Origin of the sequence: Paenibacillus germinis (assembly GCF_013141785.1) — a bacterium.
Classification (GTDB): domain Bacteria; phylum Bacillota; class Bacilli; order Paenibacillales; family NBRC-103111; genus Paenibacillus_E; species Paenibacillus_E phytorum.
On the sequence record NZ_WHOC01000161.1, the window covers coordinates 57672 to 115342 of the forward strand.

At 44.7% G+C, this 57671-nt stretch carries 40 protein-coding genes (2 of these 40 cut by a window edge); 21 read left to right on the forward strand and 19 right to left on the reverse strand.

Features of this window, described 5'->3' with window-relative positions; genetic code table 11:
* The 5 genes from GC102_RS31395 to levB form a co-directional block, all read left to right on the forward strand.
* Window positions 1-1014: the 3' portion of a sugar ABC transporter ATP-binding protein gene (locus GC102_RS31395; protein WP_171692992.1), read on the forward strand. It extends 543 nt beyond the left edge of the window; 1014 of the gene's 1557 nt are visible here — the last part of the coding sequence; its start codon lies off the left edge, out of view; the stop codon is at window positions 1012-1014.
* 50 nt (window positions 1015-1064) lie between these two features.
* A complete protein-coding gene (locus GC102_RS31400) occupies window positions 1065-1988 on the forward strand; it encodes an ABC transporter permease (protein WP_373462779.1) in 924 nt (307 codons plus the stop codon).
* Window positions 1989-2005: 17 nt separating this feature from the next.
* Entirely contained in the window at window positions 2006-4063 is a 2058-nt protein-coding gene (locus tag GC102_RS31405) for a methyl-accepting chemotaxis protein (protein ID WP_171692994.1), read from the forward strand.
* 294 nt (window positions 4064-4357) lie between these two features.
* Complete coding sequence (gene sacB / locus GC102_RS31410) at window positions 4358-5824, forward strand: levansucrase (protein ID WP_171692995.1); 1467 nt, start codon at window positions 4358-4360, stop codon at window positions 5822-5824.
* Window positions 5825-5997: 173 nt separating this feature from the next.
* Entirely contained in the window at window positions 5998-7497 is a 1500-nt protein-coding gene (levB, locus tag GC102_RS31415; RefSeq protein WP_216628231.1) for a 2,6-beta-fructan 6-levanbiohydrolase, read from the forward strand.
* Here the strand turns inward: levB and GC102_RS31420 are convergent.
* Window positions 7478-8020 carry a GbsR/MarR family transcriptional regulator gene (locus tag GC102_RS31420; protein ID WP_246321221.1) on the reverse strand — a complete coding sequence of 181 codons (543 nt, stop codon included), beginning with the start codon at window positions 8018-8020 and terminating at the stop codon, window positions 7478-7480. The genes levB and GC102_RS31420 overlap by 20 nt on opposite strands.
* A 314-nt stretch (window positions 8021-8334) precedes the next feature.
* Here GC102_RS31420 and GC102_RS31425 point away from each other — a divergent pair, with 314 nt between their 5' ends.
* From GC102_RS31425 to GC102_RS31460, 8 genes are all read left to right on the forward strand, one after another.
* Window positions 8335-9423 carry a putative 2-aminoethylphosphonate ABC transporter substrate-binding protein gene (locus GC102_RS31425; RefSeq protein WP_171692996.1) on the forward strand — a complete coding sequence of 363 codons (1089 nt, stop codon included), beginning with the start codon at window positions 8335-8337 and terminating at the stop codon, window positions 9421-9423.
* Window positions 9424-9522: 99 nt separating this feature from the next.
* Window positions 9523-10557, forward strand: a complete 1035-nt coding sequence (locus tag GC102_RS31430; protein ID WP_171692997.1) for an ABC transporter ATP-binding protein — start codon at window positions 9523-9525, stop codon at window positions 10555-10557.
* Between the two features lie 13 nt (window positions 10558-10570).
* A complete protein-coding gene (locus tag GC102_RS31435) occupies window positions 10571-12271 on the forward strand; it encodes a putative 2-aminoethylphosphonate ABC transporter permease subunit (protein WP_171692998.1) in 1701 nt (566 codons plus the stop codon).
* Window positions 12272-12278: 7 nt separating this feature from the next.
* Window positions 12279-13073 (forward strand): HAD family hydrolase, encoded by a 795-nt coding sequence (locus tag GC102_RS31440; RefSeq protein WP_171692999.1) that lies wholly within the window; start codon window positions 12279-12281, stop codon window positions 13071-13073.
* The gene (locus GC102_RS31445) at window positions 13063-13404 is read left to right on the forward strand and encodes a DMT family transporter (protein ID WP_171693000.1); all 342 of its coding nucleotides are present in this window, start codon (window positions 13063-13065) and stop codon (window positions 13402-13404) included. The genes GC102_RS31440 and GC102_RS31445 overlap by 11 nt, the downstream gene beginning before the upstream one ends.
* 180 nt (window positions 13405-13584) lie before the next feature.
* Window positions 13585-17352: an OmpL47-type beta-barrel domain-containing protein gene (locus GC102_RS31450; protein ID WP_171693001.1), complete on the forward strand. Its 3768-nt coding sequence runs from the start codon at window positions 13585-13587 to the stop codon at window positions 17350-17352.
* A 214-nt stretch (window positions 17353-17566) separates the two neighbouring features.
* Window positions 17567-18682, forward strand: coding sequence for a HupE/UreJ family protein (locus GC102_RS31455; protein WP_171693002.1), 1116 nt, complete (start codon window positions 17567-17569; stop codon window positions 18680-18682).
* A 297-nt stretch (window positions 18683-18979) separates the two neighbouring features.
* Window positions 18980-19153, forward strand: a complete 174-nt coding sequence (locus tag GC102_RS31460; protein ID WP_171693003.1) for a hypothetical protein — start codon at window positions 18980-18982, stop codon at window positions 19151-19153.
* 371 nt (window positions 19154-19524) lie between these two features.
* Here GC102_RS31460 and GC102_RS31465 read toward each other — a convergent pair whose 3' ends face one another.
* The 9 genes from GC102_RS31465 to GC102_RS31505 form a co-directional block, all read right to left on the reverse strand.
* On the reverse strand, window positions 19525-20652 hold the full coding sequence (locus tag GC102_RS31465; RefSeq protein WP_171646393.1) for a cytochrome P450: 1128 nt from the start codon (window positions 20650-20652) through the stop codon (window positions 19525-19527).
* Between the two features lie 73 nt (window positions 20653-20725).
* Complete coding sequence (locus GC102_RS31470) at window positions 20726-21304, reverse strand: TetR/AcrR family transcriptional regulator (protein WP_171646394.1); 579 nt, start codon at window positions 21302-21304, stop codon at window positions 20726-20728.
* Window positions 21305-21489: 185 nt separating this feature from the next.
* A complete protein-coding gene (locus GC102_RS31475) occupies window positions 21490-23451 on the reverse strand; it encodes a glycoside hydrolase family 15 protein (protein WP_171646395.1) in 1962 nt (653 codons plus the stop codon).
* A gap of 222 nt (window positions 23452-23673) precedes the next feature.
* Entirely contained in the window at window positions 23674-26703 is a 3030-nt protein-coding gene (locus GC102_RS31480; RefSeq protein ID WP_171693004.1) for a 1,4-alpha-glucan branching protein domain-containing protein, read from the reverse strand.
* Window positions 26700-27218: a DUF4912 domain-containing protein gene (locus GC102_RS31485; protein WP_281367730.1), complete on the reverse strand. Its 519-nt coding sequence runs from the start codon at window positions 27216-27218 to the stop codon at window positions 26700-26702. Before GC102_RS31485 ends, GC102_RS31480 begins: the two co-directional genes overlap by 4 nt.
* Before the next feature lie 160 nt (window positions 27219-27378).
* On the reverse strand, window positions 27379-27633 hold the full coding sequence (locus GC102_RS31490; RefSeq protein ID WP_216625446.1) for a hypothetical protein: 255 nt from the start codon (window positions 27631-27633) through the stop codon (window positions 27379-27381).
* A 30-nt stretch (window positions 27634-27663) separates the two neighbouring features.
* Complete coding sequence (locus GC102_RS31495) at window positions 27664-30072, reverse strand: sugar phosphate nucleotidyltransferase (RefSeq protein WP_171693006.1); 2409 nt, start codon at window positions 30070-30072, stop codon at window positions 27664-27666.
* Between the two features lie 76 nt (window positions 30073-30148).
* Window positions 30149-32983 carry a 1,4-alpha-glucan branching protein domain-containing protein gene (locus GC102_RS31500; RefSeq protein WP_171693007.1) on the reverse strand — a complete coding sequence of 945 codons (2835 nt, stop codon included), beginning with the start codon at window positions 32981-32983 and terminating at the stop codon, window positions 30149-30151.
* Window positions 32984-32992: 9 nt separating this feature from the next.
* Window positions 32993-33502, reverse strand: coding sequence for a DUF4912 domain-containing protein (locus GC102_RS31505; protein WP_171693008.1), 510 nt, complete (start codon window positions 33500-33502; stop codon window positions 32993-32995).
* A 215-nt stretch (window positions 33503-33717) separates the two neighbouring features.
* Between GC102_RS31505 and GC102_RS31510 the strand changes: the two genes are divergently transcribed.
* Window positions 33718-34140 (forward strand): hypothetical protein, encoded by a 423-nt coding sequence (locus GC102_RS31510; RefSeq protein WP_047680975.1) that lies wholly within the window; start codon window positions 33718-33720, stop codon window positions 34138-34140.
* Between the two features lie 620 nt (window positions 34141-34760).
* Here GC102_RS31510 and GC102_RS31515 read toward each other — a convergent pair.
* Window positions 34761-35561: a LytR/AlgR family response regulator transcription factor gene (locus GC102_RS31515; RefSeq protein WP_171693009.1), complete on the reverse strand. Its 801-nt coding sequence runs from the start codon at window positions 35559-35561 to the stop codon at window positions 34761-34763.
* A 152-nt stretch (window positions 35562-35713) separates the two neighbouring features.
* Here GC102_RS31515 and GC102_RS31520 point away from each other — a divergent pair, with 152 nt between their 5' ends.
* Window positions 35714-36343 carry a hypothetical protein gene (locus tag GC102_RS31520; protein WP_171693010.1) on the forward strand — a complete coding sequence of 210 codons (630 nt, stop codon included), beginning with the start codon at window positions 35714-35716 and terminating at the stop codon, window positions 36341-36343.
* Here GC102_RS31520 and GC102_RS31525 read toward each other — a convergent pair.
* Window positions 36314-36955: a helix-turn-helix domain-containing protein gene (locus GC102_RS31525; RefSeq protein WP_171693011.1), complete on the reverse strand. Its 642-nt coding sequence runs from the start codon at window positions 36953-36955 to the stop codon at window positions 36314-36316. The two genes, GC102_RS31520 and GC102_RS31525, sit on opposite strands and share 30 nt — an antisense overlap.
* Window positions 36956-37151: 196 nt before the next feature.
* Here GC102_RS31525 and sigI point away from each other — a divergent pair, with 196 nt between their 5' ends.
* Together sigI and GC102_RS31535 are read left to right on the forward strand one after the other, a co-directional pair.
* Entirely contained in the window at window positions 37152-37931 is a 780-nt protein-coding gene (gene sigI, locus GC102_RS31530; RefSeq protein WP_171693012.1) for an RNA polymerase sigma factor SigI, read from the forward strand.
* Window positions 37932-37960: 29 nt separating this feature from the next.
* The gene (locus GC102_RS31535; RefSeq protein WP_171693013.1) at window positions 37961-39301 is read left to right on the forward strand and encodes an anti-sigma factor domain-containing protein; all 1341 of its coding nucleotides are present in this window, start codon (window positions 37961-37963) and stop codon (window positions 39299-39301) included.
* Between the two features lie 102 nt (window positions 39302-39403).
* On the opposite strand, the gene GC102_RS31540 is transcribed toward GC102_RS31535, so the two are convergent.
* On the reverse strand, window positions 39404-40564 hold the full coding sequence (locus GC102_RS31540; RefSeq protein WP_171693014.1) for a PepSY-associated TM helix domain-containing protein: 1161 nt from the start codon (window positions 40562-40564) through the stop codon (window positions 39404-39406).
* Window positions 40565-40797: 233 nt separating this feature from the next.
* Between GC102_RS31540 and GC102_RS31545 the strand changes: the two genes are divergently transcribed.
* The gene (locus GC102_RS31545; protein WP_171693015.1) at window positions 40798-41811 is read left to right on the forward strand and encodes an aldo/keto reductase; all 1014 of its coding nucleotides are present in this window, start codon (window positions 40798-40800) and stop codon (window positions 41809-41811) included.
* Between the two features lie 116 nt (window positions 41812-41927).
* Window positions 41928-43436 (forward strand): leucyl aminopeptidase, encoded by a 1509-nt coding sequence (locus GC102_RS31550; RefSeq protein WP_171693016.1) that lies wholly within the window; start codon window positions 41928-41930, stop codon window positions 43434-43436.
* Window positions 43437-43798: 362 nt separating this feature from the next.
* On the opposite strand, the gene GC102_RS31555 is transcribed toward GC102_RS31550, so the two are convergent.
* A complete protein-coding gene (locus tag GC102_RS31555) occupies window positions 43799-44356 on the reverse strand; it encodes a hypothetical protein (RefSeq protein WP_171693017.1) in 558 nt (185 codons plus the stop codon).
* A 125-nt stretch (window positions 44357-44481) separates the two neighbouring features.
* Between GC102_RS31555 and GC102_RS31560 the strand changes: the two genes are divergently transcribed.
* Together GC102_RS31560 and GC102_RS31565 are read left to right on the forward strand one after the other, a co-directional pair.
* Window positions 44482-45762 (forward strand): MFS transporter, encoded by a 1281-nt coding sequence (locus GC102_RS31560; RefSeq protein WP_312883423.1) that lies wholly within the window; start codon window positions 44482-44484, stop codon window positions 45760-45762.
* A complete protein-coding gene (locus GC102_RS31565; RefSeq protein ID WP_171693018.1) occupies window positions 45762-46685 on the forward strand; it encodes a Gfo/Idh/MocA family protein in 924 nt (307 codons plus the stop codon). Before GC102_RS31560 ends, GC102_RS31565 begins: the two co-directional genes overlap by 1 nt.
* Window positions 46686-46756: 71 nt before the next feature.
* Here the strand turns inward: GC102_RS31565 and GC102_RS31570 are convergent, their stop codons facing one another.
* The 5 genes from GC102_RS31570 to GC102_RS31590 all read right to left on the reverse strand — a co-directional run.
* On the reverse strand, window positions 46757-51808 hold the full coding sequence (locus GC102_RS31570; RefSeq protein ID WP_171693019.1) for an OmpL47-type beta-barrel domain-containing protein: 5052 nt from the start codon (window positions 51806-51808) through the stop codon (window positions 46757-46759).
* A gap of 114 nt (window positions 51809-51922) precedes the next feature.
* On the reverse strand, window positions 51923-53596 hold the full coding sequence (locus GC102_RS31575) for an extracellular solute-binding protein (RefSeq protein ID WP_246321222.1): 1674 nt from the start codon (window positions 53594-53596) through the stop codon (window positions 51923-51925).
* 66 nt (window positions 53597-53662) lie between these two features.
* A complete protein-coding gene (locus tag GC102_RS31580; protein WP_171693020.1) occupies window positions 53663-54538 on the reverse strand; it encodes a carbohydrate ABC transporter permease in 876 nt (291 codons plus the stop codon).
* Window positions 54539-54556: 18 nt separating this feature from the next.
* Complete coding sequence (locus GC102_RS31585) at window positions 54557-55498, reverse strand: ABC transporter permease (protein WP_171693029.1); 942 nt, start codon at window positions 55496-55498, stop codon at window positions 54557-54559.
* A 253-nt stretch (window positions 55499-55751) separates the two neighbouring features.
* Window positions 55752-57671, reverse strand: partial view of a helix-turn-helix domain-containing protein gene (locus tag GC102_RS31590; RefSeq protein WP_171693021.1) — the 3' portion only. Its footprint extends 318 nt past the window's final position; only the last 1920 of its 2238 coding nucleotides appear in the window; its start codon lies beyond the right edge, outside the window; it ends in the stop codon at window positions 55752-55754.

The window sequence follows — 57671 nt, forward strand, 5'->3', positions numbered from 1 at the left end:
ATGGATGAACCAACAGCTTCATTAACCCACAAAGAAATAGATAAGCTGTTTATCATTGTTAATGAATTAAAGCAAAAAGGTGTTGCAATTGTTTACATTTCACATCGTATGGATGAAATTTTTAAAATTTCTGATCGTTGTACCATTTTGCGTGATGGAGAGTGGATTACATCGATTCCTATCGCCGAAACCAATCCTGAACATCTCGTTAAGACCATGGTTGGTCGTGAATTAAACGATTTATTTCAAAAACCGCCTTCACATACGAGCTGGATTAAAGATAAAACGCCGGTTTTAGAGGTTAAAGGTTTATCTGATAACAAAAATGTGAAGGATATATCACTAGAGGTGCATTCAGGAGAAATTGTTGGGATTTCAGGATTGGTAGGGGCAGGAAGAACAGAATTAGTCAGAGCGATCTTTGGTTTATCGGAAATAACATCAGGTGAAATTCTGATTAACGGTCAACCGGTGAAAATCTCTTCTCCTGAGGATGCCATCCGATATGGTATTGCTCATGTTCCGGAAAGTCGTAAGGAACAGGGATTATTCCTGAATATGTCTGTCAAAGAAAATATTATGATGGCTGAAATGTATAAATATCGAAAAGCAGCCCTCTTAGATTGGTCGCAAATAAGCAATGAAGCTGATATGTATATAAGAGAACTAGGCATTAAAACGGCAAACAAAGAACAAAAGGTGGTCAGCTTAAGCGGAGGAAATCAGCAAAAAGCGCTGCTTGCACGTTGGCTATCCATCCAGCCAAAAGTGCTTTTGTTAGATGAACCAACAAGAGGTGTCGACATTGGCGCCAAAACTGAAATTCATAAAGTTATTTGTAAATTAGCCAAAAACGGTCTTGCTGTGTTAGTCATTTCCTCTGAATTGCCAGAAATACTAGCGTTGAGTGATCGTATACTTGTTATGCATGAGGGTAAATTACGGGCAAACTTACAACGCGAAGACGCGACGCAAGAAAAGATCATGTATTATGCAACGGGGGAGATCAAATGAGCGCTGGAATAGAAGCAATCGTTAATAAAAAATATAATGTTGGATTATCCATGAGAAAAATTTGGAATCAACTAGGCATGTTAATTGTGTTAGTTGCTATTTGTATTATACTCGCCATTTTTGCACCTAATTTTACGGATACGGGGAATATTCTCAATATCTTAAAACAATCATCCGTTAACGGAATTCTTGCGGCGGGTATGACATTAGTAATTCTGACTGGCGGGATTGATTTATCTGTGGGATCTACGATCGCACTTTCGGGAGTTATTTCCGTATTGCTTTCAAAACAAGGAATTAACCCTTTTATTGCGATGTTTGCTGGGATTGCGGTGGGATATGCAGCAGGCTGGATCAATGGTTTTCTGACTGCAAGAACCAAACTTCCATCCTTTATTGTTACATTAGGCAGTATGACTTATATAAGAGGCGCTGCTTTTGTAATTAGCGGGGGATTACCTACCATATTGGCTTCGGAACCCTTTAAGTTTATTGGATCAGGGAAGATCCTATCGGTTCCAACCCCCATCTACATTATGCTCAGTGTATATATTGTTATGTTTATCGTACTTAAATACACGATGTTTGGCAGACATATTTATGCCATTGGGGGAAATGAAGAGGCAGCGAGATTAACAGGTATTAAGGTTGAAAAGACATTAATTAATGTGTATGCCATAAGTGGTTTATGTGCGGGATTAGCTGGCGTAGTTCTTGCAGGGCGATTAATTTCCGGTCAGCCGAATGCTGGAAGCATGGCCGAGCTAGATGCTATTGCTGCTGTTGTTCTCGGAGGCACGAGCCTAGCAGGGGGAATTGGCCGAATTCAGATGACTATTATTGGTGTGTTAATCTTAGGCGTAATTAGAAATGGATTGACACTTTTAAATGTTAGCTTCTTTTGGCAAACCGTTATTACAGGTGTTGTTATCGTGCTAGCGGTGCTATTGGATCGTTTGCGCAGCGATAAGTAAGAGGAGAGGCTGTTAATATGGTGAAATTTCGTTTCAAAAGCATACGTACCCGCACACTAGTCACGATTCTACCATGGTTAATTTTATCTATGTTTGTGTTGTCTGCGTTAAGTTACAACTATTCTAAACATATCATCAATGCAGAAATTCAGGATAAAATGGCATACCAATTAAACGCAACGATCAACAATATGCAAACCATATTAACAGCGCACAGTAAAATACCTGAAAGCTTAGCGCGCACGATTGAACCTGTAGGTGACAAGATTGATAAAGGCAAATATTTTCAAATTATTCAAGGTTTGTTGTCCACAAACCCGGATACCTTTGGAGTTGGGATTTGGTATGAGCCCTATCAATATAAAAACTATTTGCAATATTATAGTTCCTATGCCTATCGGGATAACGGTCGCATTTTATTTTCCAATGATTACGATACGAAAGAATATAATTATCCTGAAAAAGATTGGTATCTGCTGGGTAAAAATACAAAGGAAACCATGGTATGGACGGATCCATTTTTTGATAAAACCTCGGGCGCTATGATTTTAACAACGGCGGTTCCATTTTATAATAACAATAAATTTCAAGGTGTAGTTACAGCCAACATCAATTTGACCAGCTTACAGCAGAAGATTTCAGACATTCATGTTGGAAAAAATGGATGGGCATTTTTGTTGGATCGAAATGGGAACTTTATTGCTAATAAAGATAACCAGAACTCAACAAATCATCAAATCATGAATGACCCTAATGTCAGTTTGGCGCAAATTGGCCAAGAAATACTGTCGAATAACAATGGAAACGCAGTTTTTAGTGATGATAGAGGTTCCAATAAAGTTTATTATCAGACGGTCCCAGATACATCTTGGAAACTGGCCATCGTCATATCGCAGGAGGAGCTTTACCAAAAGGTGAATGATTATTTTATCATCTCACTTGTGATTATACTTGTGTTGATATGTTTTATTGTCATGGTAATTTATTTCTACAGTTTATACATTACCAATAACATTAAGAAAGTAAATATTCTTTCTCAATCGATGTCAAACGGGGATTTAACCCAAACTATACCTATAAAAACGATCGATGAATTTGGCCAAATGGGCGCAAATCTAAATACAATGGCAAGTAACTTAAAGTCCATTTTATTGCAAGTATCTGAAAGTGCGAAAAGCGTATCTGAAACTTCTGTTCTTTTGTCCGATAATGCGGAACAATCCGCGAAAGCAACAGAAGAAATTGCACGATCGATTCAAGAAGTAGCCAGTGGTACGCATTCACAACTTTCATTAACCGATGAAGCAGTTGAAGAAACAACAGATATGTTTGTGAACATCAAAAAAATTACGCAACGAATAGAACTGGCAAGCCATTCAGCAAAGGATGCGCTGCAAACGGCCATTGAAGGAAAAGCGGATATTGCGGAAGCCATAAATCAGATCAATTTGATTTCACGAAACTCACTCGATTCGGTTGGAATAGTCCGCCAGTTAGAAGAGAAGTCCAAAAAGATCAATCATATTATGACCTTACTATCCACAATTGCCAAGCAAACGAAAATGCTCGCTTTAAATACAGGTATTATTGCATCCCAAGCAGGAGCAAATGGAAAAACTTTTTCTGTGATCTCTCGTGAAATTTGTCTTCTTGCTGAAAATTCAACAAAATCGAATCAGGAGATCGATACACTAGTAACTGAAATCCAGGAGGATATCTCGAAAGCAGTAAAAGCCATGGAAGATGGAGATTCTAATGTTCAAGAAGGGAAGCTGCTTACGAAAAAGGCAGGGGATTCCTTCACGAATATCCTTCAATTAGTCGAAGGGGTTTCTGGGCAAGCGGGCGATATGACGAATGAAATAAAGATGATTCAAATGAATACACATAAAATGGTTGAAAACATGGAGATAGTCTCTAACCTGTATGGAAATTCAGCAAGTTCAACCAACCACATATCGGCCACAACAGAAGAACAGACAGCGGCAATCCAAGAAGTTGCTTCTTATTCCAATGAATTAGCCCATATGGCTAAGGTCTTACAACAATCTGTGGCTTCATTTAAACTCAAGTAATTATATGTAGGCAAACAGCTTAATCGCGATCAATTACTGCAGGAGCTCCAAAAGTCCTGGAAAAAAGCTGAGCAGAAATAATTGGCTTTTTAGATTCATAACCCTTTCGCCTCTGATGCTTAGTATCAAGGCGGTAAGGGTTATTTTGTATTTGGGATCAAAGTGTCCCGTCCGTCTGTATCAATATAAGCCTGTAAATCTATCAATGTACGACATGTTCTTAACTTTTCCTTTGCCTTAAACTATAAATTGTGGAGAGAAAAAAACATACAATAGAACAGGAGTTGTAAGGTTATGAACATCATAAAATTGGTTAAACGAGCAACAACAGTAAGCTTGACTACAGCAATGCTGGTTGGAGGTGGAGCTCAAGCATTTGCGAAAGAAAAAGACAATGTGGATTACAATGAAAATTATGGTTTTTCCCACATTACACGCTCTGACATGCTGAAAATTCCTGAACAACAAAAGAGTACACAATTTCAAGCGCCTAAATTCGATCCATCAACAATAAAAAATCTTCCTTCGGCAAAAGGTTATGATGAGCAGGGCAACTTGATCGATATCGATGTTTGGGATAGCTGGCCGCTGCAAAACGCTGATGGAACAGTAGCAAATTATAATGGCTACAATATCGTTTTTGCTTTAGCAGGAGACCCTAAAAGAGGATGGGACACATTTGTCTACATGTTCTATCAAAAAGTAGGCGATACTTCCATTGATAGCTGGAAAAATGCCGGTAGAGTTTTTAAAGATAGCGATAAATTCGTACCAAACGATCCATTCCTGAAATATCAAGCAGAAGAGTGGTCAGGATCTGCTACCCTAACATCTGACGGAAAAGTTCGCTTGTTTTATACAGATCGTCAGGGTTGGGACCCCAATCACGGGTTTTATGGTAAACAAACCTTAACAACAGCACAAATCAATGTATCTCAACCAGATAAAAGTACGCTTAAAATTGATGGCGTAGAGGATCTCAAATCGATCTTTGATGGCGATGGTAAAATCTATCAAACTGTTATGCAAGGTCAAACGGATGAAGGCGATAACCATACTTTAAGAGACCCTCACTATGTGGAAGACAATGGTCATAAATACCTTGTTTTCGAAGCCAACACAGGAACGGAAGTTGGTTATCAAGGAGAGGCATCGCTCTTCAACAAAGCTTTCTACGGCGGAAATACGCCATTCTTCCAGGATGAAAAAAATAAATTGCTGCAAGGTCCTAAAAAACGTGCTGCTGAGTTAGCGAATGGCGCATTGGGTATTATTGAATTGAACGACGATTATACGTTGAAAAAAGTCATGAAACCGTTAATTGCATCGAACACAGTAACAGATGAAATCGAACGTGCCAACGTATTTAAAATGAACGGCAAATGGTATTTGTTCACAGATTCCAGGGGTTCCAAAATGACGATTGATGGAATCGGCGGGAATGATGTCTACATGTTAGGTTATGTGTCCGATTCCTTAACAGGAACATACAAACCGTTAAATGACAGCGGACTTGTATTAAACATGAATCTTAATCCTAAGGATCTTACATGGACTTATTCTCACTTTGCAGTACCGCAAGCTGACGGTAAAAATGTGGTTATCACAAGTTACATGACAAACAGAGGTTTATATGCAGACCACAAATCTACCTTTGCGCCGAGTTTCTTGCTGAACATTAATGGTTCAAAAACTTCGGTTGTGGGTGATAGTATCCTTGCACAAGGGCAATTAACGATTGACACACAGAAGAAAAAATAATGAATGTTTCCTCAATAAAGCAAAGAAAATGCCGATGAAAATCGGTGTTTTCTTTTTTATAAAAAGGATTAAGCAGTAGCAAAGAGAGGAGGTGTGTCAGCTTGAACTATACAATAAATTATAAGAAAGCAGCAAAACGAATAGGTGTAGTAGTGATTTGTTTCATTATTTTGATGACGATAGGATTAGTGGTTCATTATTCAGATAGCAATAAAAAGAACGAAACCATCGATTCCGTTATGCCATCGTATCGAGCTAGCTATCATTTCACTACGCCCGACAAATGGAAAAACGACCCTCAGCGGCCGATTTATTTGGATGGAAAGTATCATTACTATTATCTCTATAATCATGATTATCCGAACGGAAATGGAACCGAATGGCGGCATGCGACATCAACGGATTTGGTGCATTGGACAGATGAAGGGGTGGCCATTCCTAAATATACAACCAGTAATGGCGATCCATGGAGCGGATCAGTCGTTGTAGACGAGAAAAATACGGCAGGCTTTGGAAAAGAAGCGCTTGTCGCGATCGTGACACAGCCGTCTGCAGAAGGCGGGAAGCAGGAACAATATCTGTGGTACAGCACGGACAAAGGAAAAACATTTACTTCTTATCGTGACGATCCCATTATTCCGAATCCGGGCACTAAAGATTTTAGAGACCCGAAAATCATCTGGGATCATCAGATTAATAAATGGGTGATGGCAATGGCGGAAGGGACGAAGATTGGTTTTTATGAGTCTTCGAATTTAAAAGATTGGCAATATATGAGTGGTTTTATGACAGATAATATCGGAATTGTGGAGTGTCCTGATCTTTATTTGATGCGTGCGAATGATGGGATCTATAAATGGATTCTTGGTGTCAGCGCAAATGGTAAGTCTGCAGGTCAACCAAACACGTACGCCTATTGGACTGGACACTTTAATGGAAAGGAATTTCTCCCTGATCATAGTGATCCTCAGTGGTTAGATTACGGCTTTGATTGGTATGGTGCTGTCACGTTTGAAGAAGGGAAAGACAGCGATAAATACAATCATCGGTATGCTTTAGCTTGGATGAATAATTGGGATTATCCTCATAATACGCCAACCCTTCAAGAAGGGTTTAACGGAACGGATTCGATTGTTCGTCAAATTAACTTAAAACATGATGGCGATACGTATCGTTTGGTTTCACAACCCATTGAAGCATTGAATCAATTGACACATACAACGGATTCGTTGAAACAAATAGAGGTTAATGGCTCTAAAACTCTTCATGTAACAGGCGATGCGTACCAGCTTGAGACAGATATATCGTGGTCAGAGATCAAAAATGTAGGATTAAGGCTTCGAGAATCAACAGACAAAAACCGCCATGTAGATGTAGGTGTTTTTGCAGAGGGAGGGTACTCCTATGTCAATAGAGCTTTTACAGGGCAGCCCGACAAGAGTGGTAAATATGTTGAAAGTAGGGCACCCTTTGATTTGAGTAAGAAGAACGTTCACTTAAAGATACTCGTTGATAAAACAAGCATTGAAGTCTTTATGGATGATGGAACCATCGTTTTTTCCAATGAAATTTTCCCGGAATTAAACGATCAAGGGATTACCCTTTTTTCGGAAGGCGGAACCGCGATCTTTAAAAATGTTGTAATCAAGCACTTCAACAAGACAAATCTTTGAAGTATTCCCCTCGTTTCAATGCGTCGACAAACTGCTGGAGCCATTCGTAATATTTTTGACCATGCCTGAGCTTATGCAGATCTTGAAGAGCAAGCTTCCTTTCCTCGTCAGATATATGCTCATCTAGTATTAATTCGGTTAATTCGGGAAGCGCGTTGTTAATGGCTTCTGTCATCACATCGATTTCACGTTGAAGCTTCAAAGTAAAAAAGTTTTGGAAGGCAAGAAAAAAGTCGACCTCCGCAACATATAACTCTTTGCGATCCTGCTTCTCCTCGAGTTTCTTGACCATTTGAGATTCTAAAAGCGATCTGACTGCGTAACTCATATTGCTTTTGCTCATATTCATTTCTATTTTCATCTCATCAAGCGTCATCGGACGATTTTCAAAGAACATAACGCCGTACAATTGGCCGGATGAATGGGTCGCACCGTATAAATCCATCGTTTGCGCCATAGCTTCAATCAAATTCTTCCTTATTTTTAACCTTTGTTCTGAATTTTGATCGTGGGACATTGCCATACTCACTTCCCTTTATTCGTTGTTGAGAATTTATGTTCAATTTTTTTTGTATTTTTCTTTCCCTATTATATCAAAAAGTTGGTTTAGTATGCGAGTAGGAAAATCAGGACATTTACAAAATATTTATTTAGATTTAACAGTCGTTTTACACAAGGATTTCGGAATGAGTGTACAATATTTTTTGTACAGAAGTAAAGAACAAGGTAATAAGGGGTTGGGAAATTATAGAATTAAGAAATAAATGAATCTTCTAACCGCTGATTTAAACTCACTTAAACGATATTTCGCCATAGGCGTAAAAAGGAGAACAAACAATGAAAATCAATTGGAAATCGATGGCAGCTATGTTAATGGTTACAGGTTTGTTAGCAGGATGCGGTACAGCGAAACCACAGGTAGCTGCCCCAGCGGGTAGCCCGAGCACAGCACCGACCGCTTCATCCAGTAAACCAGCAGAAATCAACGTATATTCAGCCATGGAAGAAGAACAAATAAAAACTTACCTAACGTCCTTCAAGTCGCAATATCCGAATATCAAAGTGAATGTTGTTCGTGATTCAACAGGAATTATGACAGCAAAGCTGATTGCAGAGAAAGAAAATCCTCAAGCGGATGTCATTTGGGGATTAGCGGCAACAAGTCTCCTCGTCATGGATGACCAAAAAATGCTGGAGGCTTACGCGCCAAAAGGTGTCGAACGGGTGCTTCCTGAATTCAAGGATAAAGCGAATACTCCGAAATGGGTAGGTATTGACATCTGGGAGACAGCAATCATTGTAAATAAGGTTGAGCTGGAAAAACGTAAAGTGGCTATCCCCCAATCCTACGAGGATTTAATTAAACCCGAATATAAAGGTTTGATCGCTATGCCGCATCCGGCATCATCCGGTACGGGCTACTTAACTGTCAATGCACTTAACCAACTATACAAAGATAAAGCATCGGCCTACATGGACAAGCTGCATGAAAACATGATGGTGTATACACACTCTGGTTCCAAACCAGCGAAAATGGCATCTTCAGGGGAGGCTCCAATCGGTATCTCTTACGGGTACAGCGGTATTTTGGAAAAGAAAAAAGGGGCTCCGGTTGAGGTTATTTTCCCTAAAGAAGGTTCCGGTTGGGATATGGAAGCCAATGCACTTGTGAAAAAGAAGGAAATAAAGCCGGAATCTAAATTATTTCTGGATTGGGCGATCAGTGATGAGCCTATGAAAGAATACAATAAGAACTATGCCATCTTGAGTATCAAGCAAGAAGGAAATAAAATTCCTGAAGGCTACACGAAAGATCCAGTGGCTCAGTTAGCTAAGCTGGACTTGTACCAAGCGGCTAGAGACCGTGAAGCTGTACTGAAGGATTGGGAGAAAAAATATGGTTCCAAAGCAGAGCCGAAAAAGTAATTTGTTCGAGTAATCTTTCATGAAAGGGATGCTGTTAAGTTAAGGCATCCTTTCTATGTCGGAATCGATATCGCATTTTAGTTCAAAGGGGCATTTGTAATGAAATCAGGTTATTTATCGCTGCGGAACCTTTCCAAGCAATTTGGGAAGCAAGTCGCGCTGCAGGACATTCAATTAGATATCAACAAACACGAGTTCATCTGCTTGCTAGGACCGAGCGGTTGTGGCAAAACGACGCTGCTTCGAGTCCTAGCTGGATTGGAAAAAGCGGACCGAGGTATTTTGACTCTTGCAGGCAAGGATATAACAGCAGTACCGGCAGGCAAACGGAATTTCGGTATGATGTTTCAATCCTATGCATTATTTCCTAATTTATCGGTTAGCGAGAATATTGCGTACGGTCTTCGGGATCGGTTATCCAAAGCTCAAATTGCCGATCGTGTGGATGAACTGCTTGGATTAGTGGAACTTGATGAGCAGCGCCATAAAGTTCCCGCTCAATTATCTGGAGGCCAGCAGCAGAGGGTTGCACTCGCACGAGCGCTTGCCTTTTCACCTGATTGTCTCCTCTTGGATGAGCCGTTATCTGCTTTAGATGCCAAGGTTCGCATCAAGCTGCGGCGTGAAATCTGCCGTCTCCACCAACAGTTCGGTATGACGACGGTTATGGTGACGCACGATCAGGAGGAAGCATTAACAATGGCTGACCGGATTGTTGTCATGAACAAGGCAAGAATTATCCAAGTCGGCACACCAAAAGAAGTGTATGAACAGCCCAACAGTCCGTTTGTCGCAGATTTTATCGGAGCCGTCAGTTTTATTGAAACGGTGAAGGATAGCCAAGACAATGGGGTGCTGGCTATTCGCCCGGAGCATGTCCACTTAGTTCGAGAAGGCCAAGAGAAAGGCAAACCAGCCATTGTCCGGGAACTTGAATACCGCGGAACTCATTATCGTTTGGTCGCAGAGCTATTGGATCATCAGGACACTTCGCTTCAGCAATTCATTACGATGGATGTGCCAGCGAAAGTGATGATGGGCTTAGATGTTAAGCTTAATCAGAAGATTATCTTTACCCTTCCTGCTGAGCATATCATCCGGTTTGACTCTATGGCGGAACTTTCAGTGGTATAAGGAGACTATGGTTATGGACATGTGGTTAAAAAGATTGCGACCGAATACGAACACATGGAGTCAAAATATAGTTATTTTGATGATGACACTCGCTTTACTGTTTGCGATCCTGCTCCCGCTTGCGGAGCTTGCAATCAAAGCCATCACCAATCAAGATGGAGATTTCATAGGTCTTTCTAATTTCACGAAATATTTCTCGACCCCGGCATTGGTTAATTCGTTATGGAATTCCATCCAGGTTTCATCCGTAGCGACTTTCATTGCAGTGACACTCGGATTCGGATTTGCATACGCGCTGGAGAGAAGCGGAATTCGCTTTAAATGGTTATTTCGCTCAATTGCTTTGCTGCCGTTATTTGCTCCCTCCATGCTTCACGGATTAGCGCTGATCTATTTGTTTGGCAATCAAGGGCTTATCTCCACCGGCTTCTTCGGGGTGCTGCCTGAATTCCGTATTGAGCTTTATGGACCGGTCGGCATCGTCTTATCCGAAGTTTTATATACGTTCCCTCAAGCATTTCTGATGCTGTCCGTAGCACTGGCAAGCTCCGATTATCGTTTATATGAAGCGGCGGAAACACTGGGGGCCTCCAAATGGCGTATGTTTTGGACGGTCACCGTACCAGGAGTCAAATTTGCTTTGATAAGCGCTATTTTCGTTTGTTTTGTTCTGACGTTTACAGATTTCGGGGCCCCCAAAGTCGTAGGTGGACAATATAATGTTCTTGCCACAGATTTGTACAAGCAAGTCATTGGTCAACAAAATATGCAAATGGGATCAGCTGTAGGTGTTTTACTTCTTATTCCTGCCATTATTTCGTTCGTCATCGATCGAATTTCTGTGCGAAAACAGAGCGGGTGGCTCAGTGCAAAATCAACCCCCTATAGGATTGGGAGAAATAAGCTGCGGGACGTCATGTACTACGTGTTTTGCTCCTTGATGTCAGCCGCCATACTCAGCATTATTCTCGTTGCTATCTATGGGTCTTTAGTCAGAGTTTGGCCTTATAATTTACAGTTTTCTTTCGCTCATTACGACGGTTTTTTGGAAGGAACAGGACCTTTCGTTAATAGCTTGGTCATATCCTTTGGTACCGCGTTGATCGGCACGATAGTTACATTTATGTTTGCTTATCTGATTGAAAAGTCAAAAGGCTTTCTGTTCTTGCGTAATACCGCATATTTCCTGTCGATGCTGCCGCTTGCGCTGCCTGGGTTAGTGCTGGGTTTGATCTATGTATTCTTCTTTAACAATCCGAACCAGCCAATGCATGGGTTATATGGAACCATATGGATTGTAATCCTATGCAACATTGTTCATTTTTACTCGGTTTCCTTTTTAACGATGACATCGTCTCTTAAAAAACTAGACAGCGAATTCGAGGCTGCTTCGGAATCGATGAACGTACCCTGGTATCGGACGCTGCTTCGGGTCACGTTACCGATGTCACTGCCGACGATTGTAGAGATTTTTGTTTACTTTTTCATCAACAGTATGGTTACGGTGTCGGCGATCATCTTTCTATATGCACCTGACTTAAAACCTGCTGCTGTAGCGATTGTTAATATGGAAGATTCCGGAGATATTGCCCCGGCCGCGGCCATGTCAACGTTAATCATACTGACCAATTTGATTGTTCGAACGCTCGTCATGTTAGTCTCAGGGAGATTGCGTCGGAAGACGGAAGCGCTCTTGGTCAGGAAAGAGGGGTAGATATGAAATGGCACAATTAATTATCAACAATAACCGCTATCCTGTAAAAGGAATTTTATTTGATAAGGACGGCACACTGCTGAATTTTATTCGTTTATGGGGAAGTTGGAGCGAATCGTTATACCGTCATTATTCAAATAAATGTGCGGCTACCGTAAACCATGGAACGATCGATCCCATCTCAGATTTATGGGGGACGGTTCATGACTCTACGGGGCAAATCATTGATTATAGCCGAAACGGTCCTTTGGCTATGGGGTCTATTGGAGATCTGTTGGCTATTGTAGCATGGCAAGGCTATCGCCAGGGGCTTCCTTGGAATGAATCTATGCGATTTGCAAGAGAAAGTAAGCGATTGGCAGACGAAGAAATGGAACATGTACGCCCTGCTCATCCTTTACCGGGAGCCATAGATTTTATTAAACAATGCTGCGAACAAGGATTGTCTCTCGGTATAGTTACGGCGGATGAGACGCTAGATGCCGTGAAACATTTAGAATGGATGGGAATCCGGCAGTTTTTTAAGGTGATTATCGGAAACGACCTGGTAGAGCAAGGGAAGCCATTTCCCGAAATGGTAGATAGAGCTTGCTTGGAACTTGGTTTATTACCATACCAAGTTGCGCTAATAGGAGATACCAACAGTGATATGCAAATGGGCAATTCAGCAGGAGTTGCCGTAACGATTGGACACATGAGTGAGGGAAATCCAGTTTTGAAAGAGCAACGGTTGAAAGATGCGAATGTAGTCATCTCTACCTATTCAGAGCTTCGCTTGGAGGCATCCATAGATGAAGGTTGAGAGTGGTTGGGGATGGGTATTTCTAGCACTCGCCATCCTGTTTGAATTATCGGGTACAACGTCGATGAAGCTATCCGAAGGATTTACAAAACTATTGCCTTCGGTACTCATGTTTATTTTATACGGCTGCAGCTTTACCTTGCTTAACTTTGCACTGACTTATATTGAAGTTGGTGTTGCTTACGCCATTTGGTCCGGCGTCGGTATTGTTCTCATTACCTTGGTAGGTTACTTGCTTTTCAAAGAATCATTCAATATGAATCAAGCGATCTGGATAACGCTAATTGTGATCGGTGTCATTGGGCTGAAAGTAAGCAGCAAAGCTCATTGAATAAATTAGAAATCATGCAGGATGAGACCATTTTTTTGGGGGGTGGTGCTTACGGATTGTCTCTGAGTAAAGGACGTTCATTGGGACACTAATGGCGATATGCAAAAAAGCGTATCCACAGGATTTTACGAGCTTTTTGAACAGACTCTTAAAAAACTTATTGTATGGAGGTTTTCTGTAGTGAAAAGAATTATATCCTTTACCCTCGCATCAATGATGTTAATCGGTACGTTATCGAACACCGCAGTAAATGCAGAGAATGAAGTATCAAATGCCAACCCCCTTATGGCATCGATTAAATTCGATAATAATTTAAAGGACGATGCAAATCAAGGGCAATCGTTGATAGCACATGGAAATTATAGTTATGTAGACGGTGTATTACCCGGGACCAAAGCTCTGCACGTAGAAAGCGGAAACGGCAATTATGTCGGTACGACGCAAAGCTTGAATGTTGGTAATGACAGTTTTACTACATCCTTCTGGTATAAGGGCGACACTAAGGATAATCAGGTCATATTATCGAACAAGGATTTTAGTAAGAGCTCTAACGCAGGCTGGGCGATTTATACATCACCCAATTCGGTCAATATGAATTTAGGATTCCCGACCACATCAGTAAAATTTGGGCGCGACACGTTTAATGCTTCCGCTTGGCGTTACGTGACATTTGTTGTAGACAGAGATAAAATGCTCGGGTCGTTGTATATTGATGGTTACGAAATGGCTGAAACTTCGCTGGGGATCGGAACTTTAGATACATCGAACCCATTAAATATAGGCAGCGACGGAGTGGGCGGCAATGGTGGTAATTCATTCGATATCGCTGATCTGAAGATTTGGAAAGGCGCATTAAGCAGTGATGTAGTTCAAGCTAATTATACTAGTTACGGTGTAAATAAAGTAGATATGAAAGCACTTAACGACACAATATCAGAAGCAAATACACTAATAGCAGGCGGTCTCGGCAACGGCTTCAGCCAAACTGATTTTGATTATTTGAAAAAGGTTTTGAATACGGCAGCTACGGTTGCAACAACGCAAAAAGTAAAATTATATACACAGGAAACCATCAATTATTACGAACGTGAACTAAACAACGCCATATTCATCTATCAAAAAAGCAATAAGACATTAACTCCCGCCGATTTAAATATAGCGGATAGCAGCGACCCGGAAATCTCTGCAAATCCCAGTACAATCGCGCGCGTGGAAGCAGATTATAGAAAAGCCCTGAAAGTATTCCCGCAGGCCGACGTATTGGTGCAGCCTGGCGACATTACCGGCGGTAACAATGCGGGTGAATACGTGTGGATGGGTGAGCTTACAAAAGTATACAATAAACTTAAAGCTGAGGGCTTATTTAACACTACGAAGTTATATATTGTAAAAGGCAACCATGATATGAACGGCACCGAAAATTTAATACCTGTCGGTACGGCGGGCGCGTGGAACGAATCAACGAATTCGTACAATAACGATTTCTATAACAGTGCTTATAGGGTAAAGATAAAAGGATATAATTTGATTGGTTTTGATGCAAATATTAACAGCAGCAGCACGGTGGGAAAAGCCACCAATTACCTCAACCAAATTAAAAGTGAAGCGGATTATGATCCAACAAAACCCATATTTGCAATGTCTCACTACCCGATAAGCGGAACCGTGTGGGGATCAGCATGGAGTAGCGGTGCAAGTAATAATTTCGGTAAATTTATTGCCGACAATAATTTTTCGCAGGTGTTCTATATGTCAGGTCATACGCAATATGACCCGACCGACGAACGTTCTCTCTATCAAGGTGCGGCTTCGTTTCTCGATTCCGGTGGTTCGAACTATTCCAGTTATCAAGATGACGGTCCGTTCGGCGGATATATAGAAGGCTCGTATGGAAGCTATCATACCACACCTCGCATCTCGAATTTCATAGAGGTTTACGGTACAAAATTGATCCTCAAGCAGTATAACTTAGCTACAGATGAATTTGTAAGCATACCTCGTGTAGTCAACGTTGGCGAAGGCAAAGATGCCTTCAGCTATAGTAAGAGCGATATAAGAGAACTCATAGCTCCGCAGTTTGATGAGGGTATTAAGATCGATTCCTTGAATGCCAACGAAGTTGCTTTTACAATAAAGCAAGTAAATGACAATGTGCGGGGTATGGAATATAATATTCAGCTTATCAACAAGCTCACGGGGAAAGTGGACAAATCGTTTAACAGCCTTTCGTATCCGATGGACAAACCATACGATGTATACAGACAATATAAGTTTACAAATTTGTCGCCGGGTACTCCATATAAAATCAGGGTGTTCGCCGACGATTCCGTGTATAACCGTTCGTCGCAAGACATTGAAATTAATGTTAACAGTGTTAATTTAAACAGCATCACTGCGCCTGCCTCGGTATCTGCGAACAATGGAACGGCCAAGACAGCGGAAGCTCTTGGATTGCCCATAAAAGTAATTCTTGCAACCGATGGTGGTAATGTGGACGCAAGTGTGAATTGGGATTTAAGCGGCGTTAGTTACGATCCGGCTATCAAGACGGTGCAGACCTTCTCGGTGCCAGGGACCGTAACCCTGCCTCTCGGAGTTGAAAACCCGAACAGCGTTCCATTGACAACAAGCATTAACGTTACTGTTAAAGAAGTTGGAGCAGCTTCCGACCATATAACACTAGACAAAACCCAGTACATCCAAGGGGAAGCCATTACCCTATCCTATAATGGGGCTGCGTTAAACGGGAAAGATTGGGTCGGCATCTACAGAACCGGAGCTGTTCCTCCAGGTGCCGGTGTATCTTTGATATGGAGTTATTTAAAGTCTGGATCCGGAAGAGTTAGTTTAAACAATGGACTGGCTCCTGGCACTTATGATGCACTCTTTTTGCTTAATGACGGTTATACGGTAGTGGATCGCAAGACATTCCAAGTCGTTCAACGCGTCCCTGTGAGCGGGGTGACTCTTGATCAACAGAACGTAACAATGACTCAAGGCGAAACCAGAACATTAACAGCTGTCGTTACGCCCGCGAATGCGAACGATTCCCGAGTATCGTGGATAAGCAGCGACCCAACTGTTGTATCTATAATCTCAACAGGAAGCAGCGCTTCGCTGATCGGCAATCGTCCTGGGACGGCGACAGTGACGGTCAAAACTTTAGATGGGAATTTTACGGCTTCTGCGAATGTTACAGTGAAACCAATTGAAGTTGAACATCAACCGCCAACGACAACGGATAATGCGCCAAGCGGCTGGGTCAATCAAGATGTCACTGTAACCTTAAGCGCGAGCGATAACGAATCGGGTGTAGCCAATACCTACTACACGGTAGACGATGGCGCTGAGCAAACGGGAACTTCCGTCGTATTGTCGGAAGAAGGAGTTCACAAGCTTGTATATTGGAGCGTAGACAAAGCAGGCAACGTGGAACAAGCACATACAGTATCCGTTAGCATCGACAAGACAGCCCCGTCGATCGTGGTGTCCGTACCGGGGGATAACAGTATTTATAAAGATTCCGTGGATTTGACGCCTCAGATTGCATGGACGGATAACTTGTCGGGTGTGGACAGCAGCAAGACGACGGTGACGCTGGATACGTATTCTTACCAAATCGGAACGGCGATCCCGCTTTATAAATTGCCGCTCGGTCAACATACCCTTATTGTTACCTCCAGCGACTTGGCCAGCAATGTGGGAAGCAAGACCGTTCACTTCCAGACGGTGGCCAGCATCGATTCCTTGAAGGCGCTGATAACACGCTTTGCCGATGCCAAATGGATCGACAATGCGGGAATTACCAACAGCCTGCAGGCCAAATTGGCGCACAACAATTTGAAAAGCTTTGTGAACGAGGTGGAGGCGCAAAGCGGGAAACACATTTCAAGCGAAGCGGCAACCTATTTGCTGCGAGACGCTCAATATTTATTAACACAAAAGTAGAACATTATTTGATCACATTTAGGTAATGAAACGGGGGGAGATCAATTTTCTCCCCCTCATCGATTTGGACGATTAAGTGTACCTAAGGTGATCTAAAGCTGCATTTCCTCGAACGAAGTCGAGCAACATGTTCAAGTTGCAGAATGAACGGTTGTTACCGGATAAACTAAATTGCAGATTGTAATACTTGCATCTCATGAAAAGAGGTTCCGCTATGAAGCAGCGTTCATTCCTGTCCTTGTTCATAATCACGATCTTATTATTTTTTGGGACTACCACAACTTCACTTGCGCATGCCGGAAGTATGGGTTACTCGGTATTAAACGTTGAAGAGAACGAGATTCTCTATGAACTTTTTCTTGATCAAAGAGACTTGTTTCCGCAATTCGGTACCAACCTGGATAATCTGGTGAACGAGGAACAGTTCTCGCAAAAAATCGAATCCTATCTACAGAAAGGTCTTCGCATCGATGCGGATTCGAAGCCCTTGACGATGGAATTGCTCTCGATGAACATGGCGAATAAGGGTACTGAAAGAGGCGTGGAATTTCATCTGAAGTTTATCGCCGATAAAGCGATCGAACAATGTATTCTTCATTACAATCTGGCGTTTGACGATGTACCTGCTCATACGAGTGGACTCTTGGTCCATGCAGGGGAATATGTCCAGCAGGATTTGATTGATAGCACTAAAAGAGATATTCAGATCAACCTTCCCCAGCATAACCAGCAGGATATGATTGATAGCACCAAAGGAGATATTCAGACCAACCTTCCCCAGCCTAAGATTGGCGCTGTTTTGTGGAAATACTTTAAGCTTGGAATCGAACACATTTTGACAGGTTATGATCATTTGCTGTTTTTGTTATCCTTGGTATTAATCGCATCGCGATTCAAGGATGCGTTGAAAATTGTTACTGCTTTTACAGTCGCTCACAGTATTACACTTTTCTTGGTGGCGTCGGGCCGCCTCCATGTCATCTCGTCTTGGGTCGAAGCGTTGATTGCGGTGACGATCTGTTACGTGGCCGTGGAAAATATGTTTGTTCAAAAGGCGAAATGGCGGTGGGTGTTGACAGCCTTATTTGGCCTGATTCATGGCATGGGCTTCGCCGGGGCTTTGGCTGAAACAGGACTTCCAAAGGGCAATCTGATTGGCACGCTCTTGACGTTCAATTTAGGTGTAGAAACGGGCCAACTGATGGTCTTATGCCTATTACTGCCCCTCTTGATTTGGCTGCGAAGGTTCCCGTGGTATCGAAAAATGATGATTTCAACGTCTTGCCTTATTTTTGTTCTGGCATTTTATTGGTTGATTCAAAGATTGTAATTAGGCCATGAGCATTATTATCACCTTGCGTTGCTTAACAAAGGACGTCCAAAGGTATGGGATTAGTTTTCGGCCTCACTGAATTGAGCTACCACGGTTGAAAACGAGGGGATATCAGGTATTGAAATAGAGGTAGTATTCAAACTAAAAAAAATAGTTAAACATTTGAAGGGCTGCCGTGAGGCAGCCTTTCCGTTTACTCCGCTAACGTGCTGTTTGACGCAATGAACCACAAGTCTACTCTTTTCGTCTGTAATATATTGGAATTTTATGGTGGAAATTTGAGGTGATTTGAAATTGACAAAAAAACGTAGCATTGGGAGTATAGTTGGATATTTAATTTTAGGTATTATTTTATTAATTGCAGTTATTCTTTTTATGTTGTACCTGGGTATTCTGGATTTAGAGAAACGCGAGAGAGGTTTTGTTGAGTTGCCAAACAATTATGGTGTGCTCAAAATACTGCTTTAAAAAGCGTATTTAGTTTGTGGCCTGATGTTAGTAAAATGAGATGATGAAATAGTGAAATACGGACTGTACTTTTGTTTGGTCCGAATGCATGAATCAGGGTGATTTTTTAAAAAATGGAGAATTAGAAAGACGAGTTGTACTGCGTACAACAATTTCCTTGATTTTCTGCTTAGCAGCTCAGAATGTTGTAGTTTCTACAACAAATTATCCTTTTTATAGGTTATGAAGCTGCTTTAGACTAAAAGTGTTGTATTTTTTGCAACATTCGATTGGAAAACGCGGATTTGGCGTAAGCCATATTCTAATCTCGCTCCAGCATATTTAGTCAATCAGTCGAACTAAAACCAGTGATTTGAAAACAACTTCTATGATTACCGCAAAATAATAGGCATCTGTTTGACTCCAAACATCATCCAACTGTCGATCCTCTCCAACACATGGGAGCGATCAAGGTGGAACTCAGGGAATCGAGTAAGCAGCGTTTGAATAGCAATTTTACTTTCCAAACGAGCTAATTGCGCTCCTAAGCAGAAGTGAATTCCGTGACCAAAAGCAAGATGGGGATTAGGATTCCGGTGAATATCGAAGATGTCCGGATGCTCGAATATGTCTTCGTCATGGTTGGCCGAGCCAATCCAGATGTTGACCATTTGTCCGGGAGTTAGTGTTTGCCCGCGTAGAACTGTGGTCTTTTTTACCGTTCGAATCATCGTTTGAACAGGTGAACAATAACGAAGAACTTCCTCAAGAGCCTGTGGAACCAAGGAGCGATCCGCCAAAAGCTGCTCTTTTACATCTGCATGGCTATCGATGAGGAGCAGTGCCGAGGAAATGAGGTTCGTTGTGGTTTCATTTCCTGCTACAAGGAGCAAGATACAGAAGCCGATCACTTCCAGATCGCTTAATTGTTCGCCATCTGCCTTCGCGCGGACTAGACGACTAATCAGATCATCCTGCGGTTCAAGCCGTCTCTGATCCGCTATAGCGGTAAAATAGACACTCATCTCTTGTTGGCATTGATAATATCGCTCGGAGTTGTTTCCGACCAGCGCATCCGACCATGCTTTGAAACGCTCTCGATCATCCTGAGGAATACCTAGCATTTCGGCAATGACGATAATCGGTAACGGACTTGCAAAATCATGAAGCCCATCCATCTTACCGCTTGCTTCCATTTGGTCACACAACGCATTCGCTATCGCCTCAATCTTTGGCGTCAGTCCTTCGATTACCCGAGGTACAAAAGCTTGAGAAACAAGCATCCGCAATTGCCGGTGTTTAGGCGGATCTTGTCTTAGAACACTCGCCTCAATCGGATCTTTCGTCGTTTCGACACCTTGCGAAGAAAAATGCTCATGATCGGAAAAAATCGTTTTGACGTCTTCGTATTTAAAAACGTCCCAGGAATCGGTCTCCTTTTTAAACGATACGGGGGAGGAGGCACGTATTTCTTTAAAATAAGACAAAGGTATCAATTCATTAGCCGTTCTCCAATCCATATGTTACACCATCGCTTCCATCTTATTTTATTTGAACTGACTAGTCAGTATAGCAACTAGAAAAAAATGGCGGTTACTCACCGCTAGTCAAAAACAAACCTGAAGTAATGATCGTATAAAAGAATTGTTCAATATGATCACGAGTCAATTCATTGTTATTGTTCAAAAAATAATTACTTGCGCTGTCGAGCATCCCAACGATCCCCGCCGCGGCCAAATTGCAGTTAACATCGCGAAGCACGCCTTCTTGCTTTCCTTCTTCCAAGACTTCGGCAAGAAAATGAATGTAATCAATCCTTAGTTTCTTCAGTTCTTCCAGCACTTCCAGATCGATACCGTTGGATAGTTCATTGAAAACGATGTGCGCTAAACTGCTTGATTCCAAAAACAGATCGAGATTGTGCCTGATGATCCTTTTGATTTGTTCTTCCAAAGTAAGATTGGCTTTAAGATCGGCCTGAACTTTATCAATAATCTCCTGAAAACCATCCTTAACAAGCGTCTTAAACAATTGGGCTTTACCTGGAAAGTGATAGTAAAGCGTTCCTTTGGCGACATTTGCTCTCAAAGCAATTTCATCCATACTTGCCCGATGGTAACCGTTTTCTGAAAATACTTCAACTGCTGTTTGGATAATTTTCTCTTTACTCAACGAGATCCGCCTTTCGATATTCAAGATAAAACTGACTGGTCAGTACAACAGAAGTGTAACATATTGGAAAAAGAGATGTCAACTTAGAACGCGAGGAGATTTTACTCTCAAAATGAAATGAAAAAAAACCTCCCGGAATGAACAAGTGTTCAAATCCATGGGAGGTTGAAATACGATAAAGCTCCTTACTTGGTAAGCTGTTTATATTTGTTCAAATACTTCACGACAGTCAGCACATAAGTGGCGTGCGACCAAGTGAGTGGAGCAACGGATACCGGTTCACCTGTGAAAGGGTCTAATTGTTCTGATAGAACGCCGCTTTCCATTGCATGTTTGACAACCCATTCAAGTGTTTGACGCGGTGCTTCGAGATCCGCCAGTGACTTGGCGTACTCGATTTCCCATTCGGCAATCCACAATGTACATATGATCCAAGGGTTACCTGGCACGTTCTCAATATCCGTAGAGCGTTGGAAGTAATAGTCGTGATGATAACGAGCGGAACCTCCGACTTCGGTTTTGATCATGAGTCCAGCCTTGTTGGCTTTCATCGTGCTCACCACACGATCATCATCAGCAGGCAGAACGCCGAATTCAAAGATGCCGTAAACGGAGCTTTCGAGCGTCATATCCTTCACCCATTCGCCATCTTCCATGTACAAGCCGCGAACGAATCGTTGTTCTCCCTCATCCCATAGATGCTTAAGGATACCGGATTTGATTTTCTCCGCTGTATGCTTGTAACGATTGCTTCGCTCTTCATCCCCGAACAGGTTGCTGAAGTTGGAAGCGGCAATAAGTCCGCCATAAACCGCTGAAGCTGTAAACGTAAATATACCGTAACGTTCTTCCCACAGATCATAACTTGGCTTCGGCAAGTTCAATTCCTGATCAATGTAAGTGGACATGAACCTGGCCGCTCTGCGAATGAGATTGCGATAGAGGGATTGGGCGAATTCAAGGCTTCCATTTTTCTGGAAATCCTGCCAAAGGGCATATAACACAAGGGCAGTCTCATCTTCTTGGATAGGAAGCTGTACCCGTCCGGAATGAATGTATGGATGCCAACTGGAGCCTACGGTGCCGTCCGGATTGTATTTATGATGCAAGTAACCTTCGGGTGACAGCACGTTCGCACAGAAGTTAAAGAAAGGAATAATCATACCTTGGTAGCCAGCCATGGACATGGAATAAGCAATTAAAGCACCGTCTCGAGGCCACATATAACTGTAATGATCGCGGTTGCTTTGCATAATATCGGAATCGTTCGCAGCGATGATCGCACCGTTTACATCCGTTTGGGTCCTGACTAGCAGTAGACTTTGTTTGAAAAGTCGTTGGACTTCGAGCGGCAGATCGCCGTAATCGCGTTCAATTTTGTTTGCCCATCTTTGCCAGTACACGGTTACGCGGTCAAGGAGTTTTCCGGGGTGGCTGTCTTTGACATAGGCATCGAGCTTCTTGACTTCCTCCAGCGTTTTGCCTGCACCCATCCAATAATAGAGCGTTTGGTTGGCGTTCGGTGGTACGAAGAGTCGAAAAGAAATGGTACTATCGACAGAGCCTTGAGCAATGGCATTGCCCATCAAATGCCCATCTTCCGCGTCGCGCCAAGTTCCCTCGGCATTATAAAACCTTTTGACACCTGTAGAGTATTGATAAATGCCTTCGGTTCCTGTACTGCCGTTAAACATAAAATATCTGTCTTTCTTATAATGGAATACCGTATTATTCGCTGGATAGTAAGCGGCTGTATCCCCAACTTCTGTCTCATTAATGAGCAAGTCTTGATTGAAGAACATCCGTACTTCGCTAACGGTACTTTTGTGATTCGTAAGTTGGATACGTTTGAGGTATATATCCTCGCGCTGATGAACCCCGTCATTCATGAGCAGAGTGACACCAAGACCGGGATGTGTAGCTGTCACTTCGGTGACGAGCGAATCCTCGACGTAGGCAAGTTTAAATTGCCATTCAGGGGCATTCAGCCATGCGAAGGAACCATCCACCCATATACCAACACGGCATTGATAACCGCCAATATGATTAAGCTGGCCTACGAAAGGATAATACAGATCTCGCATGTAGGAATGCTGATCGAGGTTAATAAGAAATTTTCCGTTTCCGATGACCAGATGTCTAGGCAATAAAATCACTTCCCCACTCGTTTGTTTGATCGCGCGATTCAGAACCCGTCCTTGAGGTATCCAGCTTGGGATATCGCGTCCTCGATTCGCTAGTGACTAGGACATAGTTAGCACAGGGCTTGCCAATAGGTTACCTAATTATTACCAAGGAATCAATGATTGTTTGAAAAAAATCTGAAAATTCCCACTGGTCACGCTTACAAACTGGCATAGTTATCCATATTATTTTATTATTTCCTTCTGGTTGGGGAATATACCTGACCTCTGTGGGTGAAGGAGAATCAATTTTTCGTAAGTTTCTGTTGTCAACGTGCTGATTTGGTCCCAATGAAAGATCTCGCTGACTTTGCTCAAAGCGGCCGCAGCGAGTTCGGTTGCGTCGTCAGGCTTTTCAAAAAAATGGGCAATCTGAAAAGCGAGTGCGTTTGCATCCCCCGGGAGCACTTTGCAGCCGTTAATGCCATGATCGACAATCTCAGCAAGACCTCCTGTATCCGATACGATGAGTGGTGTACCGTTTGCCATTGCTTCCAAGGCTACTAGACCAAATGGCTCATAGAGGCTTGGAATTACACAAAGCTCCGCGGAAAGCAAAAGCTGACTTTTGTCGGTCTCATCTAAGAATCCTGTAAAGCTGACACGGTCACCTAACGGAGCGGCCAATCTCTCTAATCCCTCAAGTTCTGGTCCTATACCCGCGATAATCAGCTTAGCTTCAGGGTAACGTTTGAGCACGAGCCGCATTGCAGCTATGAGGATATGCACGCCCTTTTCATAAACAAGCCTCCCGAGGAAAGCAATAATTCGATTCTGTTTATCACCGCTAAAAAGAGCATTAGATAGAAGCGGATTAACATTTTCAAGGGAAGCAGCAGCTGCGCGAAAAGGAATAACACCATTAGGTATATGTGTAATTTTATGGATAGGTACATGAAATAGGCGAATGACTTCTTCCTGCATATAAAGGCTGCAGACAACGAGCTGATCGGCTTCGTCGGCTAACTTATTTTCTAAGGCATGTATTCGTTGTTGCACCGGGGTATCCAGCTTCCCTTGATTTCGACCATACTCAGTGGCATGGATCGTTGCAAGGAGCGGGAGCTGGAGCGCATTTTTGGATTCTTTGGCTGCATAAAAGACAAGCCAATCATGAGCATGAATGATATCAAATTGCATGCCTTGCAATGTTAAGCGATGGATGGCATCGGTGAAAGCCATATTCATTTGGAATACCCAATCCAGGAAGTGAATGGCTCCAGTGGACTGGAGAACCTCTACACGATGAATATGCACCCCATTAGACCGCTCATAGGGAAGACAATCGGGAGCAAGACACGTAACGACATGAACTTCATGACCGAATGCAGCAAGATGCTTAGATAAGTCGCAAACAGCTCTGGCGAGACCACCGATGACACGCGGCGGATATTCCCATGCGAGCATAAGAATACGAAGAGGTGAGGACTTGGGATTGGATGAGAAGTGCAAAGAGCTATTCAAACTTATTGAAGGGCTAGTTTGGAAAAGACGGTAGTGGAGCTCCGGTAGAAAGGGGGATCTCCGTTCTAAGGAAATCACGAATTCGGATAGCTCTTTGTCTGAAGCTGCTGTTTCTAGCCCGTTAAGTAATTGATGAAAATGGGATACATGTGTTTCAATGCGGTTAGCCGCATAGGTGGTTACCGTTTCCGCATCTAAGATGAAGGTCCAGTCGCTGCTTTGCGCAAGCAAAAGCTCTCTCGCGGCTTGATTCAGTGCACGCTGCTGCATCTTCGTGAGCAGTTCGGGGTTCGGGTGCTTTTGCGCAGCAAGCACCATACGATCCTCCGCCGCGTGCAGCAGCGGATGTACCCACTGGCTGCGCGGCTGCAGCCAGACCTCGGCGTAGCCGCCTCGGCCCCAGCTCGACACAGGAAGCTTAGCTTCCGTGGTCGGCGCATGGGCGGCGGCGTAGCCGCCTAACGTAGTCGTGTCCACGACTACGCCCTCAAGGCTGCGCGCGGCAGCGAGCCCGCGCAGCACAGCTTCAAGCCACTGGTGGCCTTCGTACCACCAGTGCCCGAACAGCTCGGCATCGTATGGACATACGATGACTGGCGGTTCCGCCGGCCGCGCTTCGCGGTCGCCGGCGGCCAAAGCTAACGCCTCGCGCTCCTCAGCGAGGCGGCGAAGCTGCGCCACCCGGCTAGCGACGAAATGCTCAGCATCCTGCTGAGCTTTCTGAGCGGCCCGCGCCGGGTGGTAGGGCGCTTTGGTGTCACCTGCGGCTGCGCCGGTGACGCTGTAGTACTTGAAGCCCGTATGTATACGTGCGCCGTCCGGCAGCACATAGGGCTTCAAGTACTCCCACTCGGCCCCGCCGTCTTGGCCGAGGTCGTAGCCGATATCGCGATAATACTCGCGATAATTGGCATCGCTCGGGTACCCGACTTCGGCGCTCCATACCTGAGCGCCGGCTTCGAGGTCCCGAGCAAAGGCGCAGGCGCCGCTCTGTGTACGCAGCGGCGTCCCCGCTGCGATCTTCACCTTCGTTTTCGCCGCTTCCTCCTGCGGCGTTATCATAGCCTGCGCGTGCGCATGAGCGTCCACTACGAAGTAGCGAAGGCCAAGTGCCTGCAGGTGGGGCTCCAACGCAGGCGTATAGCCGCACTCCGGCAGCCAGACGCCAGCCGGAGCGGACCCAAAATGCCGCCGGAATTCCATTACGGCGGCTTCAAGTTGCGCACGCAGCGAGGCATCGTTCTTGACTAACGGCAAGAACGCATGCGTCGCGGCGCACGTTATTAATTCTAAGCAGCCAGTGCTTCTTAGGCTGCGGAACTTACCAATCAGATCGCCCCGAAGGCGATCGTACAAAGCCTTAAGCCGATGGTACTGGTCGGCATAGAGCTTTGCCGTAGGGCCGAAGTCGGCATGACCCCACAGACGAATAACTTCTCGCTGAGCCAGTTCACACAGCGATGTCAGATGCCTGCGAAGCCTCTTCTTTAAACGTGAATCCTCGAGCATGGCAAGCAGCGTCGGGGACAAAGACAAAGTGAGATGGAAAGGCACTTCATCTTCAAGAAGCCGCTCCATCATTTCGATCAAAGGAAGATAGCTATCGACAACGGCTTCGAAGAACCATCGCTCTTCTAGGGTGATGTTCTCCTCCTCATGTCGAACATAGGGGATATGGGCATGTAAAAGCAAGGCAACGAAACCTTGTACATTAGAGCTGGTGCTCACGTTGGCGTTTGTGTTTGTGCTCAATCAGTATCGCCTCCAGATTCCGTATCTGCTGAGTATGCGGTCTTCGGTGAATACACCGAATAGGCAGAGAAATGCTCATAAGCTTCAGGCGTCATTAGCTGAAAGGAAACGGCAATAGGCCGGTATGTAACTAGTTGATCATTCGTTAGTTGGTGAGAGGGAAAATCTTGATTCGTATCTATAGGGGGAGTCTGAATCGTATTGGAACGCAGAAGCGGGAGAAACTGCCCCTGTTCATTCACAATGCCAAGATCCGCGAAGTAAGTTTGGCCTGGGTGAAACCCGCTCAGAAAGCATGATTCTCCTTGGGGGAGATGAAGTTCTGAGATGCTGTCAGTTTGGTGGCTATCTATAGGTAGATCGGTTACATGATAAAATCGCAATGTAGGCTGAAGCGCCTGCCAGTCTGTATCGAAATGTTCCTGTACCATGTTCTTTTTTCTGCCAGAGAGCTGCCAGTAGGCAAGCAGAACAGTCGGGGACTGGATAAGCAAGTGAAGTGTATCCCGATCCATGGGATCAACAGAGAGAGCTTGGATAGGTATCGGTCTCACCTTTTCTCAGGGTAGTTATGGAAAATAAGCTGCAAGGATCTTGAGCAACATTGTAGCATATGCACCATACAAACGAAAAATCTCCACCTTATCTAAAAGGGGGAGATCACATGTATATCCTTTACTTGGTTGGATTTTGCCCTTCCATGTACCGGTTTTCCGTAAGTCTCATTAAGGAATCGTACCGATTCACCGAAGAAAATATCAAAAGGTATTCATCCTGTTTGACATTGGTATAAGATGCTTTGAAACCGGTATGATATTGCACGGTCATGCTGGAGGATTGATCGTCATACTGCACAAAAGCGATCTGTCTAGAAACGCTTGGAATCATATTCACGCCGCTCTCCCCTTCATCGTAGACTTCGGAAACCACGTATCGGATCCATCTATACTATATTTATGCTTACTCAAGTGCGTTTAGAATGTGTCCACGATAGGAATGGACAAGCAGCTCAGCAAGCTCGGGATCCGCCGATTGTGCTACGAGCTGAAAGACAGGATCATCGGCATCAGGCAGCAGCAGGACCCACCCATTCTCATGATAAAACTTAATGCCATCGATTAGATCAACGGGTACATCTTTCGTCCGTTCCATCATGCTCCGCATAACCTCTCCCTTAGAATCCCAAGGACAATCTACACGTTCACGAAGAAGATGAAAGCTAGGAAACAAGGAGAGCAGATCTGAGAGCGGAATGCCGGTTCTTTCCAAATGGAGAATCACCAGACCAATGGCAAAGAGTGAATCGAACAAGGGATGTATCCTCGCTTCTTGTGTAGCTTCCATGATGGCTCGTGACCATTCCTTCGTACGAATGATCTTCCCGCCAAGCCCCTCGGCCATGCTTTCTAGAAGCTGGGGGGCACTGACGGGAGCACCAATGGTTGCTCCTGGACGGCTGTGCAGGTAACAAAGATAGAGGAAAACGGTTTGTAAATCGCTGTCTACGAGCTCGCCTTTTTCTGTTATTAACTGCATGGTTCGTCCATCATCGTGAACACGTAAACCGAGACTCGCGCCAGAAAGTGGGATAAAGACATGAAGCGGATCCTGCATACTTGTAGATGTAACATGGATAGCTTCAAGCCCTAGTTTTTCGAAAAATGGAACAATGAAAGGCTGCAGCCAAGAACTCGCTTCAATGACGATGCGAAGAGGGAATACAGACGGATGATCACGTTCATACGCGATTTCTTGGGCCAAAGCATCTATATAAGTTTGTAACCAGTGCACTTCCTCTTTGTAGCTGCCAATCTGCTTCATAGTGGCCCGTCCATAATCTTCTTGCCAAAAGCTGTTTTCCACTTTACGCTCTGCTGATTTCGGAATAGGCAGTCCTTCAGCGTCCAAACAGAGAAGACTGCAGACATCATTTTCTTTACCGGACCACTCGAGGTGAATTCCCCCAGCAGCACCTAAATGACGAATAGCAAAGGTAGACGCAGGTGCAAAGCAATCCCCTAAATCAATAACATGCGTACCTACAGATTGTAGGCTCGCTGTAAGTGTACGCTTTAATAAACGAGTGAACGTATGGGGAGCACAGCTTACCATAAGCGTTTTGCCTGAGGCTAAGGTTGCGCCATATGCTGTGGCGAATTTAGCGACTAATTCCGGTGTTAAATCTAGATTGGGAATACCACTTACACCGTTTGTCTTGAATAACGATTTGGTTGCGTTATCTCCCCAAATATAGGAGGTATGAAGCCGGGTCTTATCACGAATTTGTTTATGGGGCCAAATTTTCACGTTGGATTCAATGCGGCTTTTCGCACCGATGACCACATGGTTGCCAACAACTGAGCCATCGCCCAAATAGGAGGCCTCTTTACAAATAATCCGACTAGTCAGTGTGGAACCGGCCAATTCATTGTGCTCAGCAATATGGTTATGATCCCACAGCACGCTTCGCGTTAATTTGCTCCCTTTGGAGAGTCGGTTATTTTGCCCGATGATGCAGTATTCGCCGATCTCTACTTCATCTTCCAGCCTGCTCCCTTTCCCAATGTAAGCAGGTCCGATCACACGTGCGGTAGCACTTGTTTCTACATCATCTGCGATGTAGACACCGGGGCGGAGCTGTGTTCCGTGAATGTCGAGCTTCACTTTCCCATCCAGCATGTCAAACTGGGTTTGACGATATTGCTGCAGGTTGCCGATATCCGTCCAATATCCAGAGCTGATATACCCATAAAGCCCTTTGTTTTCTTCGAGCAAGGCAGGGAAAAACTGCTGGCTGAAATCAAATTCTTGCCCCAGTGGTATGCGTTCTAGCATCTCAGGCTCCAAAATATAAATACCTGTATTTACGGTGTCACTGAACACTTCACCCCAGCTTGGTTTTTCCAGAAAACGAGTAATTTGTCCTTCTTCATTCGTGATAACAACACCATATTCCAAAGGATGGCTGACACGAGTCAGGATTAACGTAGCTTTGGCTTGCTTTTCTTTATGAAAAGCAAGTGCTTGCTTCAAATCGAAATCAGTTAATGCATCCCCGCTTATAACAATAAAAGTATCGTCAAGAAACTCGTGCGCATGCTTGACACTCCCAGCTGTGCCTAGGGGACTTGTTTCTTCAAAATAATGCAGATTGACGCCAAAAGCTTGTCCGCTGCCAAAATAGTCGCGTATCACTTCAGGTTTGTATTGCATAGTGACTGCTATGTCATGAATGCCGTGATTTTGGAGCAGTTCAATGATATAGGCCATGCAGGGCCTACCGAGAAGAGGCACCATGGGCTTGGGGAGATGACAAGTAAGGGGACGAAGTCGCGTTCCTTTGCCTCCGGCCATAATGACAGCCTTCATTGTGGTACCTCCTTAGAGTTTTCGTAGAAAACTTGCATCATTAGCATAAACCTTAGAGTTTTGCTTTAGCATAAGGCTAAATTGTTGCTTTAACCTGAATGGCTGGTTGATAGTGGGTAAGCTTCTGGTACTCATTCTGGATATTTTGAGCGATATGGCCCCATTGGTAGTGCTGTTGCAGCAGTTGGTAGGCGCTATCAGCCATCATGGCGGCTTGCTTTGGCTGCAGCAGCATATCCGTAATATGCCATGCTAATGAATCGACATGACCTGGGAGTGCCTTATAGCCGTCCACACCATGCCTAATAATTTCAGCTAAACCGCCTGTATCGGAGAGTACCAGAGGTTTCCGGTGGGCCATGGCTTCCAGCGCTACGATACCGAAAGGTTCGTACAAACTTGGAATCACACAAACATCCGTAGATTGATAAAGCTGTGTGCGATAAGCATCATTTACAAAGCCGGTAAACAAGACGCGATCTCCTAAAAAGGCAGCCTTGGAGCGCAGCTCACCCTCCATAGGTCCTGAGCCAGCGATAATGAGCTTAGCCTGTGGAACTTGTGAAATGATTTTCGGCAGAGCTTCCAGCAGAATTTGAATGCCTTTTTCATAAACAAGCCTTCCAATGAAGAAAATGACTTTGTCTTGTTTTGCCACGAGATCAGGTCGATTCATCGTCTCTATGTTTGGTTTTTGAGTCCGAATGCCATTCGGATGTACACTCACTTTATCGGGAGGAAGATTAAATATACGTCCTACTTCCTCTTTCATGTATGAGCTGCATACAAAGACACGATTAGCCTCATAAGTCAGCTGCCACTCCAAATGATGAATCTTGCGCTGCAGGTCGGAGTATAGGTTTCCTTGATTTCGTCCCCATTCTGTTGCGTGAATCGTGGCTACTAAAGGGATGCCGTAGCTGGTCTTTATTTCTCTTGCCGTATGAGCAACCATCCAATCATGCGCATGCAAAAGGTCGATTCTCCCGCCGTTTTCTTTCCATCTCACAAGATGATCGGTCATGGCAAGATTCATTTCGAACGTCCAGTGGTAAAAGTGAGTATCACCGGAATGGTTAACAGGGAGCCTATGTACGTAAACGCCATTCATCTTCTCAAAACTCGGTGCACCATCGTAGGAGGTTGTGATGATATGTACAATTTCATCGCGAGCGACAAGAGCTTCCGATAGTTCATGGACTGCTCTTGATAAGCCGCCGACATGTTTGGGCGGGTATTCCCAAGCGAGCATGAATACGTTCGGACGATGTTTAGTTTCCTCCAGTAATGTTTCCCATTCCTTCAAGTTTGGAATAATAGGGATAGGGGAGAGCTTCTGTATGCTTACGTAATCTCGAAATTGGATATCAGGAAAGCAGTTGTCTTTCTCCTCCAAAACGGTAAGCAGTACCTCGTCAACCTGTTCCCGATCTACCTGATCGCAGAGATGGTGGAAGCAGCCTAGATGTTCCTTTACTCGGCGAATAGCATGGTCGACGTCACTCTGCGCGTCCATCATGAACGCCCAATCGCTGCTTTGAGCTAGCATGAATTCTCTTGCAGCTTGATTCAAAGCGCGTTCCAGAAAGCTAGCGCTTAATTTACCATGGCGAGAGAGATGCTGATGTTTCGTTGCGAGCTCGATCATACGCTCTTCGGCTTGATGGAGATGACGATAAATCCATTCGTTATACCCCTGCAGCCATACTTCGGAGGAGTGGTTACGGCCCCAACTAGATTCGTTCAAATTTCCGACAGCAGCTATTGGATATTCCTCTAGATATTCACTAGGTGTAATCATTTTAATCGTTTGCTGATCGAGAAACATTTTGCGGCAGAGCAGTTCAAGAAAGTGCGGGCCTTCATACCACCAATGACCAAATAGCTCCGCATCATAGGGTGATACGATGACTGGCTTGCGATCCAGCCAACGTTCCCAATGAGCGGCTTGCTTTTGGCGATTTGCCAGGAAATGATCGGCATGTTCAACTGCTTTTTCTAGGGCCCGCTCTGGCTGATAAGGCTCCTTGTGGCTGCCTTTGCCTGTGTTGCGGTAATATTTAAACCCTGCTGCCGGGTCGATGTCACTGTAGTATTCACGGTAGTTGAAGTCTCCTGGGTAGCCGTTCTCGGCACTCCTTACTTGACTGGTGGATTCCGGATCCAAAGGAAAGGCTGTTACCCCATAGGGAGTCATGAGCGGAGCAGCTAATTCTCGAGCTGGCTGCGGTGAAGCGAAAGCAACTGCTGTGGAATCAGTGAAGAAATATTGGATCCCAGCCTGCTTCAAAATGCGATCAATACCAGGCGTATAGCCACATTCTGGTAACCAGATGCCGCGAGGCTTTTGATCAAAATAACGTTCATAATCCCGAACAGCCGTTATAATCTGTGCTTTTATTGCCTCTTCTGTTTTCATGAGAGGAAGAAATCCATGCGTAGCGGCTGATGTAACAATTTCGATACGACCTAAATCTTGATAGTGTTTGAATGTCGCAATGACATTTCCTTTGCAGCTCTCATATAGCGTAAGAAGCTCACGAAATCGTTCTGCATAGCGTTTGGCCAGAGGAAGAAGAGCAGGTTTTTTTTGTAATCGAACCTGTTCTTTATCTGCGAGCCCAATAAGATTACTTAGGTAAGCGTGATATTTGTCTTGCAAGTATGGATTGCTGAACAGGGACAAGATAGTCGGAGTTATGGAGAAGGTCAGGCGGAAATCTATCTTATCACTTGTTAGACGATTCATGACTTCAATTAGAGGTAAATACGTTTCCGTCATGGCTTCGTAGAACCATTGTTCTTCCAAATTGTCGTTATGATCCTGATGACGAAGATAGGGAAGGTGAGCATGCAGCATCAGAACCAAATATCCCTTGAGCTCTGGCTTCTGTTTGATGCGATTGATCAAGAGATAGTGTCACCTCACATAGGGAGAGTAGGCTTTTATATTTTCAAAAAAATATGGCTGGATTCGATTGTGGACACGTTCGTCGGCAGGGGCTTCTGGTACAACCGTTTGCATCGGTTCTCCCCATCTGGTTTCGGTAACGTTAGGTGTGACGACGCAATTGGAACGAAGAAGAGGAATGAACTCGTGCTCCCAGGTGTAAGTGCCAATATCCACAAGGTAGGTACGACCAGCAGCTAGATGGTGAAGATACCAATTGTTAGCTTCAGACGTCGTAGTTACATCCCAGTATCCATGTGCATTACTGCCATTGAAATATAGGCTTGTCACATCGTACAAACGTATCACTTTGGGCATTAACGCATAGTCGCATTCAAAATGCTGAGAAACAAGCCATCTCCGCCTATCACTAATTTCCCAATAAACATAGAGCGAATGTGCATCGACGATCATAAGATGGAGTATGTCCTTGTTATACCGATTGGGAACCTCGAACCCTGCGGTAGGTAATGCCTTCAAGGTGAATTCCTCTTTTCTAATGCTGATTACTACCTTTTCACTGTAAAAGCATTCGCTTTTCCAAAGAAAAATATGCGTGAATTGCTAAAATCTAGCTGTCCTAAAAAAAAGGAATTTCAAACTTTTCTGGCGAATATATTGGACTAATCCGGGTTAAGAAGTTTATGCTTACGATGCAAGCTTTCCTAACGGAAAGCTCTAAGGGAGGGTTTTTCATGAGTTTTTGTTGTGGAGCCAGTATGATTGGAACGAAAGGTACCTTGAAGCACATTCGTACACAAATTCACAATGTGCCCATTCTTTTTTGCCCGGTATGTCATCGCATTGAAGTTCACTATCTGGTGGAGAACGAATACGAGATATTAGCGGAGTATGCTCACGGAGACGGTGCTCCTGAGGTTGATTTTACGGAATATGTAGATGGTAAGGATCATCTATTGCATGATAATTGTGTCAACCATGAGGGCGAAGAGCCTTTAGATATAGTACGCTGTCAAATTGATATGGCCCTTGATTTGCTTGGGGTCGCGAAATCTATTGGTGATAATGAATGGGAAGATCAGCTTAAGAAACGATTGAAAATGCTGAGTGTACGCCGAGATAAACTGAAAAACAAAAAAACCTCCAAGCATACTTAGAGGTTTGTTGACGAGACAGGTGTCGCAAACTTACAAACAGAACAATTTTTTATTCTCAATGCTGCTACTCTAATCTAGTCTAGCCTGACGGGGAACGAGGAGCCGCTATTTCAGCGATTATGCCGATACGGGGCCGGTACGCGGAACGTAGAAGCACTATTTTGGTATTTTTACGGCTTTTACACCGCGAAAACGGGAAATAGCGGCTCCTCGTTCCGCGAAAATCGGAAATAAGCGGTTTCGAGCAAAATAAGGTATCTACGTTCCTCGAGCATAATGGTAGTGCCGGATAGAACAGATAACTCCAACCGATATACCGGAACAATGCCAGCAGCTTGTGCTTTCCTTAATTGGAAAGTTCGTATCAACGGGCGGAAAGCGAAGCTTTGCGGTTTGCTCGAAGGACCCGACCGCCAGATTTGTTTCTTTCTAGTAAATATAACTTTTACTACACTCTGAAAAGAGTGTTTTTTTTGTTTGAATTTCTGTTCACATGAATTTCGGAGAAAGTAAACCCAAAGAATTCGTAAAAAAAGAAGACGGTTCGGGTCTATTTGTGCCCATAACGTCTTCTTTTTTTGTTAGACTCATCCCTAACTCATGGTAAAAGCACTTGGTGTTTATTGAAGTTCCTGCAGAAGCTTCGCAAAATCCTTCTGAAGATTCCTGCTCAGGGGAACCTTAACAGGCGTATGATTCAAATGAATAAGGAATCTTCTCGATGTGGGGAATCCACTTTCTTTCACATACGATACTACATGGCGCAAATTGACCAGAAAACCTTTGAATGGACTGAACATATGAGGAGAGCTCTGTGCCAGGATATCCGTTAAATTCGTGCTGGATTCCATATGTGCTCCATTCATGAGATGGATTCTGGTCAAACGCTTATCTTCTTTCTCAATGAAGAGGATGGAGTCTTCGGAAATTGGCAGCTCTGATTTTTGATTTTTGACAGTAATCCATTTTGTTGTTCTAGGCTTCGGTGCTTGTACCTGTTGACTGCGTTCTAGTTGAATCTCCGCAATGGCCTTCCGAATAGCCGCTTGAAACTTTGGCAGCATCACTGGCTTGGACAGAAAGTAGAGGGATCCTAGATCGTGAAAGCTCGTCAAAACATGGTCAATATTCGTCGTTCCGCTAACCATGATGACTTTCTGCTGATATCCAGCGCTTCGCAAGGATTGAACCATCGTGATGCCATCTAAATTTCCTTCCAATCCAATGTCCACTAGCATAATGTCAGGCTGAAGCTGATCGTATAATTGTATAAATTGTTCGCCTTCAGAAACGATTGAGATGACTTTTAGCCCACATTGTTGACTATAGCTTTCAAGTAATTTGCCTGCCCAATAGTTATCTTCTACGATGGCCACTGTGAAACGGTGTCCCATACGTTCATCGCACTCCAATCCTCTCACCCATGGCCTCATGTATCCTGTCAACTTATACTCAGAAACAGCCAACTTAGTCCACTTTGAAGGCAAAAGAACGGTTATCTTGTATAGTTCTAGGTGTGGATTCAAATAGGTAGACTGCTTAAGAGCAGGCATAGAAATGAGGGAACATGTAATTGTTTACATGGGTGAAATTTATCCTAACCTGTATTGATTTTGTACCTATGATTTTATTCGCATTACTACTATTCAGACAAAGAGTGAAACCATATTGGATACAAATAACGCTCGCTGCACTGGCAGGAACGATGGTCGCTTATTTTGACAATTGGCCTTTACTATACATTTGTATTATTTGTTCGATGCTTTTGATGGTTTGGAAATTTAGCCTTGTACCGACTTTAATCATAGCTTTATCCGGGTATATTCTGTCGGTCATCGTATCTACGATTGTTCTCTTTTGTTGTGATTTAACCGATCTTGCTGCTTACATGGATATCAAGGATGACTCGTTAACAACTAATTTGATATTACTTTTGACCATAATAACGAAATGCGGCGTTCTTCTTGCCATTCATAAGCTACGGCTCGGATTTACTTTTCTCTCGAATTATACGAGAATACCGCTGACTAAGGAAAATGCTGGCTTCTATCTCTTCATTGTTGTTGTTATTATTGGAATTACATACCGTCATTCCTATCCGGATAGCGTGCTAAGCGCGCTGATGCCGATCCAAATGCTAAGTATGGCAACTGTTCTCTTCATCTATGTCATGCTAGGTAAGGAACTTGGCTTTCAAAGATGAGTGCCGGGGGCTAGATTCAGCTTCCACAACAAACCCTGTATTGCGAGCCTCGTATTCAAGAAGAGTCTGGTGATATTTCTTTTGCGGCATAGCGGCGATGGTGACACTAGGACCTTCTTCATAATCATTAAAATAAAGTTTGCCTTCTGAGGGGGCATACTTTTTTATTTTGTTCAGATTGACGAAAAGATGCATGTCCAATTTCACAAAATGATGATCCGTCAATGTTTCTATGAAACTCGTGAATGTCACAAGAGATTCTACGTTTTCTTCTATGATGCCATCAGGCGAAACATATTGTATCGATTTGATACCAAACTCAACATACCAAACGTTATCTAAATGGATTTGAATAGAAGATAGCGAAGACGAGGCTTCTTCTAAATATCCTGCTTTTATTAGTAAATCGGTGTAAGGATATTGGTATGCTTGTGATAGCTTTCTCAAGGTGTCAGGGGATGGCTTGATGACATCATTCGTGGTACGATTACGTCCGAGCTCTAGATCCCTAATATAGGCATGAGACAAGCCGCTTTTACTTGCAACTTTACGCAAGGACAATTTACCTCGTAACGTCTCGAGAAACTTGCCAAAGTGATTGCCGGGTTCCAAATGAAACACCTCCCATGCCTTAATTGTAAAGGATTCAAGGTTAAAATGAAACCGTACTTTAGGTTTTATTTGCCATTAGGTGCCCAATTGGACATCTATGGTATAATAAATTTACTTTTTATTTCTGATTACTTATAATTGTACCCCCCGAATTGTTATACATAGGGACGAAACTACTATACTGTGAGGTGGAACGGTGCTACTGGTACTATTCAAAAAGTTCCTTGGAAAGAAGGAATCCCAGGGACAAAGTGAACCGCATGCCTCTTCCCTTGAGGTAACCATACATCAAATTCAAGCAGGAGACCTACGACTTAGAAATCAATTTATTGCTGACTATCAGCCCTATGTGGCTAAAGTTACAAGTAGGTTCTGCAAGAGATATATCGACCCCGCACGAGATGACGAATTCAGTATCGCTTTAGCAGCGTTTAATGAAGCAATTAATCAGTATTCTTCCGTTATGGGAAGGTCTTTCCTAGGCTTCGCAGAAACGGTCATGCGGAGGAGATTAATTGATTTCTTACGCAAAGAACAGCGTTTCAAAGGACAGATTCCTTACAGCTCGTTCGATCAAGAAGATGATGAAGATAACCTACTCAATCCAATTGAGGTTCATCAAGCTATCGAAGCTTATGAAAAGCAAAAGGGACTTGAAGAACGGCGAAGTGAAATTATTGATTTTAGCCGATGTTTAAGTGATTTTGATATCGATTTCTCTGAATTGACAGAAGCATCCCCTAAACACGACGATTCCAGGCAAATGCTGTTCGGTATCGGCCGCACGCTAGCACAGGATGCAGAGCTTATGCGTACTCTTCTGACGAAACGGCAGCTGCCGATTAAAGAGCTGCTGGAGCAAGTTCAGGTTTCCAGAAAAACATTGGAGCGAAACCGTAAGTATTTGATTGCGATAGCTCTCATCTTTAACGGACCCTACCCTTACTTGCGAGATTATTTACATATTCGAGAATGAGGAAAGCATAAAGAAAGGAAGAACAGCGCATGAACAAGGGAATCGTAATGGAATTAAGCGAGAGCTCCATTATTGTCATGAATCCAGAGGGTCGGTTCGATAAGCTTCCGAGGGGAACGCGGAATTGTGAAGTCGGGGAAGAGATACTATACGCACCTGTGAAGCGGCGTATGCGTGTACCGCAAATGGCTATTGCATCGGGACTGGCAGCGGCAATCGTACTATGCTTTGTCTTAGTATCAACGTTGACAGGAACCGTTCCAAGTGGCCAAGTGGTTGCTTACGTAACCATTGATATCAATCCTAGTGTAGAAATAGGAATTGATAATGATGAAGTTGTACAGGATTTAATTGGGTTAAACTCAGATGGTGTTGACCTAATTCAAACGTTAGTCTATAAGGGTAAGTCGTTAGAAGCTGTCACATCTGATATTTTAGACAAAGCCGAGCAGGGAGCACTTGCTAGAGGTGAAGGAGATATCATCATCAGCTCTACGATCGTAGAACAAAAAACGGATGTGAATGATCAGGCGATTGCTACAAAGCTGAAAGCTCAGGTCAGTAAGCATATCGAGCAAACCCATCCGGATCAAATTAAAAATTATGAAGTGACTGCATTCGCCGCCCCGCAAGAAGTAAGACAAGAGGCGAAGGCCAGCGGTGTATCGGCCGGGAAGTACGCGATATATTTGAATGCGGTAGACAATGGTGCGAAAGTATCTCTCGACGACATCAAAACAGTGTCGATTCATCAACTCGCTAAGGATAACGGCGGGATTGATAAATTAGTAAAGCCGGATAAACCGATCGATAAATCGTCTCTGCAAAGGCTAATCGCAGATGAAAAATCCGGAAAACTCAGCGAGAAAATTCAGCAAATTCAGGACGAGAAATCGGCCAAAGACAAGAACAACGATAAAAATGATAAGAACGATAAGAATAACAATAGTAAGAACGGTAATAATGGCAAAGCTACGGTGAAACCAACACCGACACCGTCTTCGAAGAATGACAAGAACAACAGGAACGACAATAATAATAAGAATGACAACAAGAACGACAACAAGAACGATAGAAATGGCAATGATCGTAATAATGACAACAAATCAACGCCAAAGCCGAACCGCTCAGGTGATGACAATGAGGATGATTCCAAGAAAGAATCATCCTCAAAACCTAGAGCGACATCAACGCCTAGGCCTACTGAAAAACCTTCCAGTAAGCCAACAAGCTCAAGCAAACCGACGGAAAAGCCAACTGCCAAGCCAACGCAGAAACCGAAATCGGAAAATGATAGAAGCACCATTTTCCCTTGGAGCTGGAGCGATCGGAACAATGATTCAAAAAACCGCGATGATAATAGGGATTAGTAGGAGTTAAAAGAATAGAATATATACATAAGCACCCTAGATGAACACCCTAGGCATACTTCACTTTTACGTGAAGCTCTGCCTAGGGTGTTTATGTATGTTTTATTCGGCAGAGCTCATTGAAGGAACCATAGTTGCTGGAGGAGATTCTTTGATGCGGGAAGAGCTTTTACTTCTCCGGCGCGCTCTAGCTTTGAATTGCCAAATGACCATACCAGTAATCATGAGGAACAGGGGCATCATGCCCATGAGAAAGCTTCCGATTCTTACAGGTTCACCACCCCAAACAGCGAAATGCAAACCTCTTTTCCAGGCACTGTAAAACGCCATAGGAGCATTTGGGTTGGTTTTACCTAAAATTTCACCCGTATAGGGATCTTCATAGACGGTAACATTGCTGGAACCACTTGGACTGTAACCTTCTTTCATCGCTAACTGATAAGTTTGATCAGGCTTCGTGGGTAGTTGAACTCGGACCAGCTCAAGGTTAGGAAATCGTTCTTGCGCATTTTGAACGATGGTGTCTAGAGAAAGCGGTGAACCGTTTATCTTTGTTGTTTTGCTCCAAGAGGCAGCGGCTTCGGTTTTGGTCGACATCCCCAACCATCCAAACACATACTTATCAAGTTGATAAGCCGTGCCTGTGAGGGCGAATACGAGAAGGAAAGGAATTGTTACTATACCGACTGTTTTGTGAAGACCTAGATTGAGGGCGAGCTTACCTTTGTTTCGAATAATCCGGAAGCCAAGTGCAAATTTGCGAAGCCCGGGCCACCATAAATAAGCACCTGTGGCTAGAATGATGATAAGACCGATACCCATGAAGCCGACGACAATGGAAGCATTAGCTTTACCAAATACATCTTGGGCAAGTAAATAACGATGTATTTGCAGCACCTTCGTAAAGAAGACATTTCTACTAGGTCCTACAGGCCCAAGTACATGGGCGGAACCTGGATCAACGTAAACATTTTGCGTCGAAGCTTTGCCATTCACGTCTTTGGATAGTCTTACCTGATAAAGACCATCTTCTGTCGAAAGCTCGATTCGATCCATTTTGAACCCTGAAAATGCTTGCTCTACACTTTGCTGAACGTCGAGTAGTGAGGCATGACCTGGCGTAGGCTGATAAAGCTGTGGATGTATCCATTTCTCTACATCATTTTCAATGACAAGCAGACTGCCTGTCGTACAAATGACAACAATGAATAAGCCTAGAAGTAAACTTACCCAAAGATGAATTTGTAATAATAATTTACGCATAAGGGCCCCTTCCATAAATGAGAATGATTATCAAAATCATGAGTCTGTTTAGAATGATAATGATTATCACTTTCATTGTCAATACATTTATGGCTAGTAAAGTGTGAGTGCTGTTTTTAAATTTTATGATATCGCTTACAATTACCTGCTTCATGGAATCTAGGACCGAGTTGTATTACAATAGTTGTAAGCGCAATTATGATTGATTTTCTTAGTTGGAAGGAGATTTTGGCTTGAGATATTCGACTTTCGGTAAATCCGGCTACAACGTTTCATCACTTGGATTTGGTGCTATGAATCTTCCAGGTGTACCTCTAGAACAAGCAAGAGAAGCATTGAACTACGCCTTGGATCACGGCATTAATTATATCGATACGGCAGCAGCATACCGGAACAGCGAGGAAATTATCGGCGAATGCATCTCCCATCGCAGACAGGAGTATTTTCTAGCGACGAAGACTGGGGCACGTGATTACGAGACGGCCAAAGCGGAGATTGAGCGAAGCTTGGTTCGTATGAAAACAGACCATGTAGATTTACTGCAAATTCACTACGTGAACTATGTGAGCGAGTTTAAGAAAGCGATGGATATTGGCGGTGCTTATGAAGCTGCTCTTGAGGCTCAGCGGGAAGGGAAAGTGCGATTTATCGGCATTTCCGGACACCGTCCAGATTTACTTGCGAAATGGATCGCCAAAGGGCAATTTTCGCAGATTTTGTTTCATCTCAATTTGGCGCAGCCGTTTGCACTTGATGAGCTGATCCCCAAAGCGACAGAGATGGACTTAATGAAAGTGGCGATGAAGCCTTTGTCCGGCGGGTTCATTCAGCCGGTTGATCGTGCGATCCGCTATCCTTACAGTCAAGATGTGCATGTGACGATTTCTGGGATGGTGAGCATCAAGGAAGTGCAAGAAAACTTGGCTGCGCAGGAGCAGGAAGTAGGAGCCGAGGAGCGTCAGGAGCTGGAGCAATTAGCTATAGAGCTAGGTCAACATGATTGCAGACGCTGCAATTATTGTTCATGTCCGCTCGAAATCTCAATTCCGGACGTGATGATTGCGAGTAGATTTAGAGAGAAATTCGGATTGCTGCCGAAGGGCGACGGATTTTTCCAAAGACAAAAGGATAGAATAGTAGGCTGTGCAGACCATGATCCTTGCAAAGAGAAACCGCTTTGCGAAGAGAAGTGCCCTTACCAACTGCCCATGCAGTCAGTGGTGCAGAAGGCCGCATCTTTTTATTAATTTGAGAGATAATAGAAACTACAGAAACATATAGAAACTATAGAAACTACAGAAACTACAGAAACAATTGAAATTACAGAAATTCTAGAAACTACTTGAGGTTAGGAGAATTACCTATGTTTGCTAAAATTACGGATGTAACGACGGGTGTATTTACGTCATTGATGGATAATGAAACGGGGGCAGACGCTATCCTCGTCTGCCTAAGTGAAGCTGAGCTGCGTCAGGACGTTGTCCTGGGACTACCGCAGCTCGATCAGGCCCTTGAGCGCATGCGCGCAAAGGGCCTATTCACTGGCGCCTCAGGCGAGCTCGAGGCGCTGCCGACCCACGGGCTGCTGCCGTACGCGTACGTGCTCGTTGCGGGGCTCGGCCCCGCAGCGTCACGCGATACGCTGCGCGCAGCCGCGGTGTTTGCAGCGCGCAAGGCTCTCGCGCTGCAGTTCGAACGCTTGGCGCTGAAGCTGCCAAGCGGGTTCGACAGCCGGTCAGCCGCCTCGGCGCTGACCGAAGGGCTGCTCCTCGGTACGTACCGCATCGCGGCGTACCGCAAGAACGAGCCTGCGCGCGCGGAGCTGCGCCAGGCGGTGTTGCTCACAGAAGCGGCTGCGGATGCAGCGCTTCTGGAGGGGGCGATCGCAGCCGCTGAGGCGGTTGCGGAGGGCACGAACTATGCCCGGGATCTCACGAACCTCCCGGGCAATAGGCTCATTCCGGCTTCCATCGCAGAGGAAGCCGTTCGGCTCGCCCAGCACTACGGCTTCGCTTGCGAAGTGCTGGACGAGCACGAGATTGCCGCCCGCGGGATGGGCGGTCTTGCCGCGGTTGGCGCAGGCAGCGTCAACCCGCCGCGCATGATCACCCTGCAGTATAAGGGTGATCCAGATTCCGCCGACGTGCTGGGCCTCGTCGGCAAGGGCGTGACCTTCGATACAGGCGGAATCTCGATGAAGAAGCCCGACGGCATGGAAGAAATGATCAGCGATATGGGCGGAGCCGCTACACTGCTTGGTGCCCTGCACGTCGTCGGTCAACTGAAGCCAAAGGTGAACCTGGTCGTGGTTATCCCTGCGGCGGAGAACATGACGTCTGGCTCTGCCTATCGTCCCGGTGATATCGTCACAATGCTCAGCGGACATTCCGTGGAAGTGTTGAATACGGACGCGGAAGGCCGCATTATATTGGCAGATGGCCTGACCTACGCCAAGCAGCTGGGAGCGAATCGCCTGATTGATGTTGCAACACTAACAGGGGCCATCTTAATCTGCTTCGCCGATGTCGCGACTGGCGCTGTTACGAACGATGACGAGTTTCTGAAACCGCTGCTCCAAGCAGCCTCGGCGGCTGGTGAAAAAGTATGGCAGCTGCCAAACTATCCGGAGTATCGCGCCATGCTGAAAAGCGATGTCGCCGATATCAAGAATGCGACATCATCCGATCGCTGGGCAGGGGCCATTACAGCAGGTCTGTTCATCGGCTACTTCGCCGAAGAAACGCCTTGGATCCATCTGGATACCGGCGGCACGGCTTGGTTATGGTCGGCCAAAGGCATCGAGCCTAAAGGTGCAACAGGTGTCATGGTTCGTACTTTAGCGGCGTATCTGTGTGGGGAACAGCTAAACTAAATAAGTAGTGTTAATCTGTTTCGCAGCCTAAGACTAACTTACTTATGGGGAACTACGATCCTCTATTATGGGGAAAACGTAAAAAATTCAATTGAAACGGAACGTGGAGACGCTATTCGAGGGAAAGAGGGCTCTTAGGAGGCAGAAACAACGAAATAAAGGCTCCTCGTTCCCCGAACTCATTAAAATCGGACGTTTTCCAGCAAATAACGTTTCTACGTTCCCTTTAATGGAACCTTTTAAGCGGAAGCGTAGAAAATTCAAGCTAACACAAAAAAATCACCCGTCATCGAGTTACCGTCATCCAACCACGAAGGTTGAATGGCGTAATAACTCAAGGCAGGGTGATTTTTTTAATCTTCCTAGGCGCCAATACTTTGTCCAGCAGCAGTTGGCTGATTAACTGGCCTTTGAAGCAATTCATTCACGTCGGACATCCGAATGACCAGACGGTTGATTTCATTTGTTGTGTAAGAGAGATGCTCGGTGCGCTGCTCAAGCTGCGTTAAGGAAATGCCGATCCAATTTTTCTTACGTCGATGTAGAAATAGATCATATTTTAACACCGTCATTGTAGCGGCGAGGGGATCTGGCTTGATATAGACATCCTTCATGATATCTTCCATATTGAAAAATAGCTTCCCGCGCTTCCATCTTACATACCCAGGTTCAAACAAGATAACAAGAAAATCAGAATCAGCCTTGTCCTTGTTCTCCATAGTAATCAATTTTACAGCACCTTTAGCTTGATTCGGCTTAATGAACTGATTTGATCGAATATCGGGAAGAAAAGGAACAATGAGAAGCGGACATACGCTGGCGATATACAAATAAATGGTTGACTGAAACATGAGAGAGAGTACAATGAAAGTCAAAAAGAGTAATAAGCTTGTGATAAGACCAAAATGGTTTGGTTTCATAGTATTTGGGTGATCCCGCCTGACATGATAGATTAGGTAGTCAGTCCTATTTTACCATAAGCGCCCTATAGTTTGTAAACTTTAAGATCAGTCATACATCATATGAATTACATCAGGAGGCGAGTATGACAATGAAAATTGCGGGTTATTTACGAAAACCCAGAAAAAAAGCATCCACCTACCGAAAAAGTCTGCTCATCGCAACGTTGGAGGGGTTCCCGGCGGTTATTATTTTTCAGCTTCTTGGCGGTCCGTTTCTAACGGGTTATTTACTTTATTTAGGAGCGACTTCAACCGAAATTGGTTTAGTGTTGGCCATTACAACCGTCGTCAATATCATTCAAATTGGGATGGCTGTGGTCATGCAAAAATTCAGAAACCGCAAACGGATGCTGCTTATATTTGCTTCCTCACACCGATTGCTTTGGACTTCTGTTGGCTTGATTCCTTTTCTATTTCCTAAAGATCTGTGGGTTGTCATGTATATTGTGCTTTATACGGCTGCTCATTTGGGAAATGCCGCGGGTGGAATCGTTTGGACCTCACTGATTAGCGATGCGGTGCCGGGCCCGGTTCGAGGACGATATTTTGGACTTCGCAACACGATATTGGGCGGGGTAAGTTCTTTAGCTCTTTTCATTGGCGGACAAATATTAGATCGTTATCCAGGCGGGCAAGGTTTTAACTATTTATTTATCATATGCAGCGTTTGTGTGGTCTTAAATATACTGGCCTTCGGTTTATATCCGAATCCACCCTTCGAGCCATCTACGGCATCGAATCCGGTAGGGATGATTGGGAAGCCATTGAAGGATCGTGCTTTTCTTAAAGCGATTCTCTTTTTGGCTGTGTTTTTATTCGTGCAAGGGGTAACCGTGCCGCTCTTCTCATATGTCATGCTCAAGCTGATGAAAATTAATTATGAAACTGTCTCGTTAATTACGGTCGTTCATACCGTGGTCATGATGGCGAGTTACTATGTATGGGGCAATTTGAATGTGCGTTATACGGCTCAAACCTTGCTGTTATGGTCCTTACCGATCATTGCACTAGCTTGTTTATTATGGGGAGCGATTGCTTTCATTCCAGCTATTGTTGTTCTGTATGCCGTTCATATCGTTCTTGGCGTTGGGCTGGGTGGGTTTAATCAGATGGTGTTCACGTTTACGATTGGCGACACACCGAAGAGCGAACGTCCGATGTATATTGCTACTTATTCGGCTATCACTGGCTTTGCCGCTTTCTTGGGACCCATTTTTGGCGGAAAAGTATATGCCTTGATTACGGATGCCCCGATGTGGGTGCAAATATATGGTGTTTCTACGGTTGTCGGCGCTGTTTTACTTGTACTTGGACTGTTGGTTGGACGTATGGTGCTGGGAAAACAAATGAGGAGTGAAGCATAATGACGAAGAAAAGAATCGGATTAATTGGTCTAGGTGATATCGCACAAAAAGTGTATCTGCCTCTTTTATCGGTCAACGAGCAAGTGGAAATTGCAGGGATTATGAGCTCCACCCCGGCGACGGTAGAACGGATGAGGGCAAAGTATCGCATTCCTTACGGGACAACAAGCTTAGATGAGCTCCTTGCACATGAGTTGGATGCTGTTTTCGTACATAGTCCGACATCTACCCATTACGATTTGGCTATGAAAAGTATAGAACAGGGTGTAGCTGTTTATGTAGATAAACCGTTGTCCTACGATTGGGCACAGTCCGCCGAGATGGCTTCTTATGCGGAGCGAAAAGGTGTTTTGCTGGCAGCGGGATTTAACCGCAGGTTTGCTCCCCTTTATATGGAGGCTAAGCAATGGCTGCAGGAGGCAGGCGGCTTCGATTGGTGTTCAGCCGTTAAGCACCGCATTAAGCAGCAAGGTCATAGTGCCAAAGAGACGTTGTATGATGACCTGATTCACATACTGGATCTATTGCTATGGCTTGGAGAGAGCCCGTACGAAGTGAGCACATACAACCAACAAGTCGATGAAGCAGGCAAACTGCTCCACGCGTCAGGGACGTTGGCATTCGGCTCTTCACTAGGCAATTACAGCATGGTTAGACTTGCTGGTGTTGATTTAGAGAAAGTAGAACTTCACGGCAGCGGCCGATCGGTAGAAGTAACGAACCTAGAGTCAGCCGTTTTTTATGAAAAAGGCGCCGCGCCACGCGTACGCTCCTTCGGCAGCTGGGACACGGTACTAGAAAGAAGAGGCTTTGCCGGTGTTGTTCAGCATTTCCTGGAAAGCTTGGACAATCCGAACGCCTGCAGCATCCGTGGAGACCTTGTTCTAGAGTCACATCAATTAGTGGAACGATTGTCCGTATAGACAGGTACAGAAAAGGGCAGAGGGGACTATCATCCAAAAGTGACTTTGGATGATAGTCCCTTCTTTACTGTTCACTTCCCTGATTTTTGCTGCAGATATAGAATGGCATCTCGAAGCAGCTTGGCAGTCGTACTATCCGTATACTTGCCATCTTTAATGACTGCATCAAAGATAGTCGGATCTTTAAGCTGACTTTGGTTTAGCAGTTTCTGAAGCTGAGCAACCTTGTTCTGCAAGCTGTTATAAGTGCTTTGATTTGGGAAATATCCTAAATTCCATAATAAACGGAGCAGATCGTCCAAATGATCGAGATCCATGATCACCTTCAATACAAAGGTACGTACGATCGTATTGCCCGCGCTATCTGTTGCCGTTACTACTATCGTATGCTGACCTATCCACAAGCTGAGCGGTTGGAGGTTAATATTAGGGCTAACAACAGCACCGTCTAGTTTGACTACAGATGAGGCCACTCCACTTAAAGCATCTGTGATACCAACATTCAATACAATCGGATCCGTCCAAAATACAGTTAAAGGACCGGCAATGTTGATTTCAGGAGCTTGCGGATCGAAGCGTACCTCCACAGAATGACTCGATTCCTGATTGCCTGCCGCATCAACACTGTAATAGTGTATCGTGTTTACACCGTAAGTGCTTACCGTAACCGAGGTTCCCGCAGTAGCTGTTCCTCCATTTAGCATATAAAAGGACTGTTGTACACCGCTCAGAGCATCGTATGCTGCTAATGTGACGGTTTGCGGTGTGCGCTGCCATCCCTCTAATGATGTGTGCGTGGTGATAGGAGCCGTTTTATCGATGCCAATAATCAAATCTTTGGGCGCCTCTTCGTTATTCGTCACATCAATCGAGCGGTACTGGATTTGATGCACCCCTTCATCGCTGAAAGTGACCGGCTGCACTGTGACAGGTTGCCATGTTCCACCCAGAATTCGGTACTCCGTTTGCCTGATTCCAACACCAACAGTCGGATGCACGGCTGTAAACGTAACATGCACATCTTGCTTGTTGAAAGTGCCTGCCCCAGTTGCACCGTCCGCTGTCGCTGTTGTCACAGGAGGGGTGACATCCCGCTTTTTCACCTGGAAAGTAATCTCCTTGGTGTTGTTCGAGCGATCCATCTCAGTGAATCGTCCGATATCATTGATATTGACGCTTAATTGGTAAGTGGCTTCTCCATTAGGAACTTCCCAATATCCGTTCTCACCGCCTGCGTTTGTATAGAGTGTTGCACTGCCTCCTACAGGGATAGATTGATTATACGTATCCGTATAGCCGAAAGAACCGCCGTTCAAACCAAACACGGCTCCGGTTATTTTGCCGGCAGGGGTTGGGAGAATACCGACATTTTTCACCGTGACATAGAATCGAATGCCCGTTTGCCCAGCATAGGGATCTGCTGGATCCGTTCCAAGATCTGTTACGATAAGATCGGGGCCTGGTGTTAAGGGCTGGCGTTCCAAACTCAAAAACTCGAACGATTGATGGATGATCCGGCCGTTTTTAGCGACAACTTTGATGATATGGTTTGCCATAGGGAGACCAGTCTTTTCGAAAACAACCTTCTTCGCGCCTTGTGTGTTCGCTGTTTTCAAATCTACTGTTGCTTGCAGGACGTCATCGATATACACATCAGCCTCGCCTAAAGTAGACTCTATATCAGAATACCAACGGATTCCCGTACCCTTAAAGCCCATAGCTGTGTAATCGCCAGGTGTTGTCGTTTCATGAAGATTGGCTCCATTGGCGCCGAGAGCGAAGGTAGAAGCGGAATAATACATATTCGTACTGGAATGAATGACATTGGTCCAAAGTGCTTGAGGTGTTTCATCCAAGATGCCTTCTTTTAGCTCGAACCAATCGAAGTAGGCGAACACATTATCGCTGCTCTTGACGATGGACAGCACAAGGTTGCTTATGTCCGCAGGCATCATGACGTTATATTCGACTGTTGTATAGACGTTCGGCTCCGTTCCCGGCAAATCCAGCGTCCGTATCAGCTGATTGTCGATAACGAGATTCACCTTTTTGTTCGCGGCCGAACTATATTTAAGCTTAAGAATATAATTGGTATTTGCTTTGACAGGCGGTTTCAGCATGTTCATCCGTCCTTGTGTAAAGTACATGCCGACGAATGTGCCATGATGTGTCACTCCTTCCAGCTCCGTTTGCTCTGCTTCAACATGCAAAGCTCCCGTAGACGTAGTGGTAAAAGGAGATGCCGGCAAAGCTAAGGAGGATATGGCTAAAGGGTCGCTCGGTACGGATTCGTTGCCCGAGTCATCATAAGCGATCAGCGTATACGAGTGTGCACTTTCCGGTCTTACATCTTGATGAGAATAACGAGTTACGGCTTTCGGCAGCTTAGCGAGAAGTACGCCGTTATCATAGAGCTTATATCCGGCTACTTCTGCATTATCCGTAGAAGGCTGCCAAGTCAGCTTGATTTGTTTGTATGAAACGGCCCGTGCTTGCAGCGTAGGCTTGCTTGGTGCTGAATGTTCTAACATGGTCAAAATATACTGCACGGCTTCACCTGGCTGGAGTGTTTCCGATAACTGAGCGCCCGAAGCGGCGTCAATGGTCGTAAAACTGCGTGCAGCCACATACGTGTTGCCAGCGCCAAAGCGTTCTGCCGCATACTGCGCGTTATTAGGCAGCGTGACGTGGACGTTCATCGTAACCGGGGTCGTTTCAAAATTAACAAAATTGAGCAGAATTTTATTGGATTTTGCTCCAGTGTTGCTCACACCAAGACTAGATGTATCCACCGCGCGGAAATAAGCTTTTTTCCCAGCAAGCTCATTCTGATTTGTATACACATAAGGGAGCGGATTGCCATGCGTACTGTAGGCAAGCGCTAAACGGCGGAATACCTTCAAACGCGTTTCATCGGGATCACTCGTGTTGATCCACGCTTCGGCATCGTCTGCAGAGTTCATCACGATGTCTTCTTTGAGCAAGCTGTACTCTCGGAAGTAAGCGGCATGCTGCATGATGTAATCGAGATAGCCGATGGTACTGCGCGTTTCCCGATCAAAGATGGAGGCGAAACGGTGTGTGAATGTATCGTAACGGTTATTGTCGGTATGAAAATCATTAGCTCCTGTTTCACTCATCATCATCGGCTTTGCCATTCCGTCACCCTGATACTCTGGAAAAGTCTTTAATGTCTCAACGACTGCGCCTCCCTCACCACTCGAAATCCCGCTTAAGGTATAGCTGTGACCGTTCGTCATATCGGTAAAGTCTTCAATCTGTCTGCGGTAGGCAGGATCACGCTCCCAGCCATCGGGAATTCCTTTGGATGGCCAGTAGGCCCAGCCTGGAGAAACCGCTTTCAACCAAGGGTTTAGCAAAGGCTTCTGCTCACTAACATACTTAGCAAGAGCCAAATCGGCCGCAAATGCATTGTTGAATACGCCGGGTTCATTATCAAGTTCCAAGTATTCGAACAAATCCCCATTTTCTGCAATGAGATTGTTGTAGTACTCTTTGAGCTTCTCAGGGACGACCCCCGATGAAAGCTCAGGATCCTTGATATAGGTTCCGAATGGCAGCAGCACGGGTGCCAAATTCAAATCGCGCAAGGCAGTCAGCCATTCCCGCGAGAATTGACTGGAACGAATGACGTTCCCGCTGTAGGCGAGTCCCAGCCACTTCGTTACTTCCATCGTTTGCAGATCGCGATCTTTCAATACATGAGAGACAAGCGCAGTTCCTAGATGGGTATACCGCCCATGAATCGGTTCCGTAGCCGGAGCTCCCAATGCCTCAAGTTTGGCATAATCCCATTCAAACCAATGATATTCATCGCCTTCAGTTCCCGCATACAAGCCTCGATCCAATGACAGCTTTAGTTCATTAGATCCAACCTTCAGCATTTCCTTAGGGATATAAAGCTCGTAGGTTTCTTTAAATTTCCGAGTCGTATTCCCGCCGTTCAAGCCGACAATCTGGATTAAACCGGCCATCGTATCATTGGAAAATACAGCTAACTGCGGAACAGATACATACGCATCCAAGCTCCTGAAGCTGAACTGCACACCATGCTCCGGGACCTGCGGCAAGTTGTAAGTAATAACCATAGAACCGTTGCGGCTAAGCTTCAGTCCTTTAGATACCGAACTCCAATCTGTGCGAGTGGCCCAGTCGGAAGGGAGGCTGAAGGACTCAATGGGTGTTGATGTATAATCGCTAAATTCGGTCGACAGCTGATTATCAAGCCCGATTTTCCAAAGCATTGTATAAACCGGCGCAGGCTGTTCCACTGTAGTTAACGTGTAAAAAGCGGTTGAATAAAGGATCTTTCCGGCAGGCTGATCTGTCGTTTCTTTCAACCGAACTTGTATTTGTCCCGTCGTGTAATTGACATTGTCCAGTTGAAGCGGGTTCGTTGTTACGGTTTGCCACGTGTAACCGCGATCTGTGCTGTATTCATAGGCAGCCACATCCGAATAACCGGGAATGGGCGTCCACCCGAACGTATTTGCTGTATCGTCCTGCACGGGATTAGATGGCGCATCAGGCAGCACAAAAGGTGTCAAGTAAGTGCCAGGTATCACTTGTTGGGCTATTCCCGGCCCTTGCCAGGCGACTGCCAAATTGTCATTAGAGGTATTTTCTTTGTGCATCGCCTCGATGTAATATCTTTTCCCGCTGGATAGCGGAATGATCACTGATTTCTGAGTTGGGGATTTACCCCACTCTCTGGGCTTAGCGAAGACAGTATTAGATGCGATCTTCTCTTTGTGTGCAGGATCACCATCCGGACTCAGCCATAGCTCGGAGCTGTCATCCGCTGCGATCCAGAAGGTGTAGCCCCCGGTGACTGGCGGCGTCAGAAAACCATAAACGCGAGAACCATAGAGATCCCCCGTATTGTTCGGTGTCTCGAAGTTGGGCAGTAATCTCGAACCCGATGGAGGCGTCTTTAATGGAATTTGTTCTACTTTCCCACCAGGAATATTGTTCCAATAGTCTTGGGTAATACCTGTTCCCGCAGCAAAAGCACGATATGCTGGAAAGAGCGGGAGCAGTGAGACAATGATTGCCGACAGAAGGATTGAAACAAGGAGTTTTGACTTGTGTAGGGATCTCATAATAACCTCCATGAATGAGATATCAATAGGATTCCCTAATCCTATCCGGGGTCCACGTCATGTGTAGACGGCGCTCCGACATATCTAACTTTGGAGCGCCGCTCCTCCTTCGTTCTATTTCAACTCTTTCTGAGACTGTTCAGCGAATTTGTACAGATCATCAATACTAAATGCCTTGGTTTTGTTGTTCTCATACCATTTGGCGTAATAATCGTCGACTTGTTTGCCGCCTGCTTTTTCCCATACATCCTTAGCATCCTTCACAGCTTGCTGAGCGGTATAGCCAGTGCCGCCTACCAAAGCTTTCAACCAAATGTCACCTTTATCGATGTTGTTGGATTTGCTTGTGCTTTTGACAATCGCTTGCAGATCATCAGGCAAGACCGGTAAGAAGTCATAGCCGAGCGAAGGAATAGGACGGTCTTTATTAATATAGATTTCTTTGGATTTGAGGTTGATATCGAGCAATTCTTTCTGGGTTGGCACTTCAGGGCGCAGGTTCACCAGATACACTTCCGCACATTTGCCCAGCAGTAAATCGGATCTCATCATATTTAGATCGTCGGTGTACAGTTCTTTCTTATTTTTCTCCGTATCGATAGGCTGCAAACAGCCATTCGAGCCTTTTTGCGAATGTGTACCCTCAATACCGTTTTTCAGCAAGCTTGCATTTTGGGGATCCACCATCCAGTCTATATATTGCATAATCGCTTTCGGATCCTTCGCTTTGGCATTGACGACACCGACCATTTGCACAGGTGTGCTGATAATCGGGCTGAATTGCCCGAATTGACTCTTCGGTAAAGCCATAGGAATGACCTTAGCCGTAGGGTTGTTCTTCTTCAAAGTTTCATAGTTCGAAATGGTAAACCATGCACTGTCGATAGCGAAAATCCCTAATTTTCCATTCATAAAATCTTGAATACCTTTTTGTCCGTTTTTATCTGTGAGAAAATCTTTATCGACTAAACCGTCGTCAAACAACCGCTTCTGGAATTCGACGGAAGCCTGGAGACGTTCCCAATCATGTACGAAATTTCCGTTTTGTTCTGCCCAATCGATCGAACGACCGAAGATGTGGCTGATTACGGAGAAGCCAACGCCGCTCAGGTTGATACCGAACGTATCCTTTTTACCGTTGCCGTCTGGATCTTGGTTCACGAATGCTTTGGCCACGTTATATAATTCTTCCGTTGTCGTCGGGACTTGGAGGTTCAGCTTCTGGAGCCAATCCTCACGGATTAAGAGACGATGATGCGGAGCAACGACATTTAAGCGCCCGATTTCATACAATTTGCCGTCTTCTTTCGTTCCAATTTTGCGCAGCAGCGGGTATTTCTCCAGAATTTGCTTGTAGTTCGTGCTGTACTTGTCAATCATCTCATCGATCGGCATCAGCAGCTTTTGCGAATACCAGCTGTTCCTGTAGTTGGCATCGTACTCAAGAATCAAATCCGGTGCGCTTCCCGAGGCAAGCAAAGCATTAAATTTCGGGAACGATTCCCAGCGGGGAACGGGTGTATATTTAACATCGACAGGACCGTTCTTGTTGATCCACTCCACCCAACGGTTTTTATCCCAATTGCCTTCCTCCGGAGGAATATTGCCCCGATCATAGACGGAAACGTTAATCGCTCCTCTTTTAGCAGGTTCAGCTGTTGGGGTCGCATTCGGGCTTGACGATGTCCCTGGATCATTGACTTTGGCTGTGGAGCAGCCTGCCAATACAGCGATTAAAGCTAGTGTGGATACTAGAGCTTTCCGATGATTTCTGCGTAACATAGACATGGATATACCCCCCTTAGATAATTCGATTCCTAAAAAAGCTCAAGTTAAGTTGTGTTGCCCTTCGTACTATCCTTTAATCGCGCCGATCATGACCCCTTTAACAAAATACTTCTGCAAAAAAGGATAGACGATCAGCATAGGCACAATGAGTACGATCACGCCTGCCGCTTTGATGGATTCTGGTGTCATTTGCTGCAAATCATCCGGTCTCACGGAATTAAGCTCTTGAAGAATAGATTGGCTGGCGACCATCTGTTGAATCATAACCGCCAAATTCATCCGTGTGCTGTCATTGATAAACATAAGTACGTGTAAGAATGAATTCCAATAGCCGACACCATAGAATAAAGTCAACGTAGCCAAGACTGGCAGGGATAGAGGGAGAATAATCCGAGTGAGAAGTCTCCATTCTCCGCAGCCATCCATGCGTGCTGCCTCTTCAAGCTCTTCAGGCACATTCATAAAGAAGGTCCGAAGCACAAGCATATTAAACGCGCTGATCAGACCCGGCATCCATATGGCGCCGTAAGTATCCAGTAAGCCGAGACTTTTCACGATCAGGAACAGAGGAATTAGAGGTGTTCCGAACAGCATGGTAAATACGATAGCCAGTGTAAAAAAGCGACGCGCATAGAAATATTTCTTGGCTAACGGATAAGCCGCCATGATCGTAAACCACATGCTTAGCACAACGCCTACAACGGTAATTACGATACTATTACCAAAGGCTTTAACCATATTCGTGCCAACATATAAGGCTTTGTACGCTTCCACAGTCCAGCCTTCTGGCCACAGGGTTACATGCCCCGATACAATTGCCTGATAGCTGCTCAAAGATAAAGATATGATATGCATCAAGGGAAGAACGCAGCTTAGAGCTGCAAGGCCTAGGAACATATAATTGATTGTGTAAAAGATTTTCTCATCCCATGTTGGTTTCATGATGGGGAGGCTCCTTTCTTACCACAGTCCTTGATCGAATTTACGGGCAAGTTGATTCGCGAGGACGACGAAGAAGAAGCCGACCAGAGATTCAAACAACCCGACCGCCGTCGTTAAACTGAACTGTCCTCCCTGGACACCTACGATAAAGATATAGGTGCTGATGACATTCGAGACATCCGAAACGGCTGCATTTTGAAGCGTGTATACATGGTCAAACCCGACTTCCATGACATTGCCCATACTCAGAATCAGCATAAGAATAATCGTGCTGCGAATACCGGGCAGCGTGACATGCCAGATCTGCTTCCATTTGGACGCACCATCGATGCTGGCAGCTTCATACAGATGCGTATCGATCGAGGTAAGCGCAGCCAGGTAGATGATCGCTCCCCATCCGGCTTCCTTCCAAATCCCAGATCCAAGGAAGATAGCTATCCAGCTATGCTCCTGATACAAGAAGGCAGTGGTGTGACCCGTCCATAGCTCCAACAGTTTGTTAACGATACCTGATTGTTGAGAGAATATCGTAACGACAATGCCTCCGACAATGACCCATGAGAAGAAGTGAGGAATATAGATTAGCGTCTGTACAATCCTTTTGAACCGCATGGCGCGAACTTCATTCAGTAGGATGGCAATGATAATCGGAAATGGAAATCCTGCTATAATGCTTAACAAGCTCAATGTGACGGTGTTACGGATGATGGTCAGCGTCTGGGGTTGGGTGAAAAGTGCCTTGAAATACTTTAGGCCAACCCACGGGCTTCCCCAAATGCCATCCATCAAGTTATAGTTCTTGAAGGCAATTACATTACCTAATATTGGAAAATATCTGAAGATAATAAAGTAAGCGATAACCGGTACAAACATAATCAACAGCGGCATATTTTGCTTGAAACGACGACGGGGCTGCAGCGACTTGGCGGCATGGTGGGTAAATCTTCGTGTAGTAATCATGGGGGCTGATTGAATGTTGTCTAGCGGTGTATGTGGCATCGTGTGTCACCTCCTTTAGTGTAAAAGTTGATTCATCTTTTGCTCCCTTGCCGTCGATGGAATCAATGTACCCTAGAAGCGCAATCATTCTCAATATACATGAATTAGCGAATAAACTCTTTTGAAACCCCTTGCTGTACAAGGCTTTAGCGGATTTGATGCAGAGGTGAATAAACATCAATTAACGATATACTTTTCTTGAAAAATGGCATGATTACTCTTGCTTCCGGTAATCACCTGGCGTGATACCAGTATACTTCTTGAAGGCGCGTATAAACGATATAGCATGCGTGTATCCAACCATGCCCCCGATGTCCTGGACGGAGTCACGGCTGTTCTGGAGCAGCTTTTTCGCTTGTTCCATCCGGATCTTAACGAGATAATCAACGAATTTTTCACCAAACTCCTCTTTGAATGCACGGCTGACATGCGAGGCATGAAGCTGAAACTGCTCGCTTAACGAGGTAAGCGATAACTCAGGATCTGCATAATGGGTCTCCACGTAAGTGCGAATCTGGTTCATGACGGCATGTGTGCTTCTGTCTTCACGAATACCAGCCATCCGCTGCGATACTTCTTCTAACAAATGAAACCACGCTGCATATAATTCTTCGACCGTATCGAACTGTTCAATGACGTCGTTCAGCTGAGGCAGCGCGAATTGCCATAACTCCTGCAGCTCGACTGAGAGCTCCATCATCTCCCGGTGTAAATGATAAACCAAATAATTCATGAGATTGCGGATCTCATCGTAGGAGAATAACCCGACTTTTAATTCGGTGAAAATTTGTTCCAAGGCGGGTTTCCACTCCTTGTCCCCCAAACGAAACGACTGAGCCAGTGATTTGACCAGAGGCAAGTGCTTATACATTTCCTTCTCTGCGGACGCTTCGGATTCCCAATGATACAGGACTCGATTCGTTCCTAAGGTCGATTTAAAGCGAAGAACATGGACCGCAGCCTCGTAGGAATGAACGAGCTCTTGAACTTGTCCAACCACATGCCCGACACCAAGTGTAATGCGGAAATGCAGATGCTGCTCGACCCAGGAGCGAACATTTTCGCACAGACTGGCTGCGAGTTTCTCGCTGTTTTTGACATTCTCATCGGCGAATATCACAACACTAAGCCTGTGTGTAGCCGTCCATTCCGCCCATATAGTCAGGCCAAGCGGTTCAGCAGTTTCATAAACGACACGGCTTAGTACAAATTTCAGCAGCTCTTGATCCTTTTGAGAGAACATTCTACATACTTCCATATACTTATCCATCTCGATGACTGCTGCAGCAAGCTGACCGAAGCCAGAAGGCAATTGCAGCCGATTCATCTCGGCTTTCCAGTCTTCATAATCGACTGCCCGGCTGCCTTCCAGCCATTCCTTGAAAAAGTGCCGCCGCCTGAATACGATATCTTCCTCATGCTGCTTCTCATAGCGGCTGGATAACTCCATGAGGTTGCCTATGGCTCGATCAATATACTGGAATTCGTCTTGTTTCTTGCCGTGGGCGTCCATCGACTTTAGTTCGGAATAAGCATGGATACGGGACATAATCAATTTAATCGGCCGATAATTGCGATAGGTCACATAAGTCATCCAGACCCCGCCAAGGACAACCATAACTAGTCCCAAACCGATCCATACATAAGAGAATACAGAGGTGAAAGTAAATAAATAATCATCGTTGAGACCGCTTCGGTATTCCCAGTTTGTATAAGTGGAATGAATTCGGGTTAGCTCAGACCCTCTTTTCCTAGATCCTACTGCTCCATCTGCGTTTCCAGATGCCATCAGCTGCTTGCCTTCGGGATCGTATACTTCGATGAAGCTGATCTTTGAATTAGACATATCACCGACCATTCTTGCGATAGAATCCATGCTGATATTGACAACGACGATGCCTTTTTGCCCGGATAACAGAGGTATCTTCCGTACTAAAGAAATGACGACTTTACGCTGATCCATCTCAGTAAATTCTTTAAAGATCCGCTGATTCGTCAACTGATACTGAGAAGGGTTCTTCCTCATCTCTTCGATGAACCCTTTATCGCCGAAACGGTCAGCCGTTATCATCGTGTTTGGACTAATGACCATTTGATCGGAAACCCGATAAAAATAAACCGAATCAATAAAATT

Excerpts from the sequence above, each read along its gene's own strand:
- sacB (WP_171692995.1), top strand. The coding sequence starts at position 4,358 with ATGAACATCATAAAATTGGTTAAACGAGCAACAACAGTAAGCTTGACT.
- GC102_RS31550 (WP_171693016.1), top strand. The coding sequence starts at position 41,928 with ATGTTTGCTAAAATTACGGATGTAACGACGGGTGTATTTACGTCATTG.
- GC102_RS31430 (WP_171692997.1), top strand. The coding sequence starts at position 9,523 with ATGAAATCAGGTTATTTATCGCTGCGGAACCTTTCCAAGCAATTTGGG.
- GC102_RS31455 (WP_171693002.1), top strand. The coding sequence starts at position 17,567 with ATGAAGCAGCGTTCATTCCTGTCCTTGTTCATAATCACGATCTTATTA.
- GC102_RS31405 (WP_171692994.1), top strand. The coding sequence starts at position 2,006 with ATGGTGAAATTTCGTTTCAAAAGCATACGTACCCGCACACTAGTCACG.
- GC102_RS31400 (WP_373462779.1), top strand. The coding sequence starts at position 1,065 with ATGAGAAAAATTTGGAATCAACTAGGCATGTTAATTGTGTTAGTTGCT.
- GC102_RS31495 (WP_171693006.1), bottom strand. The coding sequence starts at position 30,072 with ATGAAGGCTGTCATTATGGCCGGAGGCAAAGGAACGCGACTTCGTCCC.
- GC102_RS31485 (WP_281367730.1), bottom strand. The coding sequence starts at position 27,218 with ATGGATCGGGATACACTTCACTTGCTTATCCAGTCCCCGACTGTTCTG.
- GC102_RS31535 (WP_171693013.1), top strand. The coding sequence starts at position 37,961 with ATGAACAAGGGAATCGTAATGGAATTAAGCGAGAGCTCCATTATTGTC.
- GC102_RS31575 (WP_246321222.1), bottom strand. The coding sequence starts at position 53,596 with ATGTCTATGTTACGCAGAAATCATCGGAAAGCTCTAGTATCCACACTA.
- GC102_RS31440 (WP_171692999.1), top strand. The coding sequence starts at position 12,279 with ATGGCACAATTAATTATCAACAATAACCGCTATCCTGTAAAAGGAATT.
- GC102_RS31425 (WP_171692996.1), top strand. The coding sequence starts at position 8,335 with ATGAAAATCAATTGGAAATCGATGGCAGCTATGTTAATGGTTACAGGT.
- GC102_RS31585 (WP_171693029.1), bottom strand. The coding sequence starts at position 55,498 with ATGATTACTACACGAAGATTTACCCACCATGCCGCCAAGTCGCTGCAG.
- GC102_RS31555 (WP_171693017.1), bottom strand. The coding sequence starts at position 44,356 with ATGAAACCAAACCATTTTGGTCTTATCACAAGCTTATTACTCTTTTTG.
- GC102_RS31510 (WP_047680975.1), top strand. The coding sequence starts at position 33,718 with ATGAGTTTTTGTTGTGGAGCCAGTATGATTGGAACGAAAGGTACCTTG.
- GC102_RS31560 (WP_312883423.1), top strand. The coding sequence starts at position 44,482 with ATGACAATGAAAATTGCGGGTTATTTACGAAAACCCAGAAAAAAAGCA.
- GC102_RS31580 (WP_171693020.1), bottom strand. The coding sequence starts at position 54,538 with ATGAAACCAACATGGGATGAGAAAATCTTTTACACAATCAATTATATG.
- GC102_RS31420 (WP_246321221.1), bottom strand. The coding sequence starts at position 8,020 with ATGGCAATGTCCCACGATCAAAATTCAGAACAAAGGTTAAAAATAAGG.
- GC102_RS31565 (WP_171693018.1), top strand. The coding sequence starts at position 45,762 with ATGACGAAGAAAAGAATCGGATTAATTGGTCTAGGTGATATCGCACAA.
- GC102_RS31540 (WP_171693014.1), bottom strand. The coding sequence starts at position 40,564 with ATGCGTAAATTATTATTACAAATTCATCTTTGGGTAAGTTTACTTCTA.
- GC102_RS31445 (WP_171693000.1), top strand. The coding sequence starts at position 13,063 with ATGAAGGTTGAGAGTGGTTGGGGATGGGTATTTCTAGCACTCGCCATC.
- GC102_RS31570 (WP_171693019.1), bottom strand. The coding sequence starts at position 51,808 with ATGAGATCCCTACACAAGTCAAAACTCCTTGTTTCAATCCTTCTGTCG.
- GC102_RS31435 (WP_171692998.1), top strand. The coding sequence starts at position 10,571 with ATGGACATGTGGTTAAAAAGATTGCGACCGAATACGAACACATGGAGT.
- levB (WP_216628231.1), top strand. The coding sequence starts at position 5,998 with ATGACGATAGGATTAGTGGTTCATTATTCAGATAGCAATAAAAAGAAC.
- GC102_RS31465 (WP_171646393.1), bottom strand. The coding sequence starts at position 20,652 with ATGGATTGGAGAACGGCTAATGAATTGATACCTTTGTCTTATTTTAAA.